The organism is Amorphus orientalis (genome assembly GCF_030814015.1).
In the GTDB taxonomy this organism is placed as follows: Bacteria; Pseudomonadota; Alphaproteobacteria; order Rhizobiales; family Amorphaceae; genus Amorphus; species Amorphus orientalis.
In genome coordinates, this window is sequence record NZ_JAUSUL010000005.1 from 113,414 (window position 1) to 170,020 (window position 56,607).

General features: G+C 66.8%; 51 protein-coding genes and 1 pseudogene (2 of these 52 only partly in view). 16 read left to right on the forward strand and 36 right to left on the reverse strand.

Features of this window, described 5'->3' with window-relative positions; all coding sequences use genetic code 11:
• Positions 1–919, reverse strand: the 5' portion of a protein-coding gene (locus J2S73_RS19295; RefSeq protein ID WP_306887313.1) for a metal-dependent hydrolase family protein. 587 nt of this gene lie to the left of the window's left edge; only the first 919 of its 1,506 coding nucleotides appear in the window; the start codon lies at positions 917–919; its stop codon lies off the left edge, out of view.
• A gap of 370 nt (positions 920–1,289) precedes the next feature.
• On the opposite strand from J2S73_RS19295, the gene J2S73_RS19300 reads away from it, so the two are divergent.
• Genes J2S73_RS19300 through J2S73_RS19320 form a run of 5 tightly spaced genes read left to right on the forward strand, consistent with a single transcriptional unit; the run spans position 1,290 to position 6,314 of the window.
• Entirely contained in the window at positions 1,290–2,891 is a 1,602-nt protein-coding gene (locus tag J2S73_RS19300; protein ID WP_306887314.1) for an ABC transporter substrate-binding protein, read from the forward strand.
• 45 nt (positions 2,892–2,936) lie between these two features.
• The gene (locus J2S73_RS19305; protein ID WP_306887315.1) at positions 2,937–3,926 is read left to right on the forward strand and encodes an ABC transporter permease; all 990 of its coding nucleotides are present in this window, start codon (positions 2,937–2,939) and stop codon (positions 3,924–3,926) included.
• Positions 3,923–4,756 carry an ABC transporter permease gene (locus J2S73_RS19310; RefSeq protein ID WP_306887316.1) on the forward strand — a complete coding sequence of 278 codons (834 nt, stop codon included), beginning with the start codon at positions 3,923–3,925 and terminating at the stop codon, positions 4,754–4,756. The genes J2S73_RS19305 and J2S73_RS19310 overlap by 4 nt, the downstream gene beginning before the upstream one ends.
• Entirely contained in the window at positions 4,753–5,547 is a 795-nt protein-coding gene (locus J2S73_RS19315) for an ATP-binding cassette domain-containing protein (RefSeq protein ID WP_306887317.1), read from the forward strand. Before J2S73_RS19310 ends, J2S73_RS19315 begins: the two co-directional genes overlap by 4 nt.
• A complete protein-coding gene (locus tag J2S73_RS19320; protein WP_306887318.1) occupies positions 5,544–6,314 on the forward strand; it encodes an ATP-binding cassette domain-containing protein in 771 nt (256 codons plus the stop codon). Before J2S73_RS19315 ends, J2S73_RS19320 begins: the two co-directional genes overlap by 4 nt.
• A gap of 11 nt (positions 6,315–6,325) precedes the next feature.
• Here J2S73_RS19320 and pldH read toward each other — a convergent pair whose 3' ends face one another.
• The 7 genes from pldH to J2S73_RS19355 all read right to left on the reverse strand — a co-directional run bounded on the left by pldH (position 6,326) and on the right by J2S73_RS19355 (position 13,959).
• Positions 6,326–7,072, reverse strand: a complete 747-nt coding sequence (gene pldH, locus J2S73_RS19325) for a pyridoxal 4-dehydrogenase, SDR-type (protein WP_306887319.1) — start codon at positions 7,070–7,072, stop codon at positions 6,326–6,328.
• Positions 7,073–7,098: 26 nt separating this feature from the next.
• Entirely contained in the window at positions 7,099–8,277 is a 1,179-nt protein-coding gene (ppaT, locus tag J2S73_RS19330) for a pyridoxamine--pyruvate transaminase (RefSeq protein WP_306887320.1), read from the reverse strand.
• A 111-nt stretch (positions 8,278–8,388) separates the two neighbouring features.
• On the reverse strand, positions 8,389–9,195 hold the full coding sequence (gene pldA / locus J2S73_RS19335) for a 4-pyridoxolactonase (RefSeq protein WP_306887321.1): 807 nt from the start codon (positions 9,193–9,195) through the stop codon (positions 8,389–8,391).
• Between the two features lie 57 nt (positions 9,196–9,252).
• Complete coding sequence (locus J2S73_RS19340; protein ID WP_306887322.1) at positions 9,253–10,188, reverse strand: putative B6 ABC transporter permease subunit 1; 936 nt, start codon at positions 10,186–10,188, stop codon at positions 9,253–9,255.
• Positions 10,189–10,192: 4 nt separating this feature from the next.
• The gene (locus J2S73_RS19345) at positions 10,193–11,290 is read right to left on the reverse strand and encodes a putative B6 ABC transporter permease subunit 2 (RefSeq protein ID WP_370874469.1); all 1,098 of its coding nucleotides are present in this window, start codon (positions 11,288–11,290) and stop codon (positions 10,193–10,195) included.
• Positions 11,287–12,867: a putative B6 ABC transporter ATP-binding protein gene (locus J2S73_RS19350; protein ID WP_306887323.1), complete on the reverse strand. Its 1,581-nt coding sequence runs from the start codon at positions 12,865–12,867 to the stop codon at positions 11,287–11,289. The genes J2S73_RS19345 and J2S73_RS19350 overlap by 4 nt, the downstream gene beginning before the upstream one ends.
• Before the next feature lie 66 nt (positions 12,868–12,933).
• Positions 12,934–13,959, reverse strand: a complete 1,026-nt coding sequence (locus J2S73_RS19355) for a putative B6 ABC transporter substrate-binding protein (protein WP_306887324.1) — start codon at positions 13,957–13,959, stop codon at positions 12,934–12,936.
• Positions 13,960–14,112: 153 nt separating this feature from the next.
• Here J2S73_RS19355 and J2S73_RS19360 point away from each other — a divergent pair, with 153 nt between their 5' ends.
• Positions 14,113–14,469: a hypothetical protein gene (locus tag J2S73_RS19360; RefSeq protein ID WP_370874470.1), complete on the forward strand. Its 357-nt coding sequence runs from the start codon at positions 14,113–14,115 to the stop codon at positions 14,467–14,469.
• A gap of 15 nt (positions 14,470–14,484) precedes the next feature.
• Here J2S73_RS19360 and J2S73_RS19365 read toward each other — a convergent pair whose 3' ends face one another.
• The 11 genes from J2S73_RS19365 to J2S73_RS19415 form a co-directional block, all read right to left on the reverse strand.
• Complete coding sequence (locus J2S73_RS19365; RefSeq protein WP_306887325.1) at positions 14,485–15,507, reverse strand: TRAP transporter substrate-binding protein; 1,023 nt, start codon at positions 15,505–15,507, stop codon at positions 14,485–14,487.
• A gap of 26 nt (positions 15,508–15,533) precedes the next feature.
• Entirely contained in the window at positions 15,534–16,799 is a 1,266-nt protein-coding gene (locus J2S73_RS19370) for a TRAP transporter large permease (RefSeq protein WP_306887326.1), read from the reverse strand.
• Entirely contained in the window at positions 16,796–17,356 is a 561-nt protein-coding gene (locus J2S73_RS19375) for a TRAP transporter small permease (protein WP_306887327.1), read from the reverse strand. The genes J2S73_RS19370 and J2S73_RS19375 overlap by 4 nt, the downstream gene beginning before the upstream one ends.
• 3 nt (positions 17,357–17,359) lie before the next feature.
• Positions 17,360–18,286 carry a 5-formyl-3-hydroxy-2-methylpyridine 4-carboxylate 5-dehydrogenase gene (gene fhmpcd1 / locus J2S73_RS19380; protein WP_306887328.1) on the reverse strand — a complete coding sequence of 309 codons (927 nt, stop codon included), beginning with the start codon at positions 18,284–18,286 and terminating at the stop codon, positions 17,360–17,362.
• 1 nt (position 18,287) lies between these two features.
• Positions 18,288–18,923, reverse strand: a complete 636-nt coding sequence (locus J2S73_RS19385; protein ID WP_306887329.1) for a glutathione S-transferase family protein — start codon at positions 18,921–18,923, stop codon at positions 18,288–18,290.
• Positions 18,924–18,925: 2 nt separating this feature from the next.
• Positions 18,926–20,854 (reverse strand): TRAP transporter permease, encoded by a 1,929-nt coding sequence (locus tag J2S73_RS19390; RefSeq protein WP_306887330.1) that lies wholly within the window; start codon positions 20,852–20,854, stop codon positions 18,926–18,928.
• Between the two features lie 38 nt (positions 20,855–20,892).
• Positions 20,893–21,852 carry a TAXI family TRAP transporter solute-binding subunit gene (locus J2S73_RS19395; protein ID WP_306887331.1) on the reverse strand — a complete coding sequence of 320 codons (960 nt, stop codon included), beginning with the start codon at positions 21,850–21,852 and terminating at the stop codon, positions 20,893–20,895.
• 70 nt (positions 21,853–21,922) lie between these two features.
• Positions 21,923–22,330 (reverse strand): RidA family protein, encoded by a 408-nt coding sequence (locus tag J2S73_RS19400; RefSeq protein ID WP_306887333.1) that lies wholly within the window; start codon positions 22,328–22,330, stop codon positions 21,923–21,925.
• Positions 22,331–22,341: 11 nt separating this feature from the next.
• Entirely contained in the window at positions 22,342–23,469 is a 1,128-nt protein-coding gene (locus J2S73_RS19405; protein WP_306887334.1) for an LVIVD repeat-containing protein, read from the reverse strand.
• Positions 23,470–23,566: 97 nt separating this feature from the next.
• Positions 23,567–24,718 (reverse strand): cupin domain-containing protein, encoded by a 1,152-nt coding sequence (locus J2S73_RS19410; protein ID WP_306887335.1) that lies wholly within the window; start codon positions 24,716–24,718, stop codon positions 23,567–23,569.
• A gap of 350 nt (positions 24,719–25,068) precedes the next feature.
• Positions 25,069–26,697, reverse strand: coding sequence for a GMC family oxidoreductase (locus tag J2S73_RS19415; RefSeq protein ID WP_306887336.1), 1,629 nt, complete (start codon positions 26,695–26,697; stop codon positions 25,069–25,071).
• Positions 26,698–26,913: 216 nt separating this feature from the next.
• On the opposite strand from J2S73_RS19415, the gene J2S73_RS19420 reads away from it, so the two are divergent.
• On the forward strand, positions 26,914–27,582 hold the full coding sequence (locus tag J2S73_RS19420) for a FadR/GntR family transcriptional regulator (RefSeq protein WP_306887337.1): 669 nt from the start codon (positions 26,914–26,916) through the stop codon (positions 27,580–27,582).
• 195 nt (positions 27,583–27,777) lie between these two features.
• On the opposite strand, the gene J2S73_RS19425 is transcribed toward J2S73_RS19420, so the two are convergent.
• The 10 genes and pseudogenes from J2S73_RS19425 to J2S73_RS19470 all read right to left on the reverse strand — a co-directional run bounded on the left by J2S73_RS19425 (position 27,778) and on the right by J2S73_RS19470 (position 40,150).
• The gene (locus J2S73_RS19425; protein ID WP_306887338.1) at positions 27,778–29,592 is read right to left on the reverse strand and encodes a tetratricopeptide repeat protein; all 1,815 of its coding nucleotides are present in this window, start codon (positions 29,590–29,592) and stop codon (positions 27,778–27,780) included.
• A gap of 134 nt (positions 29,593–29,726) precedes the next feature.
• Entirely contained in the window at positions 29,727–30,575 is an 849-nt protein-coding gene (locus J2S73_RS19430) for a hypothetical protein (RefSeq protein ID WP_306887339.1), read from the reverse strand.
• Positions 30,576–30,634: 59 nt separating this feature from the next.
• The gene (locus tag J2S73_RS19435) at positions 30,635–31,492 is read right to left on the reverse strand and encodes a hypothetical protein (RefSeq protein WP_306887340.1); all 858 of its coding nucleotides are present in this window, start codon (positions 31,490–31,492) and stop codon (positions 30,635–30,637) included.
• Positions 31,493–31,528: 36 nt separating this feature from the next.
• On the reverse strand, positions 31,529–32,350 hold the full coding sequence (locus J2S73_RS19440) for a hypothetical protein (RefSeq protein WP_306887341.1): 822 nt from the start codon (positions 32,348–32,350) through the stop codon (positions 31,529–31,531).
• Positions 32,351–32,386: 36 nt separating this feature from the next.
• The gene (locus J2S73_RS19445) at positions 32,387–32,773 is read right to left on the reverse strand and encodes a hypothetical protein (protein ID WP_306887343.1); all 387 of its coding nucleotides are present in this window, start codon (positions 32,771–32,773) and stop codon (positions 32,387–32,389) included.
• Positions 32,774–32,800: 27 nt separating this feature from the next.
• Entirely contained in the window at positions 32,801–33,907 is a 1,107-nt protein-coding gene (locus J2S73_RS19450; protein WP_306887345.1) for a pentapeptide repeat-containing protein, read from the reverse strand.
• A complete protein-coding gene (locus J2S73_RS19455) occupies positions 33,858–37,010 on the reverse strand; it encodes a DUF2169 family type VI secretion system accessory protein (RefSeq protein WP_306887346.1) in 3,153 nt (1,050 codons plus the stop codon). The genes J2S73_RS19450 and J2S73_RS19455 overlap by 50 nt, the downstream gene beginning before the upstream one ends.
• Positions 37,011–37,256: 246 nt before the next feature.
• Positions 37,257–38,009 (reverse strand): SUMF1/EgtB/PvdO family nonheme iron enzyme, encoded by a 753-nt coding sequence (locus J2S73_RS19460; protein ID WP_306887347.1) that lies wholly within the window; start codon positions 38,007–38,009, stop codon positions 37,257–37,259.
• Positions 38,008–38,304: pseudogene (locus J2S73_RS19465) on the reverse strand (formylglycine-generating enzyme family protein); the annotation flags it as partial. The pseudogene J2S73_RS19465 and the gene J2S73_RS19460, both read right to left, overlap by 2 nt.
• A 259-nt stretch (positions 38,305–38,563) precedes the next feature.
• Complete coding sequence (locus J2S73_RS19470; RefSeq protein WP_306887348.1) at positions 38,564–40,150, reverse strand: arylsulfatase; 1,587 nt, start codon at positions 40,148–40,150, stop codon at positions 38,564–38,566.
• Between the two features lie 119 nt (positions 40,151–40,269).
• On the opposite strand from J2S73_RS19470, the gene J2S73_RS19475 reads away from it, so the two are divergent.
• A complete protein-coding gene (locus J2S73_RS19475) occupies positions 40,270–41,256 on the forward strand; it encodes an AraC family transcriptional regulator (RefSeq protein ID WP_306887349.1) in 987 nt (328 codons plus the stop codon).
• 81 nt (positions 41,257–41,337) lie between these two features.
• Here J2S73_RS19475 and J2S73_RS19480 read toward each other — a convergent pair whose 3' ends face one another.
• Positions 41,338–43,050: an autotransporter outer membrane beta-barrel domain-containing protein gene (locus tag J2S73_RS19480; RefSeq protein ID WP_306887350.1), complete on the reverse strand. Its 1,713-nt coding sequence runs from the start codon at positions 43,048–43,050 to the stop codon at positions 41,338–41,340.
• Positions 43,051–43,516: 466 nt separating this feature from the next.
• The gene (locus J2S73_RS19485) at positions 43,517–44,326 is read right to left on the reverse strand and encodes a helix-turn-helix domain-containing protein (RefSeq protein ID WP_306887351.1); all 810 of its coding nucleotides are present in this window, start codon (positions 44,324–44,326) and stop codon (positions 43,517–43,519) included.
• Between the two features lie 160 nt (positions 44,327–44,486).
• Here J2S73_RS19485 and J2S73_RS19490 point away from each other — a divergent pair, with 160 nt between their 5' ends.
• The 7 genes from J2S73_RS19490 (at position 44,487) to J2S73_RS19520 (ending at position 51,426) form a co-directional block, all read left to right on the forward strand.
• Entirely contained in the window at positions 44,487–45,557 is a 1,071-nt protein-coding gene (locus J2S73_RS19490) for an ABC transporter substrate-binding protein (protein WP_306887352.1), read from the forward strand.
• The gene (locus tag J2S73_RS19495; RefSeq protein WP_306887353.1) at positions 45,554–46,636 is read left to right on the forward strand and encodes an ABC transporter ATP-binding protein; all 1,083 of its coding nucleotides are present in this window, start codon (positions 45,554–45,556) and stop codon (positions 46,634–46,636) included. Before J2S73_RS19490 ends, J2S73_RS19495 begins: the two co-directional genes overlap by 4 nt.
• The gene (locus J2S73_RS19500) at positions 46,629–47,516 is read left to right on the forward strand and encodes an ABC transporter permease (RefSeq protein WP_306887354.1); all 888 of its coding nucleotides are present in this window, start codon (positions 46,629–46,631) and stop codon (positions 47,514–47,516) included. The genes J2S73_RS19495 and J2S73_RS19500 overlap by 8 nt, the downstream gene beginning before the upstream one ends.
• Positions 47,516–48,307 carry an ABC transporter permease gene (locus J2S73_RS19505; RefSeq protein WP_306887355.1) on the forward strand — a complete coding sequence of 264 codons (792 nt, stop codon included), beginning with the start codon at positions 47,516–47,518 and terminating at the stop codon, positions 48,305–48,307. Before J2S73_RS19500 ends, J2S73_RS19505 begins: the two co-directional genes overlap by 1 nt.
• The gene (locus J2S73_RS19510; RefSeq protein WP_306887356.1) at positions 48,304–49,023 is read left to right on the forward strand and encodes a cysteine hydrolase family protein; all 720 of its coding nucleotides are present in this window, start codon (positions 48,304–48,306) and stop codon (positions 49,021–49,023) included. Before J2S73_RS19505 ends, J2S73_RS19510 begins: the two co-directional genes overlap by 4 nt.
• Positions 49,024–49,387: 364 nt before the next feature.
• Complete coding sequence (gene dusA, locus J2S73_RS19515; protein ID WP_370874474.1) at positions 49,388–50,362, forward strand: tRNA dihydrouridine(20/20a) synthase DusA; 975 nt, start codon at positions 49,388–49,390, stop codon at positions 50,360–50,362.
• A gap of 266 nt (positions 50,363–50,628) precedes the next feature.
• The gene (locus tag J2S73_RS19520; RefSeq protein ID WP_306887358.1) at positions 50,629–51,426 is read left to right on the forward strand and encodes a DUF2189 domain-containing protein; all 798 of its coding nucleotides are present in this window, start codon (positions 50,629–50,631) and stop codon (positions 51,424–51,426) included.
• A gap of 22 nt (positions 51,427–51,448) precedes the next feature.
• Here the strand turns inward: J2S73_RS19520 and J2S73_RS19525 are convergent, their stop codons facing one another.
• Positions 51,449–51,901, reverse strand: coding sequence for an Lrp/AsnC family transcriptional regulator (locus J2S73_RS19525; protein WP_370874472.1), 453 nt, complete (start codon positions 51,899–51,901; stop codon positions 51,449–51,451).
• 156 nt (positions 51,902–52,057) lie between these two features.
• Between J2S73_RS19525 and hppD the strand changes: the two genes are divergently transcribed.
• A complete protein-coding gene (gene hppD, locus J2S73_RS19530) occupies positions 52,058–53,170 on the forward strand; it encodes a 4-hydroxyphenylpyruvate dioxygenase (RefSeq protein ID WP_306887360.1) in 1,113 nt (370 codons plus the stop codon).
• A gap of 81 nt (positions 53,171–53,251) precedes the next feature.
• Here the strand turns inward: hppD and J2S73_RS19535 are convergent, their stop codons facing one another.
• From J2S73_RS19535 to phnC, 4 genes are all read right to left on the reverse strand, one after another.
• Positions 53,252–54,592, reverse strand: a complete 1,341-nt coding sequence (locus tag J2S73_RS19535; protein WP_306887361.1) for an MFS transporter — start codon at positions 54,590–54,592, stop codon at positions 53,252–53,254.
• Between the two features lie 151 nt (positions 54,593–54,743).
• Positions 54,744–55,559 carry a phosphonate ABC transporter, permease protein PhnE gene (gene phnE, locus J2S73_RS19540; protein WP_306887362.1) on the reverse strand — a complete coding sequence of 272 codons (816 nt, stop codon included), beginning with the start codon at positions 55,557–55,559 and terminating at the stop codon, positions 54,744–54,746.
• Positions 55,559–56,359: a phosphonate ABC transporter, permease protein PhnE gene (phnE, locus tag J2S73_RS19545; RefSeq protein ID WP_306887363.1), complete on the reverse strand. Its 801-nt coding sequence runs from the start codon at positions 56,357–56,359 to the stop codon at positions 55,559–55,561. Before phnE (J2S73_RS19545) ends, phnE (J2S73_RS19540) begins: the two co-directional genes overlap by 1 nt.
• Positions 56,356–56,607, reverse strand: the 3' end of a protein-coding gene (gene phnC / locus J2S73_RS19550) for a phosphonate ABC transporter ATP-binding protein (RefSeq protein ID WP_306887364.1). 567 nt of this gene lie beyond the right edge of the window; only the last 252 of its 819 coding nucleotides appear in the window; its start codon lies off the right edge, out of view — the gene reads right to left on this strand; it ends in the stop codon at positions 56,356–56,358. The genes phnE (J2S73_RS19545) and phnC overlap by 4 nt, the downstream gene beginning before the upstream one ends.

Below are 56,607 nucleotides of genomic sequence, written 5' to 3' on the forward strand. Positions count from 1 at the left end.
TCCAGTCCTCCGCGGCCTCCACGCCCGCGCGCAGTTCCTCCTCGGTGTACTGCAGGGTGTCGATCGGATCGTAGGACGAGGTCACGCCGCCGCCAGCCATCAGCTTGATCTGGGAGGCGCCAAGCATCAGCTGCTCGCGCACCCGCTTGAGCACCTGGGCCCGGCCGTCCGCGATGGCCGCCAGACCCACCCGCTCGCCGTAGCTGATATCGTCGAGGCCGGCCGGAACCTCGTGGCGCATGCGGAAGTCGCCATGGCCGGAGGTCTGGGAGATCATCGCGCCGGAGGGATAGATCCTCGGCCCCTGAACGATGCCCTGGTCGATCGCCTGTTTCAGCGCGAAGGACGGTCCGCCGGCGTCCCGCACCGACGTGAACCCGCGCATCAGGGTCCGCTCCGCCTCCTGACCCGCGACCAGGTAGAGATAGCCGACATCGGACGTCATCGCCGCGAGTTCGGTGATGCCGCACAACATGGTGTGCCAATGGGCGTCGATCAGGCCGGGCATGGCGAGACGGCCGCCGCAATCGATCACTTCGGCGCCCTCGACGCGTTCGTCCGCGCCGGGAAGACCCGCGATCCGGTTACCCTCGACCAGAATAGAGACGTTCTCGCGCAGGCCGCCGCGACCGTCGAACAGGCGGAGATTGGTCAGGAGCAGCGGCCGATCGGACCTCTTCGGCTCGGCGGCGAAAGCGGATGTCGCGTGAAGGTCCAGATAGGGGGAGACGATGGCGGCGGCGGCTCCGACAAGAAGGGCGCGGCGCGAGATGTCCGCCATCACCTTGTCGCCGACCGCGAGAGCCGCCGGGCCGCCGCACCCGCAGGCCCGACAAGCGGCGCTGCCGGGACCGACCGACCCATGATCGGCCGGGCAGTCGCTTGCGTGCAGATCAAGCCGCTCCGAGTACACTTTCATGCGTCCCCCAACCGTCAACTCGCAACCCCACCCGGCGCAGCCGCTTCGAACAGCAGGCAAGCCCGGACCATAAAGATGGACCATGGGGCGTCAATCCGCAGACCGCCTGCAGCCCCTTCCTCCGCCCGGCCATGGGGAGGGCGCCATTGCCGCTCATGGGACTGCTTCGCACAGTGCGCCTCAGCCCAAACGGCCGGCAAGGTCTGACTGGATTCGATGCGTGCGAACCGGACCGGAAAGGCGTAGCATCAAATCAGTATTTACCGGGTTGTTAACAGGACGAGTGCATCGACAACCTTTGTTTGTACCGGCTTCGTCGGAGATCAGACAAAGCAACGACGCAAGCCCGCGCCTTCAAGAGGAGCCATTGATGTCGCTTTCGACCATTTCGCGCCGTGGCATGCTGATGCTGACGACATCCCTTGCCGCTGCGAGCCTTCTGCCGCGGGTGGCCTTCGCCGACGAAGCGCCCACTGGCGGCCGCCTTGTCGTGGCGGCGGATTCGGAGCCCCGTAACCTGAACCCGGCGATCGTGGCGTCCAACAGCGTCTTCTACATCTCCAGCAAGGTTGTGGAGCCGCTGGCCGAAGCCTCGTTCGACGGCCTGTCTCCGCGTCTGGCCACCAGCTGGGAGGGCTCCGCGGACGGCTCCACCGTCACTTTCAAGCTGCGTGAAGGGGTGACCTGGCACGATGGAAAGCCGTTCACGTCGGCCGACGTCGCCTTCTCGGCGATGGAAGTCTGGAAGCCGCTTCAGAACATCGGCCGGTCGGTATTGGCCAATCTGGAGCGGGTGGAAACGCCGGATGAGAGCACGGCGGTCTTCCATTTCTCGAAGCCGATGCCGATCCAGCTGATGCGCAACGCGCTCCCGGTCGTCACCGCCGTCCTGCCGAAGCACGTCTACGAAGAGACCGAAATCGCCGAAAATCCGGCCAACACCCATCCGATCGGAACCGGTCCGTTCACCTTCGAGGAGCACCGGCCGGGCGAGTATTACCGGCTGGCGAAGAACGAGAGCTACTGGGGCGAAGGCGAGCCCAAGCTCGACGAGATCATCTTCCGTGTGCTGCCCGACCGGGCCGGTGCCGCCTCCGCGCTCGAGGCCGGCGAGATCCAGCTCGCGGCCTTCTCGCAGGTGCCGCTTGTCGAGCTGTCCAGGATGGAGAGCGTGCCGGGACTGGAGGTCGTGACCAAGGGCTACGAGGACCTGACCTACCAGCTCATCGTCGAGATCAACCACCGCAACGAGACGCTCGCCGACCTGAAGGTCCGCCAGGCGATCGCCCACGCCATCGACAAGGCGTTCGTGGTCGACACGGTGTTCCTCGGCTACGCGACCGCCGCGACCGGACCGGTCCCCGAGAGTGCGAAGGAATTCTACAATCCCGACACGCCGAGCTATGATTTCGACGTCGACAAAGCCAATGCGCTGCTGGACGAGGCGGGCTATCCGAAGAAGGACGATGGCACCCGGTTCTCGGTCCGGCTCCTGCCGGCGCCCTTCTTCTCCGAAACCCGCGCTTTCGGCCAGTATCTCCGTCAGGCGCTCGCCGCCATCGGCATCGATGCCGAGCTGGTCAACAACGACACCCCGGCCCACCTGAACGCCGTCTACAAGGAACACGACTTCGACCTTGCGATCGGCGCGGCGGTGTTCCGCGGCGATCCGGCGATCTCCACCACCAATCTGGTCAAGTCGGGCATCCCGGACGGCGTATTCTTCTCCAACCAGGGCGGCTACGCCAACGACAAGATCGACGCGCTCATCGACGAGGCGCTGGAGACCGTCGACACGGAGAAGCGGACCAAGCTCTACGATCAGTTCCAGGTGCTCGTCGTGGAAGATCTTCCGCTGATCAACGTGGCCAACTGGCGGTTCACTTCGGTTGCCAGCACCGACGTCGTGAACATGGCGAACAATCCGCGCTGGGTCGTCTCCAACTGGGCCGACACCGGGCTGAAGCAGTAGGCGCATAAACGCGCAGCAGCAGATGATCCGGACGCCCGGCCAAGCATGCAACGCACGCTCCGCCTGATCCGGCGACGCGCGGTGAGCAGCATTCCCGTGCTGCTCATCGTTGTCGTCGGAACATTTCTGATGATGGAACTCGCCTCCGGGGACGCGGTCGACGCCTATCTCGTCTCGCTCGGTGGCGGCGATGCCGGGCTCGCCGCCTCGCTTCGGGAAAGCTACGGCCTCGACCAGTCGACCCTCGCCCGGCTCGGCCTTTATCTCGCCTCGCTCGTCCAGCTCGATCTCGGTTATTCCGTCGCCTTCAACCGGCCGATCCTGGACATCATCCTGGAACGGCTGCCCAACACGCTGTGGCTGATGGGCAGCGCGACCGCGCTTGCCTTCACGCTTGGCTCCGCGCTCGGCATCGTCGCCGGCGCCCGCCCCGGCAGCGTGGTCGACCGGATGCTCTCCGCCGGTTCGCTGGCGCTTTACGCGGTGCCGAGCTTCTGGCTCGGACTGGTGCTGAGCCTGGTGTTCGCGGTCCAGCTGCGCTGGTTCCCGACCTCCGGCATCGAGACGATCGCATCGGGCAAGACCGGGATCGACCGGGCGCTCGACGTCGCCTGGCATCTCGTCCTCCCGGTGACAGCGCTGGGCGTGCTCTATCTGGCGCTCTTCCTGCGCATGATGCGGGCCGGGATGGCGGAGGTCTGGCGGCAGGATTTCGTGCTCGCCGCCCGCGCCAAGGGGCTTGCCCGCCACCGGATCGTGCTGCGCCACGTCGCGCGCAATGCGCTCCTGCCGCTGGTCACGGTGCTCGGCCTTCAGTCCGCGACCATGCTGGGCGGCAGCGTCGTCATCGAGAGCGTGTTCGCCATCCCCGGCTTCGGCCGGCTCGCCCAGGAAGCGGTGGCCGCGCGCGACACGCCCCTGCTCATGGGCATCATCGTCGTCTCCGCCGTGCTCGTCATCCTCGTCAACCTGATGGTGGACATGGCCTATGCCTGGCTCGATCCCCGGGTCGGCAGCGCGGAGGCCTCCTCATGAGCGCGTTCTTCGGGCGCTTTCTTCGCTCGCCGGAAGGCATGATCGGGCTCGTCCTGCTGATCGCGATCGCGGTGATGGCACTCGCCGCCCCGGTCGCGTTTCCCGGCGATCCGCTGGCCATCGTGGCGCGGCCGCTGACGGCCCCCTTCACCGACATGCGCGTTCCCCTCGGCACCGACCAGCTCGGCCGCGACGTCCTCGTCCAGCTGATGTACGGCGCCCAGACTTCCCTCGTCGTCGGGCTCGCGGCGGCCTTCGTCGCCATCGTCTTCGGTGCGCTGGTTGGCACCACGGCGGGCTTCTTCGGCGGTCTCGTCGACGAGGCGTTGATGCGGGTGGTGGACGCGTTCCAGATCGTGCCGGGCTTTCTGCTGGCGCTGGCCTTCGTCAGCGTCACCGGCCCGTCGCTTGCCGTCATCGTGTCGGCGATCGCGCTCGGCGCCTGGCCCGGTCCGGCCCGGCTTGCCCGCGCGGAGGTCCTCTCGATCCGTGAGCGCGACTACGTTGCCGCCGCCCGGGTGATCGGCATGCATCCGGCCGAGATCGCGTTCCGGGAGATCCTGCCGAACGCACTTCCGCCGGTCCTGGCGCTCGTGTCCGTCATCGTCGCCAGCGCCGTGCTGATCGAGGCAGCCCTCTCCTTTCTCGGCCTTGGCGACCCGAACCTGGTGACCTGGGGCTCGATGATCGCCGAAGGCCGCAACATGCTGCGCTCGGCCCCCTACCTGTCGATCGTGCCCGGGATCGGCCTCGTCTGCGTGGTCCTCGGCGTCTATCTGTTCGGCGAAGGCGTCGTGGAGAGCCTCGCCCACCGCAGGAGGCGCGGATGAGCCCTCCCCTCGTCGAGGTCAGCGGCCTCTCCGTCGCGTTCCGCGACCGCGGGCAGGTCAACCACGCCCTGCGCGACGTCGCCATCGCGCTCCGGACCGGGGAGAAGCTCGCCATCATCGGCGAGAGCGGATCGGGAAAAAGCACCTTCTCGCTGGCGCTCGCCGGCCTCCTGCCGCGCGAAGCCGAGATCGGCGGAACCATCGCATGGCCCGGGCTCGATCACGCCCCGCGTGCCGGCAAGGAGATCGGCGTCGTCTTTCAGGATCCGGGTTCCAGCCTCAATCCGGTGCTGCGCATCGGCGAACAGGTGGCGGAAGGCGCGCGCCGTCATCTCGGGCTGGGACGCCGCGCGGCGCGCGAGCGCGCATTGGACCTGCTCACCCGCGTCCGCATCCCCGATCCCGATGCGGCCCTCGATGCCTATCCGCACCAGTTCTCCGGCGGCCAGCGCCAGCGCATCGCCATTGCCGCCGCCATCGCCGCCCGCCCCGCCCTTCTGATCGCCGACGAGGCGACCAGCGCACTCGACACCGTGGTCCAGGCGGAGATCGCCGCCCTCCTCGATACGCTCGTCCGGGAGGAGGCGATGACGCTTCTCTTCGTCACCCACGATATCGCGCTGGCTTCCGGCCTCGCCGACCGCATCGCGGTGTTCCACCAGGCGCAGCTGGTGGAGATAGGACCGACCTCCGACGTCGTTCACTCGCCGCGTGAGGCCTATACGCGCGACCTGCTTGCGACCCACATCGATTTCGCCTCGCCGCGCCTCGTCGGGGACGTCGCGCCATGACGGCTCCGCTCCTCTCGGTCCGCGATCTCGGCAAGACCTATCGCGCGCGCGGGCGTCAGGTGGTCGGGCTCGAAGGCGTCAGCTTCGATCTGCGAAGCGGAGAGACCCTCGGGCTCGTCGGGCCGTCGGGCAGCGGCAAGTCCACCCTTGCGAAGGTTCTGATGCGGCTGACGGAGCCCGACACCGGCTCGATCGCCCTGGACGGGGACGACTGGCTGGCCCTGTCAGGCGGCGCGCTGCGCACCCGGCGCGGCGAGATGCAGATGGTGTTCCAGGATCCGCTCGCCGCGTTCAATCCGCGCGCCACGATCGGCAGCGCGCTTGCCGATCCGCTCCGCATCCACCGCATCGTGCCAAAGGCGGAGCGTGCAGAGCGGGTCGCGCACCTCCTGGAGCGTGTCGGACTTCCGGCCGACTTCGCCCGGCGCCGCATCCATCAGGTCTCCGGCGGCCAGCGCCAGCGCGTGGCGATCGCCCGGGCGCTCGCGACCAGCCCGCGCCTGATCGTCCTCGACGAGGCGGTGTCCGCTCTCGACGTCTCGGTGCGCAGCCGCATCCTGGAACTTCTGGCCGACCTTCAGGCCCGGGAGGGGCTGGCCTACATCTTCGTCGGCCACGACCTGGCCGTCGTGCGGGTGATCTCCCACCGGGTGGCCGTCATGGAGAAGGGCCGGATCGTGGAAACCGGCCCCGTCACCCAGGTGGTTGCCGATCCCCAGTCGGAGACCGGCAAGGCGCTCGTCGCCGCGACGCCGCGGCTCTACTGAGCCTGTTTGGCTCAGTGCCGGACCATGCCGGCGTCGACGTTGATGGTCTGGCCGGTGATCCAGCGGGCATCGTCGGAGGCCAGGAAGGCCACCGCATCGGCGATGTGCTCGGGCTGACCCTTGCCCTTCACCGCCTGCAGCATTTCAACGAACTCGAACGCCTCGTTGTGGGGGCTTTTCTTGACACCGTCGCTCTCGATGAGGCCCGGCGTCACCGCGTTGGCCGTGATGCCGTAGGCGCCGAGCTCGGTCGCAAGGGCCCGGGTGAGGCCGATCACGCCGCCCTTCGCCGCCACATAGGCTGCCATGTTCGGCGTGCCGGCAAAGAAGGTGTTCGACGAGATCGAAATGACCCGGCCGGGCTTGTTCTTGGCCCGCATCTGGTCCGTCGCCGCACGGCTCACCAGAAACGTGCCGGTCAGATTCGTTCCGATGATGGTCTGCCAGTGCGCCAGATCGACGTCGTCCCAGGCCACGAAGGGTACGATGCTGGCGTTGTTCACCAGGATATCGATCCCGCCGGTTTCCTTGTCGATCTGCTCGAAAAGCGCCGCGACCGAGGCCGGATCGGACACGTCGCAGGAAATCGCGATCGCCCCCTTGCCGATCTCCTCCGCGACCGCCTTGCCGCCCGCCTCGTTCAGGTCGGCCACGATCACCTTCGCCCCGTCGGCCGCCAGCCGGGCCGCAATCGCCTTCCCGATCCCCTGTGCCGCGCCGGTCACAAGCGCGGTCTTCCCCGCCAATCTGTCGCTCATTCTCGTTGTCCCCTCTGGTTTTGATATCAGGCTGCCGCGTCAATCACGGCCATCGCGGCGTCGATCCCCTCTCCGGTCTTCACCGCTCCGCCGAGCGCATTGACGGCGCCGGCATAGGCGGTGAGCGCGGCAATCGCGTAGATCGGCTGGGCGGTCGGGCCCATGTGGCCGATCCGGGTCAGCTTGCCGGCGGTCTCGCCGCGGCCGGCCGAGAACACCACGCCGTAGCGCTCGCGCGCGGCCTGGCGGAGTGCGCCCTCATCGATGCCTTCGGGCGTTCGCACCGCCGTCGTGGTCGGCGACGCGATCTCCTCGCTCGCCGCCCAGAGCGAGAGCCCCATCGCCTTGAGCCCGGCCCGGGCCGCCCGCGCCGTCAGGTCATGGCGCGCCCAGACCGCTTCCGGCCCTTCCGACAGATAGAGATCCAGCGCCGCGTCGAGGCCGTTGATCTCCGCGACCGACGGCGTGAACGGGAACGGCTTGTCGCGCGACCAGGCGTTTTCCCAGTCGACAATGGACAGCATCGACGCCCGCGGCGCCGCCTGGTTCGCCTTCATCTTCTCCCAAGCCCGCTCGCTGACGCCGAGCAGCGTCAGGCCCGGCGCCCCGCCAAGACACTTGTTCGGACCGGTCACGAAGATGTCGGCGTGGCAGGCCTCCGGATGCACGTCCATGCCGCCGAACGAGGACACCGCGTCGACGATCAGGTAAGCCCCGTGCGCGGCAACCAGCGCGCCGATCTCGGCGATCGGATTGATCGTCCCCGACGGCGTGTCGTGGTGGCAGGCGCAGACGACCGAGATCTCCGGATGCGCCTTCAGCATCTCCGCGACCGCTTCCGGCGTGATCGCCTCGTTGTACGGGACCTCGATCTCCAGCACGTTGGAGGTGTAGCGCAGCGCCCAGTAGCCGAAGCCCTTTCCGTAGACGCCGGAGGCGAGGTTCAGCACCGTGTCCGCCGGCGTGATCAGCGAGGCCGCTGCCGCTTCCAGACCGAGCACCGGCTCGCCCTGCTGGATCACCGGCTTGTTCGTCAGACGCATCGCCGTCTGCGCCTTGTCCACGACCCTCTCGTAGAAGCTCTGGAAGGCCGGGTCGTAGTCGTAGAGAACCGGGCGCGCCAGCCCCAGCAGGACCTCCGGGTACGCGTTGACGGGCCCGGAAGTGAGCGTGATGACGGCCGGTGCATCATTGGAATAGCGCATTGATATCCTCATCGCCTGTCTGCCAGGCTGTTCAAACCTCGGTGGCCGGGTCCCAAGTCGATGATCGCCGAAGCCACACCCCGGGCCGCCCCCCTATCGGTCCGTCCCGGCTCATTCGTAGAAGAGCGTCCCGGTCCGGTAGGTCTCGAAGCTCTCCATGTCGTGGGAGTAGAACAGCTCGGCATCATGATCCGCGGCGAGCTGTTTGACCCGCTGCATCGACTGCACGCCGGCCACCGGATCGATGTGGAACGACGCCTGGCACAGGGTTTCCAGGCTCTGCCTGGTGTAGGCGGCGTCGATGGTGAACAGGATCGGCCTGCGATTGGCGAAGTTCACCATCAGGCTGTAGTGGCCGATCGAATGGCCCGGCGTGAAATAGAGCTTCACCCCCTTGGCGAGCTCGACATCCCCCTCGATGCCCTCGAAGGTCGAGTTCTGCGCGGTGGTACCGGGAAGCAGCTGATCGGTCATGCCGCGCGCCTCGGCCGCCTCGGCCGAAAAGCTCACGTCGGAATAGCCGAGCTTCTCGAAGGGCTGCGGATTGCAGGCCTGGGGCACTTCCGACTTGTGGCAGATCTTCTTGGCGTCCGGCAGGTGCTTGTTGCCGCCGCAGTGGTCGAAGTGGAAATGGGAGTTGAAGACGACGTCGATGTCCTTCGGCTCCAGGCCGATCTTCTTCAGGGCGCCGGGGATGGTCTGGTCCTCCGACTGGATCGGCTTCTCGAAGGGCAGCACCTTCATGACGTGGTCGTAGTCGTAGCCGGTGTCGATCAGGAAGCGGCCCTCGGCATGCTCCACCAGGATCGAATAGACCGGAAAGCGGATCTCGCCGCCCGGACCCTTGTTCCAGAAGACGTGGAAGCCGTCGAGCACCAGCGAACCGCCGTCGAGTAGGTAAACCTTGGTGTCTGACATTGGGATCCTCCATTCAATGTCGCGTCGGCCGAAAGGGCGGGTGGGTCGAAGATCGGGTCAGCGCGCGCCCCGCTCGTAGGGGAGACCGAGGGCGGCGGGCAGGCTGGAGCGGCGCCCGAAGGCGACCAGCATCACCATCACGGCCAGGAACGGGATCATCTGGATCACGTCGGTCGGAATGTTCACGCCGGCGACCTGGAGCGCCGTCGTCAGCGCCAGACACAGGCCGAACACGAATGCGCCGATCAGCACCCACAGCGGCCGGCCGCGCGAGAGCATCGCCAGCACGATCCCGAGAAAGCCCGACCCGTTGGTGATGAAGGGAACGAACAGACCCGCACCCACATTGGCGAGATAGGCGCCGCCGAGGCCGGCCAGCGCGCCGGTCACCATCACCGCGAAAGCCCGGGTCGCGACCACGTTGACGCCGGTCACGTCGAGGGCTGCCGGCTTGTCCCCGGCCGCCTGCAGGTTGAGCCCGAGCTGGGTGCGCCGGTAGACGAAGGCCATCACCGCGACGAGCGCGACGGCGAGATAGACGATCAGGTGATGATTGAAGAAGGCCGCTCCGACGACCGGAAGATCGGACAGGACCGGGATCGACACCGGCTCGGCCGCCGGCAGCCGCGGATAGGTCCGCGAGAACTGGAAATGGTGCAGGAGCGCCGTCAGGCCCTCGAAACCCAGCGTCAGGCCGATGCCGATGACGATCTGGTTCAGCCCGTAGCGGACGCAGAGGATGACCATGATCAGCGAGACCGCCATGCCGCCGGCCATGCCGGCCAGGAAGCCGAGCCACATGGAGTTGCTCAGATAGGCGCCGAGAAAGCCGGTATAGGCGCCGAAGATCATCATGCCTTCGATACCGATGTTGAGGACGCCGGCCTTTTCCGACATCTGCTCGCCCAGTCCGGCGAGGAGCAGCGGCACCGCCGCCGTGACCGCGCCGAACAGGAGCGCTCCGAGAAACACGACGGAAAACAGATCGGCCATCGCGCTACCTCCCTGCCGCCTTCTTGTGGCGATGGTCGATGTACTCGGCGATCGCGAGAACGATGAGCACGATGGCGACCAGAACCAGGGTGAAGTCATTGGGCACGCCCATCCGGCGCGCGGCACTCTCGCCGCCGATCGACAGGACCGACAGGAGGCCGACGAAGGCGATCGCGGCAAAGCCGTTGAAGCGGGCCAGGAACACCATCGGGATGACGGTCAGCGCGTAGCCGGGATTCCAGTCGGCCCGGACGTTGCCCTGGACGCCCAGGACATCGAGGGCGCCTGCCATGCCGCACAGCCCGGCCGACAGGGCGAAGACGGCGACGGTGAGGATCGGCACGTCGAGCCCGGCGTGGATGGCCGCGCGCGGGTTCGCGCCGACGATCCGGAGCCTCAGCCCGAACGAGGTGCGCGTCATCATCAGGTGGACGGCGACGATGGCGATCAGGCCGAACACGAGGCCGCTGGAGATGGTGGTGTCGAACAGGCGCGGCAGCCGGTCGGCGACGGCTAAGGTGCGGGTCTGGGGCACCGTCGTCGCCGGATCGAGGAAGACCAGCTTGACCAGCACGTTGGCGAGCGACGCGCCGAGGAACGTCATCATCAAGGTGGTGATGATCTCGTTGACGCCCTGATAGGCCTTCAGGAGCGCTGGAACGAGCGACCAGACGACCGCCACCGCGGTGGCGATGACGAACGCGACCAGAAGCGCGGCCCAGGCCGGCACGTGATCGGCCAGGAACGGCGCGCTTGCCGCCGCCGCGACCGCGCCGAGCAGGAACTGCCCGTCGCCGCCGAGATTCCAGATCCCGGCTCGGAAAGCCACGATCAGCCCGGCCGCCAGGAACAGGAGCGGCGCCATGCGGGTCAGCGTCTGCTGGACGCCCGAGGGCGACAGAAGCCCCCGCTGGACCACATAGGAATAGTAGCGCAGCGGATCGACACCGAGCGCGAGCAGCAGAAGACCGGCGATCGCCAGCGCCACCACGACGGGACCGACGGTCATCAGGAGACGCTTGCCGGCGGCCCTGAGCCACTGCGACCCGCCCCCCGGGGCAAGCCGCTCGTCGCGGTCGGCTGAAACGCTTTCCGCGCTCATGTCTCGAGCCCGATCATCAGACGCCCCACTTCCGTGCGTGCCTGCTCGCCATAGTCGACGATCCCGGCGATGCGGCCGCTTTCCATCACCGCGATCCGGTCGCAGAGGCTCAGGAGCTCCTCCAGATCGGTGGAGATCACCAAGACGCCCTTGCCCTGATGGGCGACGTCGAGGATGCGTTCGCGGATCGTCAGCGTGTTCGCCAGATCGAGCCCGTAGGTCGGCTTGTTGTAGATGATGAGCCGCGCGCCCTCGGCGAGTTCGCGCGCGAGCACGACCTTCTGCACGTTGCCGCCTGAAAGCTGGCCCACCGCCGTGTGCCGGCTCGGGGTGCGCACGTCGTAATCGTCGATCAGCGTATCGGCATGGGTCTCGATCCGGCCGGTCTGCTCCACCGCCCCCTTCCAGAAGGGCGGCTCGCCGATCTGCTTCAGGAAGAAGTTGATCGCCACCGGGAACGACCCGACCGTCCCCTCCCCCAGCCGGTCGTCGGTCAGATAGCGCAGGCCGAGCTTTCGGCGGCGGGACACCGGCAGACCGGTGATCGTGCGGCCTTCGAACACGATTTCGCCGCTGCCTTCCCGGCGCTGGCCGGACAGCACCTCGGCGAGTTGCTTCTGGCCGTTGCCGTCGATCCCGGCGATGCCGAAGATCTCGCCCGGGCGGACGTCAAACGAGATGTCGGTCAGTGCCGGCGTGTTGGGGCCGGCAGTCAGCGACAGGTTGCGGACCGACAGAAGCGGCTCGACCTCGTCGGAAAAAAGGGTTCGTGCCCGCCGCTCGGCCGCCGGATCGTCGCTACGGATCCCGAACATCAGCTCCACGATTTCGGCAATCAGGCTGCTCTCGTCGCGGCCGCGCACGCGCTCGGGGCCGAGTTCACCGACCTTGCGCCCGAGTTTCAGGATCGAAATGCGGTCGCCGAACGCGGTCGCCTCGCGCAGCTTGTGGGTGATGAAGACCACCGACAGGCCGCGCTCGACCAGCCTGCGCATCAGAGCGCCCAGTTCCTCGATCCCGGACGGCGTCAGCATCGAGGTGGATTCGTCGAGGATCAGGACGCGGCTGCCGCGCAGAAGCGCCCGAAGGATCTCCACCATCTGCTGCTCGCCCAGGGACAAATCCTGGGCGAGGGCGTCCAGATTGACGCGCATGCCGAGCTGGCCGGCGAGATCCGCCACCCGGTCGGCCAGCTCGTGTTTGCGCGGGCGCTGCCACCAGGGCGCGCCGAGAAGCAGGTTTTCCGCCACAGTCAGGGTCGGGACCAGCATGGCATGCTGGAAGACGGTGCCGATGCCGAAGGCCAGCGCCTCGCGCGGCGAGCCGATCGCGCGCCGGTCTCCGTCGATCCGGATCTCGCCTTCGTCGGGTTGCTGCAGACCGGACAGCAGTCCGATCAGAGTCGACTTGCCCGCCCCGTTCTCTCCGAGCAGGACGTGAACCTCGCCCGGCCTGAGATCGAGGTCGATGGAATCGTTGGCGACGATCCCGGGGAACCGTTTCGTCACGCCGCTGAGCGAAACGATCGGACCGGTCTCGGCGCGCCTGTCGGCAGGAGCGTGCGCAAGGGAAGCCAAGGGCTCTATCCGCCTGTGTCGTCGAACGGGAAGAAGGAGGGGCGTCCGCCCCTCCTCCGTTGCGCCCTACTGGGCGACGTCGCTCATCAGGGAGCGGACGTCTGTCGCTTCCCAGACCGGCTCGACGGTCACCTCGCCGGAGACGATGCCGTCCTTAACCTTCTCCATCGCGGCCCAGGCCTCCTCGTCCACCTGCGGGGTCTTCAAGAGGAACACGGAGCCGTCCTCGACGCCGATCGAGTAGTTCTTGGTGCCGTACTCGTCGGCTTTGAGATCCTCGATCATCGCCGTGAAGACCGGGGTCATGTCCCAGACAACCGAGGACAGGAGATGGCCCTTGTCGATCGACGTCTTGTCGCCGATCACGTCGATGAAAAGCACGTCGCCGCCGTCGGCCGCCTTGGTGGTCTCCACCGCCTGCAGCATGCCGAACGAGGAGCCGTTGCCCTGGCCGAAGATGATGTCGGCGCCGGCCGCGATGACGCTCTCCGTTACGCGCTTGCCGCCGGCGGCATCGGAATAGGCGGCCGGACCGATGACGGCGTAGATCACCTTCACGTCCGGATCGGCGGCGTGCACGCCCTGGGCGAACGCCGCGGACTGGGCATTCCAGGCCGGCGGCTCGCCGGACACCACGATGCCGACGGTCTTGGACCGGCTCTGGTTGGCCGCCAGCACGCCGGCGAGGTACGCGCCCTCATGGCCGGACAGCGTGTAGTCGCCGATCAGCCCTTCCTTGCGGGCGTCCGGCGCGTCGACGATCGCGACCGGCACGCCGGTCTCCTCCGCAATCTCCGGCGCGGCGGTGTTGTAGCCGCTGGCGTGGGCGATCATCAGGTCCGCCCCTTCCTCCGAAAGTTCGCGCAGCGTCGGCCGCACGTCGCCATAGCCGAGGCCCTGGGCGACGATCAGCTCCACTCCGGCCTTGTCGGCAGCCGCCTGGGCGGCGTCGATGCCCTGCTGGTTCCAGCCGAAGTCGGTGCCCTCTTCGGGCGTCAGGATGGCGATCGCGTCGACGTCGGCCGCCGCGACCTGCGCCACCATGGCGCCCGAGAACACCAGCGCACCCGCTAGTCTCATTGCCTTTTTCATGTTCACATCTCTCCGCTCTGGACTTTATCTGCTTTCTGTGAAAGCTCTTTTCTTCACGCAGACACGCTTCACACAGGATTTCGCGTGAAAAATCCCGCCCTCTTTCTTTGTTCTTTCCTTCTTCTCATGCCGGCGCCCAGCATCGCGGTGGAATTGCACGAGATCGACGTGCGCCGCGGAACGGAAGGATTGGAAGAAACGCCGATTGAGATCGCGAATACCGGGCCCGCTCCCCTGTCGTGCACCGCACAGCTGGCCCACTGGTATTCGGAACCGGTGGCAACGGTCGCGCCGGGCGCGACCGGGACGGTGTCGCTGTGGTTCGACCCGCAGACCACGACCTTCGTCCGCCTGAACGCGCAGGAGGACAACATGCCCGTCGAGGCGCTGTGGTGCGGGATCGCGGGCCGCGCATACGAGACCCGGACCGCCTTCCGCCTCGACCCGGACAGCGCCCGGCCGCGCAGCCTGAGCTGCGCCGCCGACGAGGACCGGGTGGTCTGCGAATAGGCCGGCATATCGGCGCTACTTTCCGGACTTCTCGGCCACGAGCGCCTTCAGCCGGTCATACTCGGCTTCGACGGCCTCGTTCTCGGAGACCAGCTGTTCGGCAAGCTGGTTGAACTCGCTCAGAAGCTTGGTCTGCTCCTCCGACGGCAGGTGGTAGATCTCGCCACCGTTCTGCTCCCAGATGTCGTAGGTCCGCTGGACGTTCTCCACGCCCCACGGGAAGACTTCCTCCTCCGCTTCCCGTCCGGCTTCGATGATCGCCTGCTGCACCTCTTCCGGCTGGGACTGGAACCAGGCCTCGTTCATCACGGTGACGGAGACGATCTCGGCGAACCGCAGATCGGTGACGTTCTTGCCTACGTCGTAGAACTTGAACGCGGTCAGGATCGGCATGCCGACCAGCAGCCCGTCGAGGCCGCCGCTCTGGAGCTGCGGCACCACTTCCGACAGGGCCAGCGGCAGCGGGATCGCGCCGATCAGCTCCATCGGCTTCACCTGCATCGGCGAGGCGAAGGTGCGGATCTTCAGGCCCTCGAAATCGGAAAGCGTCTCGGCCGGCTCCATGGTGAAGACCACGGTCGGGCTGTTGTAGATCGCGCCGATCACCCTGAGGCCCTTGTCCAGAAACATGGTCTCCATGTGATCGCGGTAATCCGGATCATGGATAGCGGCGTCGACGTCCTCCGGCGTCTTGAACAGGCCCGGCACGTCGAACGCCTGGAAGCGCGGATCGACGTTGGTCATGAACGAGGTCGGTGTGGTGAAGGCCTCGATGGTGCCGAGCAGGACCCCTTCCGACATCCGCGGGATCGGGCCGAGTTGGCTGGCGGGGTAGATCTCGGTGGTGACCTGGTCGCCCACCTTTTCCTTGAGCTTCTCCGCGAAGACCTTCTGCCACTCGTGCTGAACGTCGTTGATGGTCGCCGAAGCGAGCTTCAGGGTCGACTGCGCCGCCGCCGGCGCGGTCCAGGTCGCAGGTACGGCGATAAGGGCGAGCGCTCCCAGAAGGGCCGGCCCGATCGAATTTCTGAACATCATCTGTTTCCCTCTTTTGTGTGTTGGCGTCATCGCACCAGCGCCAGCGAGAGCGCCGGCACGTAGGTGACGAGAAGCAGGGCCGCGATCTGGACGAGCACGAAGGGCCAGACGCCGCGATAGATCGCGTGCGCCGGCACACCGGTGACCGACTGGGCGACGAACAGGTTGAGCCCGAAGGGCGGCGTGAACATTCCGATCGCCAGGTTCACCGTCATGATCACGCCGAAGTGGATCGGATCGACACCGAGTGCGGCGGCAACGGGAACCAGAAGCGGGGCGAGCACCAGGATCGCCGAGGTCGGATCGAGGACGCAGCCGGTGATCAGAAGGAACACGTTCACGCACAGCAGGTACTCGACCGCCGACATGTCCATCGCCTGCAGCCAGCTGGTGATCGCCTGGGGAACGCCCTGGGTCGTGAGCAGCCAGGTGATCGCACCCGCCGTGGCGACGATGATCAGGATCTTCGCCGACAGCACCGCGGAGTCGGCCGCGGCGCGGACGATGTCGCCCCAGCTCATCGACCGGTAGACGTAGCGGGCGACGAGCATGGCGTAGAACGCCGCCACGCCGCCGGCCTCGGTCGGCGAGAAGAAGCCGCCATAGATCCCGCCCAGCACCACCACCGGCATCAGGATGCCCCAGACCGCCGACTTCGAGGTCGACAGGACGAGGCCGAGATCGAACCGTCCCGCCCGGGGGACCTTCGCGCGGATCGCGACCATAACGACGTAGGCCGACATGATCGCGGCGATCACCAGTCCGGGAATGATGCCGGCCAGGAACAGATGCGGGATCGACTGCTCGGCGGCGAGGCCGTAGAGGATCATCGCGATCGACGGGGGGATGACGATGTCGATCGCGCCCGACGCGGCGAGCAGGCCGGCGGAGCGTTCGCGCCCGTACCCGGCATCGACGAGCTGCGGATAGAGCGTCTTGCCGAGGGCCGCCACGGCCGCCGCACTGGAGCCGGAGATCGCGCCCATCATCGAGGAGGCGCCGATCGTTCCGACCCCGAGGCTGCCGGGAATGCGGCCGGTCAAGGCCAGGACCCACTTGATCAGCCGGTCGGCGATGCCGCTACGGCCCATCAGGTCGCCGGCGAAGACGAAGAACGGCACAGCCAGAAGGGCGTAGTTGTCGAGGCCGCCGAAGACGACCTGCTGCAGCAGCAGCGGCGGCATCGGCAGCACGAAGGCCAGCGTCGCGGCGACGGCGACCAGGAAGACGAGGAAGACCGGCAGGCCGGACGCCAGAAGCGCGATCGGCAGGGCGGCGAGCGTCGCGATCATGACGCGCCTCCCCCCGGATTCGGCCGGCGGACCGCGTCCGCGAACGCAATCCCGTCGCGGATGAAATAAACCAGCGACACCAGCGCCATGGCAGCGAACCCGGCGAGCAGCGCGCCGTGCGGGACGATCATGGGAACCCCAAGCGTCATGCTCTTGGTTCCCAGAGCCGCGATGCGGGACACGAAGCTGTAGGACGCGTAGGTCGCGTAGGCCGTGGCCGCGAACGTCACCACGTCGTGCACCAGGTAGACAGCGAGCCTGGTCCGCGCCGACGCGTAGGTGGGCACCAGATCGATCGCGATGTGGGTCCGCCGGGCGAGCGCCAGCACCGCGCCGGCGACCACGATGAAGATCATGCCGAAGACCATGATCTCGTCGGTGCCCGTCACGGAAAAGCGGAACAGGTAGCGGCCGGCGGCATTGCCCACGTTGATCAGCACGATCGCGATGAGCACGAGCCCCAGCACCGTTTCGACAGCGCGGCCGAGCTTGCCGGACGCGGAAGGCGCCAGCCGGCCCTTCCGGATCTGCGGCTCGCCCTCGGCGGCAATCGCCATCCCTCAGGCCCCCTCTTCCAGGATCCGGCGGATCGCGATCAGCTTGTCGGCGCGGTCCGCCTGCAGGTCAGCGATCGCGTCGGCGTCGTAGTCGTAGATGCCGCCTCCGGTCTTCAGGCCGAGCCTGCCCGCGCCCGTCTTCGCCTCGACGAGCGGCGCAATGTCGGAGCGGTTGCACAGATCGGCGTTCAGGAACGAGGAGACCGAGCGGTAGATGTCGAGACCGGCCATATCGAGCAGCGCCATCGGCCCGATGACCGCGATCTTGTAGCCGATGCCCCAGGAGACGCAGGTATCGGCGTCCTCCGGGTCGATCACGCCGCGCTCGACCAGGTCGACCACCTCGCGCAGCAGGGCGTAGAGAACCCGGTTTTCCACGAACCCCGGCACGTCCTTCTTCACCACCACCGGCAGCAGGCCGAGCGAGCGGATCAGGTTGCGGATGGCTCCGACCGTTTCCGGAGCGGTGGCCTCGCCGGCGATCACCTCGATCATCGGGATGATGTGCGGCGGATTGGACCAGTGCATGCCGACGAAGCGGGCGGGATTGGAGATGCCCGCCTGCAGCTTCGTGATCGGAATGCCGGAGGTGTCGGTGGCGACGATGGTCTCCGGACCGATCAGGCCGTCGATCTCGCGATAGACCGACGCCTTGATCTCCGCATGTTCGGGCACGTTCTCCAGAACGAGATCGGCGCCCTCGACCGCCTCCCGCAGCCCCGTCGCGAAGCGGATTTCAGCCTCGCCTTCCGGCGGTGGCTCGATGCCGAGCCGGTCCATCACGGTGCGGACGACGGGAAGCATGGCCCGGGCGCGTTCGATGGCCGCTCCGGACGTGTCCGTCGCAATCACCTCGAGGCCGCCGCGCGCCATGCGCGCGGCGATCCCCGGACCCATCGTGCCGAGACCGACCAGGGCGACCCGCTTCATCTTACGCAGCCGCCGCGTTGGTGCTCTGGCGCTCGCCGAGCGCGACCTGGAATCCCTCCCGGTTGAGAAGGCTTTCCATCCAGCGGTCGAGGTTGGGGGTCGGCTTGCGCTCGATGTCGAAGCCCATGCAGCGCTTCAGAACCGGCGCCAGCGCGATGTCGGCGATGGTCAGCTTGCCGAGCGCGGCGAACTCCTTGCCCTCCATGTGGGCCTCGGCGATGGCCAGGAGATTGTCCATCTCCTTCGACGCCGCGCCGTAGGCCGCCGTCCGTTCTTCGGGCGCGAGCTTGGATTCCTTGAACAGCGTCAGGTAGGGCGCGTTCACGGCTCCCAGAAGCCAGTCCATCCAGCGCTCGACCTCGGTCGCCTCGCCCGGCGTCGCGCCGGTGAGCTGGGCACCGCGGGTGGCGGCCAGATAGCGCAGGATCGTGTTGGATTCCCAGATCGTGAGGTCGCCGTCGATGACGGTGGGGACCTTCGCATTGGGGTTCAGGGCGAGATATTCGCTTGTCTGGGTGTTGCCGAACTGACGGCCATAGTCCTCGCGGACGTAAGGTGCCCCGAGCTCCTCCAGCATCCAGATGACTTTCTGAACGTTTCCGGACGTCTGGCGGCCGAGAAGTCTGATCTTGTCCATGGTCAAACCATTCTTTTGAGGGGGGAGTCGGCCGCCGTGACGGCCGGTGTGCGAACCAGGCAGAGGGCGAAGACCGCCGCTCCGACGGCGTTCGCCGCAAGTGCGCCGGCGCCGAGGGTGGGCGGCAGAAGAAGCGCCAACCCAGACGCGCCGACGAGCCACCGCGTTCTGATCGTCAGCCTGCCCCGGCCGTAGCCGGCGAACGCGACGGAGACCGCGGCGATTCCGAGAAAGGCGGTGAGTGCGGACAGCGCCGCGCCCCAGGCCGTCCCGCCGAGAAGAAGCTCCGGCGAGAAGGCGAACAGGAACGGGATGACGTAGGCGACCCAGGCGAGCTTGATCGCCTCCAAGCTGGTGCGCCACGGGTCGGCGCCGGCCAGCCGCGCCGCCGTGATCGACGCGAGCGCCACCGGCGGCGTCAGCATCGACATCATGCCGTAGTAGAGAATGAAGAGATGCGCCTGGATCGGCTGCAGGCCTGCCTGCTCCAGGGCCGGCGCCAGAACGGTGGCCAGAACCACGTAGACGGCGACCGTGGGCATGCCCATCCCGAACACGATCGCGACCAGTGCGACCAGAACGAGGAGCAGGATCGTCGACCCGCCGCTGGCGGCGATCGCATCGGCGGCGACTGAGAAGCCGAGACCGGTCAGGCTGACCAGACCGATGATCAGCCCGGCCGCAGCGGTCAGCACGATCAGCGGGGCGGCAGAGCGGCCGGTCGCCACGATGCTCTCCAGGATCACCGCGGGCGTGATGCGGCGGCCCTCGAACGGAATGATCGCGCCGACCACCACAAGGCTCGCGACGCCGGCGAGGGCGGCCAGCTCCGGCCGGGTCTGGTTCAGGAAAAGCGTGACGAACAGCGCCACGAACGGGATCAGGAAATGGGCGCCCTTCCGCCCGATCTCTCCGAGCGCCGGGCGCTGGTCGGCCGGGATGCCGTGCAACCCGTCACGGGCGGCCAGCCGGTCGATCTGGAGAAAGAGCGCGGCGAAATAAAGGGCCGCCGGCAGCGCGGCCGCCACCACCACGTGCCAGTACGGCACCTGCAGGAAATCGGCCATGACGAAGGCCGCCGCCCCCATCACCGGAGGCAGGAGCTGTCCGCCGGTGGAGGCCGCCGCCTCCACCGCACCGGCAATCGCTCCATTGATGCCGGTGCGCTTGATCAGCGGGATCGTGACGATGCCGGTGCCGACCACGTTGGAGACGGCGTTGCCGGAAATCGTCCCGAACGTCGCGGATGCGCCGATCGCAGCCTTGGCGCCGCCGCCCCGGTAGCCGCCGAACGCCGCAAGGCACAGCTTGGTCAGGAACTCGCCGCCGCCCGAAAGCCGCAGCAACTCCCCGAAGAGTACGTAGGGGATCACGATCTGGACGGCGACCTTGAGCGGCAGGCCGAGCAGCGCGTTCGGATCGAGCAGCAGATAGATCGAAACGTAGTCGAAGCCCATCGATGGCACGCCGAGGCGCTCGCCGAACAGCGCGACGGCGATGAAGACGGCGACGATCGCCGCGAGGGTGAGACCGACGGTCCGCCAGACCAGAATGAGCAGTCCGACGATCAGAGCGGACGAGACGACGATCAGCCACGTGGGCCGCATCATCGCGGCGATGGTCAGCGTCGGATATCGGATCGCGATCGCCACCATGATCGCGCACAGCGCGATCCCGCCGGCCAGGACCGGCCAGCGCCAGGCGCCGCCCAGGCGGAGCGCCAGCGCTGCCGCGGCGATCAGCATGGAGAGCCCCGCCGCGATGGCGAGCGGCTGTTCGTCGTAGACCGGGACGCCGAACCGGACGTGAAGGTCGAGCACCCAGGCAAGTGACAGCACCACCAGCACGGCAGCGGCCACGCCGGCAAGCGGACCGCCGTCCGCCGCCGCAGCCGGTTGCTCGATGCTGGTGGTGTCTGCCGGTTCCGCCATCGGTGACGGCTCCCCTCGCCCGGACCCTGCCGGAGCGCCTATTCGGCGCCCAGCGCCTTGGCGGCCGCCGGATGCTGCGGCAGGCTCGGATAGGGCCGCGCGAGGTTCTCGGCCGAGATCTGGCCGAGCACCTTGTTGGACTTGCCGAGCTCCGGGCCCTTGTCGCGCAGGAGCGTGACGATCTGAGTGATCACCTCGTCCGGCACGTCGGCATTGGCGGTCAGCACGTAGTCATAGGCCATGGTCTGCATGGGCGCTTCGACGCCCACGACCTTTCCGTCCGCCGCCACATCGACCAGATAGGCTTCCGGCGCCGTGGCCTGCATCCGCTCGACCGCTTCCGGCGACGGGTCGTAGGGCAGCCAGCGCACGCCGCCCAGCGCCGCATCCGCCTCGACCACCTTGCCGGCCCGCAGCGCGAACAGCGTGGCATCGACGTTGCCGGACACGAGCGCCTGGACGCCGTTGCCGACGCTGGCGACCGGCACCTGGGTCACGTCGTCCGGCGTCAGGCCGCCATTGGCGAGGGACCCTTCGATATAGGGCTGCAGACTGGCCTGGGCGGGCATGCCCCAGGCAACCCGCTTGCCCTCCAGGTCGGAAATGGACTCGATGCCGGAATCGGCCGCCACCATGAGACCGACCGGGCTCGGAAACAGGGCGGCGACGAACCGCAGATTCTCCTGGGCGTTCCCGTCGAAGGGACCGGAGCCGCGCACCGCGTCGCCGAAGTCCGGCGTGACGACGGCGGCGATGTCGAGCCGCCCCTCGTTGACCAGCGGCAGATAGGCGGTCGGTCCGCCGAACGCCTGCACGGTGACGTCGAGATCGGTGTTCTCCCCGATCGCCTGACCGAGCGCCGCATTGACCCCGTAATTCTGGGAGCCCTGCTGGCCGGCGCCGAAGCGCAGCTGGGACGATTGGGCCGATGCGACGACGGTGAGCCCGGCGAGCGCGGCGGCCACGACGAAAGTCCTGGCGAGTGCAATGCGAGACATGTCTGGTTCCCCTCTTTTGACGGATCCGGGCGCGCACTCTTGCGGTGCATCGTCCCGGCCGCGGTTTGCGTCAGCCCTTGTCGGCCAACGGCTTGTAGGCAATCGCATCCATTTCGATTTTGGTGGTGATGACGGCCCGCGCCTCGATCGTCGTGCGCGACAGGACAGCGCCGTCGAACAGCTGGCCGAACACCTTGTTGTAGCGGCCGAAATCGCGCGGATCGTCGAGATAGGTCACCACGCGACAGACGTCGGCGAGCGTCGCGCCCTCTTCGGCGAGAATGCGCTCGATCGCGCGGATGGTGCCTTCCGTCTCCACCTCGATGGAGCCGCACATCATGTTCCCGTCGGCATCCTTGGAGACCTGGCCGGACACGAAGATGTAGTCGCCGGCGCGCACCGCCGGATGGAAGGGCAGGTTCGGGTTCTTCTTGCCGATGGCGTAGTGGCTGTCGGACTTGCGGGTGCTGTCGCTCATGGGTCGCGTCCTCAGAAGACGGTCGTTTCGATGATGTCGACGCCCCGCACCCGGTCGATCAGATAGATCAGGCCGCGGTCGTCTATGGTGACGTCGTTCGACGACGCCCGCTCCGCGCCTTCCGGCGGGTCCGGCATGAAGTGGCCCACTTCCTTCGGGGCGAACGGGTCGGCGATATCGACCAGGCGCAGGCCCTGGGCGAACCAGGCGAACGGAATGATCGAGCCTGCGAACCGCTCCGACGGTTGATGGCAGCCGGTCATCGGCGGCTGCGGCGCGCCGTCCGGATCCAGCCCCGGAACCTGGAAGGTCGAGAGCGACAGCGGATTCGTCTCGTCGGTGATGTCGTAGATCCACGCGAACGACGGCGCATGGGGCCTGAGCTTGGCCACGTCCTCGTCGGCCACCACCAGGATGTCGCGGCCCTTCAGAGGCTGCGGGATCGGCAGGCAGGTGTGGGTCGGGTGCGGGAAGGACGGGCTGGTGTTGACGTGGGCGATCGCCCTCGGCTTCGACATGTCGGAAATGTCGAGGATGAACATCCCGTGGTGCCAGTAGCTCACATAGAGCCTGTCACCCATCCTCAGCGGATGGTGGCAGCGCGGCGCGACGTAGTTCTCCCAGGGATAGACCTCGCCGGCGCCGACATTCTGGCCCGGAATCCACCAACGGCTCACCTCGACCGGGTTCTTCGGGTCGATCAGATCGAGGATCATCACGAAGTTGCCGATGAAGCCTTCGTCCGTCGGCGAGATATAGGCGTAGCGGCCGTCGAAATCGTAGCGATGGACGCCTTTGCCCCCGGTGATCCACTTGGAGATCGGCTCCGGCTTCTCCGGGTCGGAGACGTCGTAGATCGCCAGTCCGCCCCCGTAGTCGGCCGGGCCTTCCTGGCCGAAGCGCTCGTGGTTGATGATCATCAGCCCGTTCTGGGCGCGCACCTTGTGCGAATGCCATCCGGGCGGGACCGGGATCGTGCAGATCTTGCGCGGATTGCGCGGGTCGGAGATGTCGACCAGCGTCGTCCCGCTCGGCGGGCGCATGTGGCCGATATAGAGAATGTTGTTGTCGACCCAGACCTGACCGCCGCCCGGGCAGTCAACATGGGCGATTTTGGTCGTGTTCGATGCGGAAACCAAGGACACAGCCTTCCTGTTCGGGCGCATCGGCGCCCGAGGCAAATCCGGCCCCGCACCGGTCGCGGCGCGGGGAACCCTGTCGAATTCGGAGCGCGCCTCAGCCGAGGCGCAGCAGGTCGCCCGCCTGATTCCGGCCCCAGCGCTTGTAGAGAAGCAGCGCTTTCTGGGTCGGCGCGTCGGTGGCGCCGAAGAAGATCACCGGCTCGGTCGGCGACTCGTTGACGTGCTCGACCCAGCAGCCGCCCGGGATTGCGATCGTGTCGAACTGATCCCAGTTGTGCCGGTCGCCGTCGATGATCGAGTAGCCCTTGCCGCGGAACGGCGCGAGCAGCAGGCTCGCCGTCTCGCGCTGGGGCAGGGTCTTCTCGCCGGGCCGCAGCATCTGGACGTAGAAGTTGATCGTCTTGAACACCGGCCCGCCGGTCACCGGATCGGTGTAGTCGATGACGATGCCTTCGTGCGGGTCGCCGTCGGCATCCTTGTGGATGTCGAGGAGCTCCTCCATCGCCTCCCAGCGGTAGACGTACATCGGCGAGGAGAACCCGCCGTTGCGCCGATGGTCGACGAAGCGGGGCATCATGCCGCCCTGGCCGTAGACCTCCTGGGAGTAGTTCTCCGAGAAGCGCGGCGTCTGGACCTTCTTCTCGACTTCCTTGCCGTTCTCGATCTCGGTGTAGTGGTGATCGAAATGGACCGCATGGAGCGTCTCGACCAGCGGCAGGTCGAGAACCGAGAGGTTGACCGCCTGTTCGCCGCCGACCGTGCCGTGGTTGTGCCAAGTGTCGTTCGGCGTGAGGACCATGTCGCCCGGGCCGAACGTGATGTTCTCGCCGTCGACGCCGGTGAAGTTGCCCTGTCCGGTGAGGCCGAAGCGGATGGCGCTCGGCGAATGCTTGTGCGGCGGCATGATCTCGTCGGGATCGTTCAGCCGGTAGGCGGTGTACATGGTCGAGACCGAAGCCCGCTTCGGAGAGAGGCCCGGATTGACCAGGATCAGCGAGCGGCGCTCGCTGTCATCCATGGAGATGAGCTTGGCCGCCCGCTGCAGGATCGGCTCGATGTCGGTGTACTTCCAGACATACGGCACCGCCTTCGACGTCGCCATCAGCTGCTGCACCTCGTCGTGCGCGACGTCGGTGCTGGTCGCCCAGAACGGGAACATGTTCCCCTGGTGGATGTCGTCGTAGAGCCCCTTCAAGGCCGCTTCGCGATTGCTGGGAGCGTCGGACGTTACGGACGCATCTGACATGACTGATCCCTCCTCAACAGGCGGCTGTGAGCACCTGGCCTGAAGCCACGGTAGCACGCTGGTTGAACCGGTCAATACGATGGTTGAGATGAAATGGTCACCTATTCCGCCCACAATTTGATCAGCGTCGCCTGAGACCGGGATGACGGATCGCGGCAGACCCAACCGGAACGAGACGAATGCGGCCGGGGACGCGGGCCAAGAATCCGAACCAAATTATTGTTATTATTCATTTATTTTGTAGAGCACCGGCAGCGTTCCGCCGATCAACAGACCGAGCATGTCCGCCGGCGGCAACGCTCGACCAGCCGCCGACCAATCATCCAACCATGACGACAACCAGGCCGCCCCTATGCGACCATCTCCGTGTGCCGGACGGCCCGGATCAGATCGGCCCCCTTTTCGGCGATCGCCAGTACGCCGGCATTGATGTTGCCTCCCGGCAGGTCCGGCATCACCGAGGCGTCGACCACGCGCAGCCCGTCCACGCCGCGCACCCGCAGGTCGGGATCGACCACGCTCTCCGCGTCCGCCCCCATCCGGCAGGTGCCGGCAGGGTGGTGCACGGTGATGGAGGTGTTGCGGATGTGCTCGTCGATCTCCGCATCGCTCTCGCAGCCGGGCCCGGGGAAGAATTCCGCCTCGACGAAGGGCGCCATGGCCTTCTGCCCCGCGATCTTGCGGGCAATCCGGAATCCCGCCCGAAGCGATTCCCAGTCGCGCTCGGCGGAGAGAAAGTTCTGGTGGATGAGCGGCGCGGCCGTCGGGTCGGCCGAGGCCAACGTCACCCTGCCCCGGCTCTCGGGGCGGACGGCAACCACACGGATGGCGAACCCGTCGGGGAAGGGATCCTTGAATGGCTTGAAATAGGGCCAGGCGGCCAGCGGCGCCGCCGTGAACAGGAACTGCACGTCCGGCTCCGGACGGCTTTCGTCGCTCCGCAGGAAGCCGACGACCCCGCCCGGCACGTCGCCGGCAAAGCCCTTGCCGGTCAGATAGGTCTTCAGGAAGTCGACCCCGATCCGGTCGGCCCGCATCATGTGCAGGAACGGCCCGTCCCCTTTGCGCCGGAACATCAGGATGACGGAGACGTGGTCCTGCAGGTTCTCCCCGACATTCTGCCGGTCGGCCAGAACCTGGATCCCGTGCTGGGCCAATTGTGTGGCCGGCCCCACGCCGGACAGCATGAGGAGCTGCGGCGTGTTGATCACGCCGCCGGACAGAACGACCTCGCGCCTCGCCCGGACGGTTTCGGTCTGATCGCCGGTCTGTATCTCGACGCCGGTCGCGCGGCGCCCTTCGAAGAGGATCCTCCGGGCCAGCGCGCCGGTGCGCACCGTGAGATTCGAGCGCTTCAGGGCCGGCCGCAGATAGGCAGACGCGGCCGAATTCCGCCTTCCGTCCTTGATGGTCATCTGCAGACGGCCGAAGCCTTCCTGATGCTCGCCGTTATAGTCTTCGGTCTGGGGATATCCGGCCGTCCGCGTCGCCTCGTGGAAGGCGCCGATCAGCGGATCGGAATAGCGGCAGTACTGGGTGTTGAGCGGACCGGATCCGCCGCGAAAGGCGGTCTCGCCCCCCTCCCAGGTCTCCTGCTTCTTGAAATAAGGCAGCAGCCGGTCGAAGGACCATTCGGGCAGCCCGGCGCTTGCCCAACGATCGTAGTCGCGCCGGTTGCCACGCACATAGGCCATCGCATTGGTCGAGGAAGACCCGCCGATCACCTTGCCGCGGGCGCACTCGACGCGCCGGCCGCCGACATTTTCCTCCGGTTCGCAGAAATACATCCAGTCGTGCCGCCGCTCGGTGAGGATCTTGCCCCACCCCAGCGGTACGTGAATCATCGGATCGCGATCCCATTGCCCGGCCTCGAGAAGAAGCACGTGGCAGTTCGGGTCCTCGGTCAACCGGTTGGCAAGCACGCAGCCCGCCGATCCAGCCCCCACGACGACATAATCAAAAGCCCGGTTTTCCGGCATATTCCCCTCTTGTCGGTCAGGCTACGGGAAGAATGCCCAGCTTCTGACCGCTGCCTCAAAGTCAACCACTCACGGGATCTCATTGTCAACCAGAGATCAACCAGCTAATTTGGTTGAACAGGGATGGGGATGACTCCGCGATTCCCCGCCACGGGCATCGCAATCTCCGCGTGTCCCATGATACAGACGAAGATCGAACGGAGGACTGGCGAACCGATGCCGAGGGCTGAGACCCAACCGAATGATGGCCTGTCAGGCATCGTGGAGCGTCTGCGCGAGATGCACGCTCGAGGCGAACGGCTTCCGTCCGAGCGGGAGCTCGCGCGGCTGTTCGACGTCAAGCGTCATCAGATCCGCAAGGCGCTGGAGGCGATGCGCCAGGCCGGCGACCTCGCCCCGTCTCCGCCGAAGCGCTCCGCCCGAACCGGGCCGCATATCAGCGAGGAACTGGTCAGCCTGACCAACCCGCTGGAAGTCATCGAACTGAGAATCCTGATCGAGCCGGGTCTCGCCCGGTTCGCGTCCATGCGCGCCTCGCCGGCCGAAATCGCCCGGATCCTGGAGGCCTCGCAGACCGCTCCGGACGCCGCATACGGACAGGCGGACCTCGATTTTCACCTCGCCATCGCGGTCGCCTCGCGCAACCATCTCGCCCGAGAGCTCTACCGGGTGCTGCGCCAGGTGGGCGTCGATTCGCGGGTGAAGATTCCGACCGCGGATACACCGCCCTGCCCCAAGCGGACGGCCGAGCGCGATGCCGAACATCGCCGGATCGCCGAAGCCATCGCCGACCGTGACCCCAACGCCGCGGAACAGGCCATGCGCGATCATCTGCGCGCCGTCCTGCGCCAGATCAACGCCAAGTTCGATGCGGTCGCCGCCTGAGGCGGCCCGGGGCATGTCCCGCTGACTCCGGGCCGAGCGGAACGAGCAGCGTCTGCTCAGGCCATTGAGTCCGATGGATGAGTCCGATGGATGTTCGGCGCCCCAGCCTGGCGATGGCTTCGAATGGCCCGATAGGCACGACCCGGCCCGACTGCCCTCGGTGACAGGCAGGGCGTCGACGCGGGGTAAGCTGCTCTATTCGCCGGCCGCGGCAACGGCACCCGCCATCATGTGGGCCAGCGCCGCGCCCGCTGCGGCCGAGCAGACCTCCCAGCCTTCTCCCGGCGCGCGGCCGACCGTCACCACCGAGGGGTACCACAGCGCGCGGCCCTGTTCGTCGGACCGCCAGTACCAGTCCTGCCGTTCGGCCACCACGGCCAGGCCGGGGATTCCCATCGCGCCGGCGACATGGAGCGGCAGGCCATCGACCCCAATCACAGCGTCCAGCACGGAGACCACCGCCACCAGATCGTCCAGTGCGCGGATGTGGACCCCGCCGTCGATCGCCGCCGGGAAGAAGGACAACTGCGCGCGGTTCTGGTCCCAGACCAGCGACACCGCCGTCCCGCCGGTTCCGGCGAGGAGATCGCGCACCTCCTCCACCCGCGGGCCCGGCCGGTGGGGTGCCCATGTGAAGCCGATCCAGGGGCGCGGCATGCCCTCCAGCGCCTGCCGCCACCGGGCAGCCTTGGCTGCGGATGGCGCCAGGTAGCGGTCCGCCCCCAGCAGGTCGGCTTCCGTCAGCCCCAGGCGCGAGGGCAGCTGCACAAGCGGCACCGTATCCGCCGTGTCCAGCCAGGCTTTTCCATCTTCAGGATCCCCGGTCTTCTGCGACGGGGAAACGACCGAGGCTGCGAGCGACCCCAGGAACGACGGCGCCAGAACGCGGATTTCGGCCCCCTTAGACCGGCCGAGCGCCACCGCCCGCAGAAGCGCGACGGTCTCCAGAACCGGCAGCGCATCGTCGAGCCGCACCAGGATTCGCGCTCCCTCGCAGGGTGCCGGCGCCCGCGTCGGCCAGACCTCGTCATATCGTCCGAGCATCAGGAGTGCGTTTCGCTCAATCCGGGCCGCCTGAGAGGAATCCGGCACGTGACGCGCCAGTTCCCGCGCGGCCGACAGGGCCTGCTCGGGACGGCCCGCACGATGCAGGATCTGGGTCATCGTCTCCAGGACAGTGCTGTCCTGGCGGCGCTCCTTCAGGGTTCTGGCGATACCGGAGAGCGCCTGATCGGGCCTGCCGGCCGCCAGTTCCAGCGTGGCCAGACGGCACCTCAGGGCGACCGCCTGGGGGTGCATCACCAGCGCGCGGTTGACCAGCGCCAGCCCGCGCTCGATGTCGCCGGTCCCCTCCAGGGCGCCGGCCAGCACCGCGACGTAGGTCGGGTTGAGCGGCTCGTTCAGCACCGCCCGTTCAGCATGCTCAAGGGCCTCCTTCGGCCGGCCGGTCATGCCGTAGAGCATCGCGAGATTGGCGTGGCCCTCCGGCCCGTCCGGCGCCAGCGACACGGCCCGGCCGTAGCAGGAGATCGCCTTGGGATAGTCGCCGCGGACCGTGTGGAGACCGCCGAGCGCGATCAGGACCGGCACGGAGTCGGGATCGAGGCCGTGCGCCTTCTCGATCAACTTGCGGCTTTCGTCCGGCGCACCGAGCCCGAGGAGGACCTCACCGAGGGACAGGAGAATATCGACGCGTTCGGGCACCAAAGCGAGCGCCGCCTCCAGACAGGTCCGGGCATGGTCCAGTTCGTTCCGTGCGCGATAGACGATCGCGAGATTCCGGTAGGCTTCGGCGTTCTTCGGATCGAGCGACGTCGCCCGGCCGAGCACCTCGTAAGCCTCTTCCACCAGGCCCCGGCGCAGAAGCACCCCGCCCAGGCCGGCCGTGGCCTCCGCATCGCGCGGCTCCGCCTGCAGGATGTCGCGGTAGATCGCCTCCGCCGCATCCGGACGGTTCTGGGAGAGATGGCGGCTGGCGGTTTCAAGCCGCTCCGCGACGGTTGGCATCATGGCTGGGTCCCGTCCAAATATTTCACTCAGATGCCTGTCTGCCTGCCGCTCTGGGGCTGCATCCGAGCGGCACGCCTCAAAGCGCTCATGACCGCCCGGCCGCATCAGGCTGCATGCAGCCGGCCTGTGGGTCCCTATTCGGTAATGATCTGAGGCGCTGCGTTCATCTCGTTGGACACGATGCTGTTGTCGGAGACGATCTCCTCGTTCTCCACTTCGACACCGTTGTTGTTGGCCTGAAAGCCGTAGATACTGTTAACCAGACCGCCGACGCGGCTCGTCAGCACGCAGGCTTTCGAGACGATCGCCTGCATCCCGCTCTTGATCTCGGCTTTTCCGAACTCCGCCCCGATCGCCGACGAGCTGAACACCGCCGCCTCGGATTCGTTGAAGAGAACCATCGTGTGGACGCCGCGGATCAGGCAGTAATAGCTGTCATAGTTGAAGTTCCAGACGGCCGGAACCTCGATCGTCTCGATCAGTTTGATGGCCGTTTCCGTGCCCGAGGATTCGTCGGTCCGGCCCATGACGATGAGCCAGCCCCCGTTCATCACCGTCGAATACTCGCCCTCTTCGCACAGGATTCTGACGTCCGACGTATGAGAGCGGAGCTCGAAGTCGGATGTGGTCTGGATGTTCACCTGTCCGTCCGCGACGACCGGCGGGGACGATGATGCATCGACCCCCTCTGCCGATTGCAGATAGAGGCTCTTGGCGGTCAGCGTGAAGGAGTCGGCGGCATCCAGATCGAAGCCGCCGGACGCCACCTCGATATCGACGGTCTTGCCGTGCTGGGCGAACGCGGGCTTGGCGGAGACCAGCGCGAACTCACCCCTGGTCGTCATCAGGATGCCATCGGTCTGGGTGGGATCGCCCGGGTAGTTCCCCGGAATGCCCTCATCGCCGGGCTGGTAGCCGCCGAGACGCAATTCGCTCGCCTGGGCGCCGTCCCCCGGCACGTCCAACCGAAAACCGCTTGTCATGATGTCACCTCCGGCGTCGATCCATCGACGCCCTGCGATCCGCACCGGCGGATCGTTGCCTACATCGTATTCTGAATTCCGCCTTGCGCCTCGACGCTGCCGGATTTGGTGCCCACCAGCCGGTTCACGACCTTGCCGGCGGTGACGCCGTTCTCGAATTCTTCCTGCTCGACCTCGGTGAGTTCCTCTTCCTGCATGAGAACGCCGATCAGGCCGCTGATATTCTTGAGATAGGCGCCCAGTCCCTTGTTCTCGGCGCTCGCCAGAGCAATCTCGTTGCTCATCCGGGAATAGCCGAACTTCACCCCGAGCGTCTCAGACGTATAGAGCGCGACCGAGGTCCGGATTCCCGGAATCGCGACGATGGCAAATCCGGCGGTGATGTCGGTCTCGGCGAACATCACCACAGACGTCGCGCTTCCGAGCATCAGCGACTTGCTCTGGGTGCTGCAGTTCGATTCCGTGTCGTTCTGGATGTAAACGTCGCCGTCCGAGTGAAACCGCGTGTCGTCTGTCGAATTGGTGGTTATGCCGTCGGATGCGAAGAGGATCAGCTTTCCGTCTTCCGCGGCCTTGGCATCGTCGGCGCTGGAGACGGCATTGATCGCAACGCCTCCGCCCTTGAACGCGGCGTAGCCATCGCCCGCGGTGACGTCGAGCTTGAGTGCCACGTCGCTCTGGCTGGCGAAGTTCCCCAGCACGACCTCTGCGTCGTCCTCGAACTCGACGTCGATCGCCTGGCCGGCGTTCAGGAAGAAGTCGCCGGTCGTCGTCATGAAGATGCCGTCGGAGTCGGAGAACGTGCCGGGATACTGGGACGGCGCGTCGTTCTCCTCCGACGATTGGTAGGTGCCGAGCCGAAGATAGGCTTCAAGTTCGCCCGAAGCGTCATAGACGGCCGCGTTCCAACTGGACATGACAGATATCCCTTCCCTGACCGCCGCCGAAGCGCGTCAGAACTTGCAGCTCAATGCCCGGGCGCGGACGGCCACGGCGTTGGTGTCGTTGGCGGCCGCGTTCTCCCGCAGGCTCACCGCGCGATCGCGGACCGCGACCGAGGAATTGTGGTTGGAGGCAGCGACCTCCTCCGCCTCCGCCGCCGAGAACGGCACAAACAGTCCGACCAGGAACGCCCTAAACCCGTGGTTTTCCATCTCGAACTTCGAATCGCTCATCTCCAGGCCCGACGAGGAGATCGAGAACACGGCACAGGAATGCTCGAACGCGATCGGTTCGAACCCGACAGTCGCAATATCGATGTCGGCCATGGCACAGATATAGATGGTGTCGCCGACGTTCACCGAGATCTCGCCCTGGGAAATCTCCGTCCCGTCGGACGCCGTCGACCCGTGATAGTGCTCCTCGACGACATAGACGAGGTTTTCGCAGGTGATCGAAATGTCGGTCGCCGACTGCATCGTGACATCGTCCGTCGCGTCCAGGCTCACATAGTCGTCGGACGTGTCCGGATTGCAGCCCGAAGCAAAGGCGACCGAGTGGGCGCGCACGCTGGTTTCGCCTGCGTCCTTGATGGTGATCGACTTGTCGCCGTCGATCAGCATTCCCTGGCCGGCATAGACATACGAATTGCCGTCGACGTTGGTCGTAGTTTGCGCATTCGTCATCAGATAGAAGCCGTCGGCCAGCGACAGCGACGTGTCGATCCAGTCGTCTTCGAAGGACCGGTAGGCCCCGAGCCGCATGGCGGCAAGCGGCGTGGGATCGTCCGGGCTTTCCGGAACCACGATGCGGAGGGCGTGGATTGTATCGCTCATGACGGTTATCGCCGTTCCGGGGCGCAGAGCCCCACGTTACATCGGCATCAGCAGCATCTGCTTGAGCTGGCTCGGAGAGAGTTCGGCTCCGATGCCGCTCGGCGGAATGCCGTTGGGCAGGCTCACATTGAGCATCGAGTTGGCCGGGATGAAGTCGAGCAGATAGGTGAGCTTGAAGGTGGCGTGCCGGTTGGCCATCAGCATCTCGCCGTTGTCCACCCCGGGACCGATATCGCCGACGCTGACGGTGGTGGTGCCCAGCTCGTTCTTGCCCGGCATGCAGCAGACGAAATTCGTCACCTGTGTCGGCACGTCGGTGGCCGCCGAGCCCACGTTCACCGTCGGCGTCACCACGATGCCCAGGAGATCGACCGACGTGTTGATGTTCATCCCCGTCGGGCTGGATGCGCAGGTGAAGATCATGGTTGCCTCCCGGCCCCTGTCCGCTCGCTACTCGGCGAGCCGGACCTTGAAAGAGTTGTAGTGCTCGGCCACCGCACGGTGCGGATCGGTGCCTTTCACGGTCCCCGTCGAGCCCTCCGAGAATGTGCTGTCGAGATCGACCATGTGCAACGAAGTTTGCTTAAGTTTAACGTTGCGCAGCGAGGCCCCTTCCGCGTGGGCATTGGCGAAGTTGGCATGGCTCAGATCCGCCCTGTCGAAGGCTGCGGCGCGCAGGTCGGCCCGCTCGAACTGGGCGATCGGCATCCGGCAGTCGGCGAACGACGCATGATGGAGCGTGGCGCCGGAGAAGTTCGCCATGTCGAGCTTGCTGCCGGTGAAATCGGCCTGGGTCAGGTCGGCGCCGTTGAAGATCGCCTTGGAGCCTTCGATGCCCGACAGGTTCGCCTGGCGCAGGCTGGAGTCCATGAAGATGGAATTGGCCAGGTTCGCGCCGCGCAGGTCGACCCCGTCCAGATTGGCCTTCATCATGGTGCAGTTTTCCAGGCTCTGGCCCGCGAAGGTGTGGCCTCTCAGGTCGCCGTCGATAAGCAGCACCTGCTGCAGGCGCGTCTGGGACAGGTCCGCCGTTCGAAGGTCGGCCTCGGTCAGGAACACCATCAGCAGCGACGCCGTCCTGAAGACCACGTCGGTGAGATCCGACTGCAGCACCGCGACCGTCTCCAGCTCCGCCGCCTCGAAGCTGGCGCCGGTGAGCGGCGACTTGGCGAACGCGCAGCGCAGCAGCTTCGCCTCGCCGAAATCCGCGCCCGCCAGGGACGTGCCGGCCGTCTGACAGTCGCTCAGCGTGGCCCCGGCGAACGACGCCTCAGCCGCCTCGCAGCTCACCAGCGAGAACCGCGACAGGCTCATCTCGTCGAAGCGGGCTCCGGGCAGATCGCACATCGTGAACGCGGCCTTGTCGAGCCGCGCGCCCCGGAAATCCGCCCCGGACAGGTCGCAGTCGAGAAACTTCGCCTTGGTCAGGTCTTCCCCGTCGAAGCTCAGGCCCGACAGGTCCCGGGTCGGGATCTGCAGACCGTGGAAGAGGTACTCCCTGAGCTCCTCAATCGACAGTTTCCGGCGCGCGAAAGGTGGTCTTGACGAGGTGGGCATGGTGCAGATCCGCTCCGGTGAGCTTGGCCAGCGAAAAGTCGGCGGAATAGGCGTTGGCGCGGCGCAGCGAGGCGAAGGCTAGGTTGGCCTTGCGCATCTGGGCGCCCATGAGGTTCGCTCCGAAGAAGTCGCACTCTCCGAAATTCGCGCGCAGCATCAGCGTGTTGTGCAGCGCCGCCAGCCGGAAGTCCGACCAGCGCGCGTCCGACAGCATCAGGCTGCAGTCCCTGAGATTGGCGCGCAGGAAGCAGCTCTCCTTCAGGTCGGCGGCAAGCCAGCTCGTCTTCACCGCGTGGACGTCGGTGAAGCTCGCATAGGTCATCACGGGCTCGCCGACGAAGCCGCTGGACACCAGGCGGGCCTCGTCGAACACGACCCGCTCCAGATCCGTCTTGATAAAGCCGGCCTTCTCCAGCTCCGCCCCGTTGAAATGGGCCCCGTTGAGCGATCCCTCGATGACGATGGAGCGCACGATCTTCGCTCCGCGGAAGCTCGCATGGGCCAGGTCGCAGCGGATGAAGTTCCCATTGGCGATGTGGGCGCGGTCGAAGTGCACCGACCGGAGATCGAGATTGACCGCCGACCAGCGGATCAGGTGCGCCTCGTTCAGCACGATCCCGGCGAGGGATGTCTCCATCAGGATGGGGTTCTCGATCCGCGCGCCGGTGAAATCGGCCCCGTCCAGAACCGCCGCACCGAAATTGACGTCCTTGAGATCGGCGCGCGCAAGGCGGGCGTTCCTGAGATTCGCGCCCGTCAGGGCCGCCCCGTGAGCGGTGATTCCGGTGAGATTGGCGCCCTCCAGGTTGGCCCCTTCCAGGAGCGTGCCGCTCAGATCCGCGCCGGAAAGATCGGCGCCGGCCAGGTCGGCACCGGCCAGATCACGGCCGGCCAGATCGCCGACCCCGATGTCATCAAGCGCGAGCTTGCCGAGGCGTTTGGCGGTTTCCGGCCCGAACGCCGGCATCGGCGCGGTCGGCTTCGGCACCAGAAGCCGCGTCTTGCGCTGGCCATCGATGGTCATCGGCTCGATGATCGCGAAGACGGCTTCCAGCTCGCGCAGCAGTTCGTCCGGGTCCAGCGGCTCGCGCGACTGGCTGAACTCCGTGATCGACGACAGCAGCGCCTCGAAGCCTTCTCCAGGTTCCCCGGCATCGACCGCAGGCAGGAACTTTCCGATCTGTTTCTCGGTCTGGGCCAGCCGTTGCCGCCCGGCTTCGATGGCATCCGGATCGAGGCCGCTGGCCTCCATGTCGGCCATCATCTCGCGGAATTTCTTCGGCTCGATGACCTCCTTCGCCTCCGCCAGCATGTCGGCGAGCCCCGTCGTCTCCATGCGCTCGGCGGCGCGGGCGAGTTCCTGCCGCGCCTGGTGGAACGGCTGCGCCTCCGGCAGGTCGAGCGCCCGCGCCCGCGCCTTCTCGAACCGCTCCTCTTCGCTTCCCCCGAATCCGTCGGGATTCTCGAACGCGGCCCCCGTCACCATGTCCTTTGCGGCTGCGACCGCGGAGCGGACCTGCTCCTGCTGCTCCGTCGGCCGGGAGTCGAATGTCGGTATGGAGTCGACGAAAGCATCGAGCTCGGCGGTCGTCCTGGCGATGTCCGGCTGCTCGACGTGGAAGTTGGCGAGCGTGCCGGCATATTTCGGATCGGCCTCGATACCCGGCTTGAGATCGGCTGCGCGCGGCATGTCGTCAAAGGCCGTGATGCCCTTCTCGGCCAATTGCCGCTCGCGCAGACCCTCCAGCTCGAGGATGACCGTATCGGCAAATTTCTTCTGTTCGGCCATATCGTCGAGCATGGACGCGAAATCGGCCTCGCCGCGCTCGATCTCCTCCTCCGTCGGAATGGCGACGGGCGGGATCTGCGGAAGCGGCATGTCGGCGATCAGCGCCGGCGGCAGGTCGCGGTCCTCGAACTGCTTGCGAAGCTGGAAGCCCTGCGCTTCCCGGAACGCGTCCATCTGCTGCTGGAAGGCCTCCAGCTTGCTCGCCCGCCGCCGCTCCCAGACCTCCGGGTCGATGCCCGGCGAGAGCTGGTAGTCGGCCAGCAGATACTTGATCTTTTCCTTCGGATCGCGCCGCTGCCGATAGACCTCTTCGTAGTAGCTCACGTCGCGCGGCGGATCGGACAGGCGCTCGTAGGCGATCATCACGTAGGCGACGTCGTCGCCCTCGATGTCCTCGATCTCGGTGGAGCCGCGAAAGGCGACCACCCCCTTGTTGACCGAGCCGAACAGCCAGACCGTATCCAGATGCATGTGCAGTTCGTGCAGTCCCGCCGGCTCCGACGTCCGGTCCACGAAGGCGCGCGCCCGCACCCCCGGCAGCCGCGAATGCACTGTCGGATGGCTCGACGACATGCCGGCCACCCGAACGGGCTCGTCGCCGCGGAAATAGCCGTCGATCTGCTGGTCGGCGGGAGCGGTCAGGAAATAACGGGTGTCGAAGTCCTCCGGATAGCCGGGGAAGTGCGTCTTCATGTAGGCGCGGTCGTAGGTCCCCATGTACTTCCGCCGGATCGGCGCATCGAGGGGATACGGCCCGAACCAGGCCGGATGCGGCGCATCCTCGATGTCGAGGATCGGGTGGGCCGGGTTCTCCAGGTTCGGCAGCGGCGCTTTGTAGCCGGCGTCATAGAGGAGCCGCGCACCGGCCCCACGCCCGACCGGGTTCTCCACGACCCCCTCGCCGCCGAAAGCCCGCTCGGGCACCAGAGGCATGTGGGTGAACGGCACCGGGTCGGTGAACACCGGGCCGTTGTCGCCGTGCACCCAGACCCGGTCGCCGACGACCATCACGCGCTTGGAGACCGGACCGACCTCCGCTTCCACAGTGACTTCCTTGGCCGGATGCCCCCCCGGCGGGATCGCGCTGCCGGCGACGATCACCTCGCCGTTCGGCTTCGGCGTGCCGAAATCGAGCACGGAACCGCCCGGAAGCTGGTCCGCCGCCATCGGCCACAGCCCGGTTTCCATCAGCAGATAGTCCGGCTCGAGAAGGTCGAAGAGCCCGAGCGCCGTGACCGTGAACATCGCCCCCTTGCGATAGGGCGTGCACTTGGTCAGGACGCCGAGCCGCATCGGCTTGATTATTCCCGGCATGGCTTCGTTTCCGTGGAAGACCGGTTCGGCTTGGGGCCGGCCGGCTGGACTGTCCGAACGGACGGAAGGGGCGTTCCGCCGCCAGAGCCTGGCGGCACCGCGCGGCGATCGTCGCACCGGCTGCGGCGCGATCATACCGAAGCCGGTGCGGCTTTTCTCCACCCCTCTCGTCAGGTCGATCAGAAATAGACAGTCCGGCGGAACCGGCAAGGCGCCGGACGGTCATTCCGGGAGGATGTCCGAAATTTAACGCGCGCCACCGGCCGGGCGGACGGTGCGGAAGCCGATGTGGTTGGAGCCGAGCGCCAGTTCCTGGGGCTGGCGCGCCGACGGGCGGAACCGGGCGCAATAGACGGGCGCGCAGAGCCACGACCCGCCCTTGACCGTGACCTGGGGGCCGAGTGCGGTTCCGAAGCGCCGCGCCTCGCCCAGCGTCGGACCGAGCGGATCTGTGGCCGACCCGGCGGGATGTCCGGGGACCCACCAGTTCTGGACGAATTCCCAGACATTGCCGGCCATGTCGTAGAGCCCGTAGCCGTTTGCCTCATAGCAGCCGACCTTCGCCGTACCGTGGGCACCGTCGATCGCCTCGTCCTCGGTCGGGAACGCCCCCTGCCAGGTGTTGGCCTTGGTCCCGTCGGTCTCGTCGTAGGTGTCGCCCCAGGTGTATCTGGCGTCCTCCAGGCCGCCGCGCGCGGCGTATTCCCACTGCGCTTCGGTCGGCAGCGCCCGCCCCGCCCACTGGGCGTAGGCATAGGCGTCCTCGACGGAGACCTGCACCACGGGATGGTGCTCGCGGCCCGCGATCGAGCTTCCCGGCCCCTCCGGATGGCGCCAGTCCGCCCCCTCCACCCAGCGCCACCACCGGCTCACGTCGGTGAAATCGTCGACCGGCTCGGTCGGCGGCGCGAACACCATGCCGCCAGGCTTGAGCAGCGTGTCCGGCAGCTTGCCGCGACCGGCTTCGCCGATCCCGCGTTCGGCAATGGTGACATTCATCCACGAACCGCGCGAACTGGGCGTTCGTCACCTCGGTCCGGTCGATATAGAAATCGGAGACCTCGACGGGGTGGGCCTTGCGCTCCTCTGGCCGTTCGCTGTCGGAGCCCATGAGGAAGCGCCCGCCCTCGATGAAGACCTCGCCGCTGGCCTCCGCCCGCTGCGGGCAGGCCTCGACGGCGACGGCGGCCGGGGCCGCCCGTGCCGGCTGGTCCCAGAGCGTATAGGCGCCTCCCGCCGCCGCAGCCGAAAGGGCCAGCGCGGAAAGAAGAACGGCGTCATGGCGGTTCAGCATCGGGTCGTCTCCGGTCTGGCGGAGAAAAGCGGGAGCGGTGGCCCCCCGCTGCTACGGGTGAGAGCGATCATGGCGCCGGACCGATCCGTCGCGACCGTCAGGGCATTCACTCCGGTCGTGCGGCTTTGTGAGCCCCCGGACGCGGTGTCCTTTTCGGCACTGATCGCGATGTCTCCGGAGTCGTCGACGGGCGGGGTATCCGCCCGCCCGTCGATCGGTTCGATGGACGTCCGTCGGGACGCCTCGGCTTCCGGCCGGTCTACTGCACCATTCCGCTCAAGCTCTGCTCCAGCTCTTCCTGGATCTGATCGACGGAGAAGCTCGCGGCCCGCTGTGAGGGCGGGTACTCCTCGAAGGTGGACAGGAACCGGGCCACTTCGGCCTGCGCCGGCACCAGCAGGAAGGAGTGCTCCAGCACCCAGTCCCAGTAGGTGTTCGACGTGATGTCCGCCCGCTCGTAGGGGTCGGACCGCAGATCGAAGATCTTCGGCACCCGCAGGGCGGTAAACGGCTCGGCCCAGACCTGCATCGTGCCGGGCATGCGCTGCTCCTGGAACACCGTTTTCCAGTTCTCGTACCTCAGGGCGACCAGAACACCGTCGTCATTGAAGTAGAAGAACTCGTTGCGGGCGCTCTCGTCGCTGTCTCCGGTCAGATAGGCAAGCTGATTGTAGCCATCGAGATGGACCTTGTAGTCCTTCCCGTCGATGGACGTGCCGTCCAGCAACCGCTGCTTGATATCGGGGTCCCCGGCCGCCGCCATCAGCGTCGGAAACCAGTCGAGCCCCGAGAAGATGCCGTTCCTGACGGAACCGGGCTCGATATGGCCGGGCCAGCGGATCAGCGCCGGGACGCGGAAGGCGCCTTCCCAGTTGGTGTTCTTCTCGCTGCGGAACGGGGTCGTGCCGGCATCGGGCCAGGAGTTCTGATGCGGGCCGTTGTCGGTCGTGTAGACCACGATCGTGTTGTCGGCGACGCCCAGCTCATCCAGCTTTGCCAGCACCTGGCCGATGAGCGCGTCATGCTCGATCATGCCGTCGGCATACTCGGTCAGCGCGGTGAGGCCCGGCTCGCTGCGGTTTTCCTCGCGCACATGGGTGCGGAAATGCATCCGCGTGGTGTTGAACCAGGTGAAGAACGGTTTCCCCTGCTCCACCTGCCGCTCCATGAAGTCCATCGCCGCCGCGGCCGTCTCGTCGTCGACGGTCTCCATCCGCTTCTTGGTGAGCGGACCGGTGTCCTCGATCTCGCCGTCGGCCGAGGAGCGGATCACGCCGCGCGGTCCGTATTGTTCCCGGAAGGCCGGATCGCGCGGATAGTTGCGGTTCTCCGGCTCCTCCTCGGCATTCAGGTGGTAGAGGTTGCCGAAGAACTCGTCGAAGCCGTGGTTGGTCGGCAGGAACTCGTCGCGGTCGCCCAGGTGGTTCTTGCCGAACTGGCCGGTCGCATAGCCGAGATCCCTGAGGGCGGAGGCGAGTGTCACGTCGTCGTCGCGCAGGCCCAAGTCGGCGCCGGGAAGCCCGACCTTGGAGAGGCCCGTGCGCAGGGTCGACTGGCCGGTGATGAAGGTCGAACGGCCCGCAGTGCAGCTCTGCTCGGCATAATAGTCGGTGAATTTGATGCCATCGGCAGCAATGCTGTCGATGTTCGGCGTCCGATACCCCATCAACCCGAAGCTGTAGGTCGACAGGTTGGTCTGACCGATGTCGTCGCCGAAGATCACCAGGATATTCGGACGGCTCTGTTCCTGAGCTGTGTCCTGTGCCGAACTTTCCTGCGCATGCGCCCCGGATGCCGAGAGTACAGCCACCCCGAGGACGGCGGTGATGGATACGAGCCGTCTCATTGATACACCTCCCAATGCCACAATTTCATGCGACCCACGTACAAAACCTGAGTTTGCCTCGGGGGCATGACAAACAAAAGTAGAGTTATCGGTCATTTTGCGCCAAATGGGAGAGGCGCATGGCTCAGCCACTGCCGCCGATGACGTCTGCCACCGGCATGGGACCGTTGCCGGAATTCCTCGCCGACCTGGGGGGCCGCGAGGCCATCCACCGCGTCTTCGAACGTGCCGACCTTCCCGTCGCCCTGATCGAGATGAGGCAGACGCGGCTGCCCATGTCCGCGCTGGTCCGGCTGTTCGCCGAGGCAACGGACGTGGCCGGCGATCCGCTTTTCGGACTGCGCGTCGGCTTCGCCATGGAACCGGAGGACTACGGACTGTGGATGCGCTACGGCCTTGGAGCGCTCACCCTGCGGACCGCCATCGCCCGCCTGTCGTGCACCATGGCCCTGCATCAGTCCGGTCCGGCGATCACCCTGGGCGGTACCGGTGACATCTTCGTCTGGCGCTACGTGCCGCCGCCATTTCCAGGCCTCGACGCGGCGCACCATGCGGACCACGTCGTCCCGACGATGCTCAAGTTCGCGCGCCGCTATCTGGGGGCCGACTGGACCCCTGCGTGGATCGAGGTTCCTTACGTCCGGGATCCTTACGCCGGATCCAGGGAGGAGAAGACCAGCACCGATTGGCGCTTTGGTGGCGCCGGGATCGGCCTGCCGCTGACACGGGAGGAACTAACCCGTCCCCGTCCCATCGCACCGGATCCGGCCAGTATGTCGATCACCCTCCGGGACGTGCGCGCCGCCATGCGAAACCGCCCCCCCACATTCGCAACCGCCGTCGGCGATCTGATCAGCCTCGCCCTGCTGGAGGGGCGCACCGATATGGACACCGTGGCTGCCCGACTGGATCTGCCGGTGCGGACGTTGCAGCGACGGCTCTCGGAAGACGGCACGACGTACAGATGGGTGCTGGACGGGGTGCGTCGGACCAGGGCCGCGGAGCTTTCGGCCGGCGGCGGTCTGCGGATCGCCAGGATCGCAACGGTACTCGGCTACGCCGATCCCTCCAACTACCGGCGCGCAGCCAGGCGGTGGACGGACTGACCCCGACGGCGACGACTGCAACCGGCCTGCTGTCGGCGAACCAGCCACGCGGACGCGGAGGCGCGCACCGGGCCGGGCTTATCAGAACGCGATCGAGACGTTCAGGTGGCCTTCCCAGATGTCGAGATTGGCCTGGCCGAAGCTTCGGTATGCGCCGCTCGTCTCCACCTGCACCACGTTCGAAAACAGCATCCGGGCGCCGACTTCCAGCGAACCGGCCCAGGGCGACGGCGTCGCCAGCGCCAGATCCCCGGTCAGGATCGCGCCGTCGTTGGGTCGCTCATACTCGTAGTCGATGCCGATTTCCGCGAACGGCATGATCGCGTTGCCGTCGGGAAGAACGAACAGGCGGCTCACTTCCGCGGAGACCGTCGCCACCCCGTAGCCGAAGCTGTCGCCCGGGATCTCGACCGCCACCGGGCGCCCGCGCACCGTTCCGGCGAGATCGTAGGTCTCCGTGTCGATGTACGAATATGTCGCCGTCAGCTTCGGGCGCACGAAGAAGCCGTGCACCATGTATTGACCGTAGAGGTCGACGGTGGCGGTCGCCTGTCGGGTCCGATAGCTGCCATCGAGTACGCTGAGGCTCAGGTCGCTGTCCGACAGTCCGACGCTCAGCGAAGCATCTGCCGCCCAGTGCTGGGATAGCCGGAAGGCCACGTAGGGACCGACCGAGACGCCCTGGGTATCGACTTCCATCGATCCGTCGTAGCCGGTGGTCCGGCCCTGATCGAAAGAGAGGGTCATGCCCAGAATCAGGTTCTCGGTGACGCGCCGGTCGAGACCGATGGCCGCGCTGCCGAGCAGAGATTCCATGTCGAGACCGAAGCGGCGATCGGAGACACCGATCAGCTTTGCATCGGACCAGGCATTCCACAGGCTGACCGGAGTGAGGTCACGGCCGGGCGTGAGCGGCGGCCCCTGCAACAGGGCCGGCACGCAGCGGCGGCGGCGCTCCTCCAGGGCTTCGTCGGACAGCCGCTCGTCGACAGCGTCGAAACACGGATCTTCCGGCACCCCCGCCTGCTCTGCCGCCATTCCTTCGTTCTGGGTCGGAGAAACGGGCCGTGGATAGCCCCCGGGACCATGCGGCTGCGACGGGTCCGGCGGCTGGACCGGCGTGACGGGACGTGAGCCGACGGGAGGAACGACACCACCGGGATCGGTGGGGCCTCCGCCTCCGGGCGGAAGCGTGCCGATCGGCGGAGTGACACCTCCCCCGGGTCGCGACGGCAGCGTCCCGACGGGAGGCACCACCCCGCTCGGTGGACGGCTCGGAACGCCCGGGGTCACGCCACTGGGCGGACGCGTCGCAATCGGCGGGGTCACTCCAGCGCCCGGCCGGGACGGCAGACGCGCGATCGGTGGGGTCGCCCCTCCGCCCGGAAGCGAGGGAAGCTGAAAATCGGGAAACAGGGACCCGATCGGCGGCAAGACGATGCCCGGCAACGTCACGTTCGGCGGCAGAGCGATCCCGCCCCTCTGGTTCTGGGTGTCGATCAGACAGGGTTTGTTGCCGCCGGTGGAAAACAGCCGGTGAGTTCCGCCGTTTCCCGACGAGACGACCGGCGACCGCGACACATGGAGCCCTTTGCGCGCCTGGGACCAGTCGTCGACCACCTGACTGCCCTGTGCAGCCTCGAGCTCGAAATCGCCGGCGACGGTTCCCGATAGCCAGATCGACTGCGAGCTGTCTGTCGAGTTGCCGAGGTAGCGAAGGCCGCCCTGGTCGCGGCAGTTCTGGGCATCAGCGGAGTTCAGCGTCGCATCCACGAGACCCGCCAACGCGAACACGACAACGGCCGAAGACGCCGTTGACGCCGCCCAGCGGAACGTCCCCGCAGTTCGTCCCGAGGACCAATCGGCGGTGGATATGGCGCCGCACGTGGGTTCACCGCTCTTTCCGCTGAAGCAGACGTCCATCCCATCCCTCCAGCTGAAAAAGGCGATTGAATCACCCTCTGCGTGTATCACCATCGGCGATAGACCGTGTGAATGCAAACTGACTGGCCCGTCTTTTCAGGCTGCACCGTGGGCCATGGTGCCGGCGGATGCGCCTGCGGCAGCCCGCGGTGCCGCAGAGGCGGACAACCGGTTTGACCGAACGCGCGTCCACGCGACGTCATAGGTCTAGAGGCGCGACGCATCCTGCCAGGCGATCTTTCGGAACGATCCGCCGGCGATGCCGTCCTGTTCGTCCGCCCCCTCAAGTCAGGTTGCCGGTCGGCCGTCGGGGGTCCCAACCCGTCGGCACCTCGGATTACACGCGTGCCAGAAAGGCCAGCTCATGGGGCTGGATATCGCACGTGATGCGACGACGGATCTCCGGGTCGATCCGATCGTCCTCTTCGGCGTAGAGGTCGCAACCGCGCATGGCCTGGCGCAGATCGATGTCGTTGCCGAGATATTCCAGCACGACCCGATAGCAGGCGATCTCGCGCCCCGACGACCGCGTCACGCCCACGGTCAGCCCGGGCAGAAGTTGCGGCTGATCCTCTTCGTATGGGTAAAGAATGCTGAGCCAGAGCGCGCGACCGATCGTGGATTCCCGCTCGAACATGACGATCTTGTCGCCGGTGTGAACGAAGATGCCGTTGTACTTCTTGACCCGAACCCGCGGATCGCGCGGATAACGTTCCAGGTTGCGGCTGACGATAAAGCCATTCTGTTCGTACACGTGGCATAAGCCGCGCAGAATATAACCTGGATACTCAAGCGGCATGAAGTAGTTGTGGTAGTAGCCCACCTTCTTGAGAAGCGGCTCCACGCTGTCGCTGGTCAGGAAAAGCGTCCTGCGGATTTCTTCGGTGAGTTCGGAGATGTTGGGAGCGATCGGTCTGCGGATGCTGAGGAGCTTCCGGAACGCCTCGTGTCCCATCAGCAGTTCGTAGTCCTCCAGCCCGAAATGATCCGCGATGCGGCGCACGTTGGCGAGACCCGGCCGCGATGTCCCCGCAAGGTATCTGGTGAACTGCTGCCGGTTGATTCCGATCTGGCGGCACACCGCCGAGATCGACCGTCCATAGCTGCACAGCAATCTCAGATTGGCTGGAAGATCCTCGGCGCTCATTTGCTTTCCCCCACATCTGACGCGAATTGACGCTCTTTAGAACACACTTCGCGTCTGCGGCGCCATTGTTATTGTGCACCGCACCCCTTTAGGCTTTCCCCAACGACGAGAGCGGCCCACCGGCCGGAACCACTCCGCTTCCAGAACAGGGGATCGATCAATGACCCAGTTTCGCACCGTACCGCGTCGCATTCCGAAAGGCCGCCGGCTGTTGGCGGCCGGCGCCATGGCGCTCACGGTCTCCGCAACCAGCGTCAGCGCTCAGGAGCTCAACATCCTGACCTGGGAAGGCTACGCCGAGGACGCCTGGATCGATCAGTTCGAGGAAGAGTTCGGCATCACCGTGAACCCGACCTATGTCGGCTCCAACGACGAATACATGGCGGCGCTTGCCGCCGGCGACAGTCAGTACGATTCCGTCGTGATCGTCAGTTCGCTTGCCCAGCCGGCCATCAAGGCAGGCTTCGTCGAGCCGCTCGATCTGTCCAAGATCCCGAACTTCGAGAACGTATCGCCCGAGTTCCGCAGGATCGCGTTCCTGAAGGACGGCGACACCCAGTACGGCGCGCCGTACTTCTGGGACATCCAGCCGGTGACCTATCTCGCCGACGAGGTCGAGGAGTGCAGCTTCGAGGTCCTCTTCGACGAGAAGTACAAGGGCAAGATCGCCATGTGGGACGACGTGTCCACCATCGGCGACGTCGCCAGCTACATGGGCTTTGAGGACATCTGGAACCTGAGCGACGATCAGCTCGAACAGGTCAAGCAGAAGATGATCGAGCAGAAGCCCCTGATCAGGCGCTACTGGTCCACGGGCGGCGAGATCATCGAGCTGATGACCAGCGGAGAGGTCGTCGCCACGAACAGCTGGAGCTACGTCACCGAAGCCCTGAAGGACGAAGGCGTCAACGCAGCGCAGTGCGCCCCCGCGCGGCCCACGGCCTGGCTGGATTCGCTGTTCATCGTGAAGGGGACCGAGCACCCCGAGCTGGTGCACGAGTTCATCAACTTCATGCTGCGGCCGGACATCGCCGCCAAGGTCTATGACGTAAGCGGGTTCAGCTTCACCGTGCGCGAGGCCGAAGAGCATCTTCCGGACGGCGCGCTCGAGGGCACCAACCTCGCCAAGGGCCCGGAGTTCGTGGAGAACCTGTCGTTCTGGGGCGAGATCCCGCGCCGCAGCCGCTATCTGGAGGTCTGGAACGAGGTCAAGGCCGCGACCGTCGAATGAGCGAGGCCTCCTTCCTCCGCCTGGACGGGGTCACCAGACGGTTCGGTGACCTCGCCGCCGTCGACGGGATCGATCTGGACATCCGGCAGGGCGAGTTCATGACCCTGCTCGGCCGGAGCGGGTGCGGCAAGACGACGACGCTGCGCCTGATCGCCGGGTTCGAGCGTCCGACCGCCGGCGAGATCATCCTCGACGGTCGGCGCATCGACCGGGACCCGGCCTTCCGCCGGCCGGTCAACACGGTGTTCCAGAGCTACGCCCTGTTTCCGAACATGACCGTGGGCGACAACGTCGCCTACGGCCTCCGGTTCGACGGCGTGCCGCGGAAGGCCCGGCGGGAACGGGCGGAGGCGATGCTCGACAGGGTCGGTCTGGGTGACCGGTTCGGCCAGCACCCCTCGACGCTTTCCGGCGGCCAGATGCAGCGGGTCGCCCTCGCCCGGGCGCTGATCAAGGAGCCCCAGGTGCTCCTGCTCGACGAACCGCTCTCCGCCCTCGACGCCCAGCTGCGGAAGGAACTTCAACTGGAACTCAAGCGCGTTCAGCGCGAGACCGGCGTCACCTTCATCTACGTCACCCATGACCAGGAAGAGGCCATGGTGATGAGCGACCGGATCACCGTGATGAATGCCGGGCGGATCTGCCAGACCGCTTCGCCGGAGGACATCTTCTCCGCTCCGGCGACCCGTTTCGTGGCGGAATTCGTCGGCCGCTCCAACAAGCTGACCGGCACGGTGACCGCCCACGACGGCGAGCGGCTGGACATTCGCCTCGCGTCCGGCGAGGTCGTCCGCGCCCTGCCGTCACAATCGGTCCCGGCGACCGGCGCCACCGTCCGCCTTATCCTGCGCCCGAAGGACCTCCAGGTCAGCCCGGACGCGGCCGGATCGATATCGGCCACCCTGCGCGACGTGATCTTCCTTGGGGACACCCGCAAGCTGGTCCTGTCGCTCGACGACGGCACGGAAATCGAGATCGACGAGCCTGCCGAGGCCCCATTGCGTTCCCGGCCGGGCGACCGCCTGAGCCTCGCCCTCACCGAGCGACCGGTCCACGTCTTCGAGGCCGACGATGGCTGAAGCCCGGGCGGCACGCATCGACTTGCGCGGACTGACCATGTCCCGCACGACGCTGGTCTGTGCCGGCGCGGCCCTGCTCTACACGGCCGCCTTCATCCTCTATCCCTACGGGCATGTCGGGGTCTTCAGCTTCTGGGCGAAGGACCTCTACTCCATCCGTCCCGACTTCATCCTCGACAACTATCAGCGGATCGTGGAGCGCCCGCTCTATCTGACCGTGATCGGCAACTCGCTGCGGATCGCCACGATGGTCACGCTCGTTTCCGCCGTGATGGGCTATGTCCTGGCCATGTTCCTGGCGCGCTATGCGGGCCGCTGGAAGAACACGCTGTTCATTCTGCTCCTTGTGCCGCTGTGGACCAGCTTCCTGCTGCGCGCCTATGTCTGGAAGATCATTCTCGGCCGCAACGGCCTGATCGGCGGATTTCTCGGCCAGTTCGGCGTCGAGCCGGACCAGCTCGGCTTCCTGCTCTACAGCGACGTCTCGATCGTCATCGCGCTCGTCTATATCTTCGTGCCCTTCGTCGCGATCCCCGTGTTCGCCGCGCTGGAGAAGATCCCGCCGGCCTACGGCGAAGCCAGCGCCGATCTCGGCGCCCGGCCCATCCGCACGTTCGTCCACGTCACCTTCCCGCTGACCGTGCCCTCGCTGCTGGCCGGCTGCACGATCGTGTTCTGCCTGTCGTTCGGCGACTTCATCACCCCGGCGCTTCTCGGCGGCAGCGACAACATCATGATCGCCAACGTCATCATCGGCCAGTTCGGAGCGGCGTTCGACTGGCCCTTCGGCAGCGCGCTGGCGATCGTCGTGCTGGCGACCGTTCTCGTGGTGGTGAGTGCCGCCGCCTGGGTCGGCAACCGCGTCGCGGGAGGACGATGATGTCGGACGGAAAAGGAACCCGCGCCGGCTTCCGCGCCGCCGCGATCCTCATCTACGCCTTCATGTATGTGCCGATCGCGGTGCTGGTGGTGTTCTCCTTTCAGGAGAGCCGCGTGCTGTCCTGGCCGATCGATGCGTGGTCGCTGCGCTGGTATGCGGCGCTTCTCGACGACCACCAGCTGCTCCAGAGCATCGCCAACAGCTTCAAGGTCGCCACCGCCTGCGTCGTGGTCACCACGGTCGTCGGCGTGCCGCTCGCCCTTGCGCTCAGGCAGCTCGGACGCGGCGTGGCCCTGATCCTGGAACGCACCATCCTGATGCCGCTGATCGTTCCGCCGCTGATCACCGGCCTCGCGTTCCTGCTGATCTTCAACCGGTCCGGCCTGAAGCTGTCGCTGCTGACCATCATCATCGGCCAGAGCATCGTCTGGATGCCGCTGGTCGTCACCCAGGTCTACGCGCGGCTCCAGAGCCTCGACGAGGAGATCGAGCAGGCGAGCATGGATCTCGGGGCGAACCGCCTGCAGACCTTCTTCCTGGTCACGCTGCCGGCGATCCGCACCTCGGTGATCGGCAGCGCCCTGCTCGTCTTCACCCTCTCCTTCGACGAGCTGCCGGTCACCTTCTTCCTGACCGGCTCGGAGAACACCCTGCCGATGCACATCTGGTCGATGCTGCGCATCGGCATCACGCCCGAGATCAACGCGATCGCGTCTCTCACCGTGCTTGCCTCGATCCTGCTGATCCTGGCCGGCACCCGCCTCCTGCTGAAGAACGACAAGGCGAAATGAGCACCATGCACCAGGGACTGGACGAAATGACCGCCATGATTCCGGCGGTCGATCTGTCGAAGCGCGAGCAGCTCGCTCTCGTGATCATCGACATGCAGTATCACGACGCCTCGCCCGACCACGGCATGACCCGCGCCTGGGAACAGGCCTATCCGGGCTCGATGAGCTACTACAACGACCGGCTCACCGCGACGACCGTCCCGGCGATCCGGAATCTCCTGAACTATTTCCGCAACGAGAAGCTGACGGTCATCCATCTCGTCATCGGCTCGCCCTATCGCGATCTCCGCGACTGTCCGCCCCGGTTTCGCGCCTGGACCCGCAACATGGAACGGGCCGCCGGCATCGAGGATGTGTGGTGGGCGGAAAACCCGGACTTCGCCGTGATCGAGCCGCTCGCGCCGCTGCCGGACGAGACGGTGGTCCGCAAGACCACGAACGGCGCCTTCAACGGCAGCGAGTTCGACGCCACGCTCCAGCGCATGGGCATCACCAGCCTCGTCATCACCGGGTGCGTGACCAGCGCCTGTGTCGAGACCACCGCGCGCGACGCGGCCGACCGCGGCTACGATTGTGTCCTGGTTTCCGATGCCTGCGCCGACTACGACCCGGACATGCACGACGCCACGATGAAGGCGTTCGCCCTGTACTTCGGCCGCGTGGCCGCCACCGGCAACGAGGTCATCGACGCGGTCACGGCGGGCTCCTCGATCTGATCGGGGGCCGGGGCCCCGATCTGAAACGGGTCCCTCGCCTCCTTCTGCCGCTTCCTGATCCTGGCCGCCGGGACCACCGGCGATCAGACGGCCGGCTTTCGGGAAGGATGGCGCCCCCGTTCTGTTTCACGGCGATTTGCGCTAGGTACGCTTGCAACCCATCTTCCGTGCGCACACCCGATGAACGCGCCTTTTGCAGATGCGGTGGAGCGGGCATCCGGCGCGCAGACGTGGGCGTTTCGGTCGCAGGCGGACGCGAACGGGAACAGGATCGATCATGGTGACGGTTGGCGACAGGGCAGAAATCCACGGAGAATCGGGACTTTTCCCGATCTCCGAGGCGCGCCGCTTCGCCGTCGCCCCCATGATGGATTGGACCGACCGGCACTGCCGCGTCTTTCACCGGCGGCTGTCGCGCCATGCGCTGCTCTACACCGAGATGGTCACCGCCCAGGCCGTGGTCCGCGGCGACCGCGACCGCCTGCTGGGTTTTTCGCCCGAAGAGCATCCCCTTGCGCTTCAGCTCGGCGGCAACGACCCCGGCCTTCTGGCCGAGGCGGCCGCCATCGCGGCCGAGTGGGGCTATGACGAGATCAACCTCAATGTCGGCTGCCCGTCGGACCGGGTCCAGGGCGGGGCGTTCGGCGCCTGCCTGATGGCCGAGCCCGGGCTCGTCGCGCGCTGCGTCGCCGCGATGAAGGCGGCCGTCGCGATCCCGGTCACCGTCAAGTGCCGGATCGGCATCGACGACCAGGATCCGGAGATCGCCCTCGACGCGCTCGCCGACGCCGTGGTCGCGGCCGGCACCGACGCGCTCTGGGTGCATGCGCGCAAGGCCTGGCTGAAGGGGCTCTCGCCCAAGGACAACCGCACCATTCCGCCGCTCGACTACGACCGCGTCTACCGGCTGAAGGCGCGCCTGCCCTCCGTCTTCGTCGGCATCAATGGCGGGATCGCCACCCTCGACGAGGCGCAAACCCATCTCGCCCATGTCGACGGCGTGATGCTCGGCCGCGCCGCCTATCAGACCCCCGCCGTGCTCGCCGGGGTCGACCGGACCGTCTTCGGCACTGAGGCCCCCGAGGCCGATCCCCTGGATGTCGCCGAGGCGATGCGGCCCTATCTCGGCGACCTGGTCGCCGCCGGCATCCGCCCCTCCGCCCTCACCCGTCATATGCTCGGCCTCGTCCACGGCGGCCCGGGCGCCCGTCACTGGCGCCGGCATCTGACGGAAGCCGCACGTCTGCCGGGGGCCGGCGCGGAGGTTCTGGACCAGGCGATCGACATCGTCCGCACCGCGCGGGCGGAGAGGTCCGACGCCACCCGCTCGGCGGCCTGACGCGACTGGATCCCGAAAAATCCGGTGGTCCAGACACCGGCCCCCGAAACCAGGCGTTGATCTAGGCCAATGACAAGGGTTCAATCGACCCCTAGACACGGGTCGGACGGTGGCGCTCGCCGTGCTGTCTCCTGAGAACGCGGAACCACGCACCAGTGCGGCCTTCACGCGTTTCGGAGAGCTGCGCGCAGGCCACCGGGCGGACCAGAACAGATCGGACGCGCCCGGTTCGCCCGGACCGCGATCCGACGTCGAAGGGACGAAGCATGGTCGACGGAAACATCCAGGACATCGCCTACCGGAGCAGCGGCACCGCCCGTCCGACGGTCAGACCGGTTACGCCGGAAGACGTGCGCGACGCCTTCTCCGACGGCATGGCAGACTGGCGCGAGGAGCCCGTGCTGGGCATGGCCTTCGGCCTCGTCTATGCGGTGCTGGGCGCGCTGATCGTCCTCTATCTGGATACCAACTCGAAGGTGAACCTGATCGTCCCGGCCCTGTCCGCGTTCCTGCTGATCGGCCCCGGCATCGCGCTCGGCCTCTACGAGATCAGCCGGCGGCTGGAAACCGGCGAACCGCTGGAATTTTCCGCCGTGCTTTCCGCCGGCATGCGCCACGGGGGCGGCCAGATGGCGCTGCTCGGCGTCACGCTTCTGGTGGTCGCGGTGCTCTGGATGGCAGCCGCCGAGTTCATTCACGCCGCCATTTTCGGCGCCACCGAGTGGACGATCGGCGGGCTCGTCACCGCGATCTTCTCGACGTGGGACGGGTTCCGCTACGCGGTGATCGGAACGGCGGTCGGGGCGGTCTTCGCGGCGGTCACCTTCGCCCTCACCGTCGTCGCCGCGCCGATGCTGCTCGACCGCAACGTCGATGCCGCGACCACGGTGTCGGCCAGCGTGGCGGCGGTGCGCCGCAGCCCGCTCGCCTTCCTGGTCTATGGCGTCCTGGTCACCATCATCATCGCCGCCGGCATGGCCGCGTTCATGATCGGGCTCCTGGTCGCCCTGCCGGTCGTCGGCTTCACCACCTGGCATCTCTACCGGCGCGCCATCACCTGGTGACGCGCCCCTCGCCGCCCGCCCCTCACAGCGGCAGCGGCGCCTCCTCCTTCAGCGTTTCCAGCACGATCGATGTCTTAACGTTGAGCACGGAATCGTGGGGCAGCAGCGTCTCGTTGACGAAGCCCGACAGCGCCGCCAGGTCCCGGACCACCACCTTCAGAAGATAGTCCATCTCGCCGGTCAGGGCGTGGGCTTCGAGAACTTCCGGACACCCGCCCACCAGCTGCGCGAAGCGCTGGGCGTTGTCGCGGTTGTGGGTGGCCAGCGTGACGGAGATGAAGGTCGCTAGCCCGTAGCCGGCCTTCTCCCGGTCGAGATGCGCGCCATAGCGTACGATCACGCCGTCCTGTTCCAGCCTTGAACGGCGCCTGGAACACTGGGACGGCGACAGGTTCACCCGCTCCGACAGCTCCGCGTTGGTCAGCCGGCCGTCCGCCTGCAAGGCGGCAAGAATCTTGCGGTCGTAGGCGTCCATACATGATCCGTGCATTTGAGGGTCGAATTGCGCACGCTTTGAGCGAAGAGAGCCGAAAAGACCGCCCATTCGCAAGCACCTTGCGCGCGATTTGCGCGAGACTCGTCCCAAACTTCCAACAGGTGCGCCCGACGCGCCCGGATAAGGAGACCGACCATGGGACCGTTCCCGCATGATGCCCCGCCCGCAGAAATCTCGGCGGAGAACCCGGCCGGCACCGACGGCTTCGAGTTCGTCGAGTTTTCCAGCGACGAGCCGGAGAAGCTGGAAGAGCTGTTCGCGAAGATGGGGTTCGCTCCGGTCGCCCGCCATCGCGAGAAGGCGATCACCGTCTGGCGCCAGGGCGATGTGAACTATCTGCTCAACGCCGAGCCCGGCAGCTTCGGCCGCCGCTTCGTCGACGAGCACGGCCCCTGCGCGCCGTCGATGGCGTGGCGGGTGGTCGACGCCAAACACGCCTTCGACCATGCGGTCGCCCAGGGCGCCACGCCCTATGAAGGCGGCGACAAGAGCCTCGACGTGCCGGCGATCGTCGGCATCGGCGGATCGCTGCTCTATTTCGTCGACCGCTACGGCGACAAGGGCTCGCCTTACGAGGCGGAGTTCGAGTGGCTGGGCGAGGCCGATCCGAAGCCGGAAGGCGTCGGCTTCTATTTCCTCGACCACCTGACCCACAACGTCTATCGCGGCAACATGGACAAGTGGTGGGACTTCTACCGGGAGCTGTTCGGCTTCACCCAGATCCACTTTTTCGACATCGAGGGCAAGCTGACCGGCCTCGTCAGCCGCGCAATCACCTCGCCCTGCGGCAAGATCCGGATTCCGCTGAACGAATCGACAGACGACAAGAGCCAGATCGAGAGCTACCTCAGGAAGTATCGCGGCGAGGGCATCCAGCACATCGCGATCGGCACGGAGTCGATCTACGACGCCACCGACAGGCTTGCCGACAACGGCCTCAAGTTCATGCCCGGCCCGCCGGACACCTACTATGAGAAGTCGTTCGAGCGGGTGAAGGGCCACGACGAACCGGTCGACCGGATGAAGACCCACGGCATCCTGATCGATGGCGAAGGCGTGGTCGGCGGCGGCGAGACCAAGATCCTGCTGCAGATCTTCTCCAAGACCGTGATCGGCCCGATCTTCTTCGAGTTCATCCAGCGCAAGGGCGACAACGGCTTCGGCGAGGGCAATTTCCGGGCCCTGTTCGAATCCATCGAGGAAGAGCAGATCCGCTCCGGCGAGATCTCCGCTTCCGCCGCGGAATAACCCGCCTCTGAAACGATCACCGGCGCGCGCGTGCGCCGGTGGTCTCTACGCTTGCCCCGGGCATCCCGACGTCCCCGGCGGTCACCCGCGCGCGTCCCGCTCCCCCTCCTTTTCCCTTGTGTCTTCCGCTTCCGTTTCTGCGCCTTCCGCCCGCGCCTCTTCCTGCTCTTCCTCCTCCCGCTTTGCCTCGGCCTGTTCGGCGGCCCAGGCGCCGGCCGCTTCCACCGCCACGACGGAGGCGGTCGGCAGCACGCTGATGTAGCTCTCGGTCTCCTCCGCCGACGGGACCGCGCGCTGGGTCATGCGGTAGAGGGCGTAGACCGCGATCGTGGCGAACAGCCCGCCCAGCACCAGCCAGAAGGCGAACGGCCCGCCCCACTGCATCGCCCAGCCGGCGACCAGCGGCCCGAGAATGGCGCCCACCCCGAAGGTGAGCACGAGACCGCCGGACGCCGCCGGCATGTCCTCCGTCGAGAGGAAATCGTTCGTGTAGGCGAGGAACAGCGCATAGAGCGGCGTCGTCACGCCGCCGGCGAAGAAAGCCGAAGCCATCAGCGCCCACAGGCCGCCGCCGAACGTCCAGGCCATCGCGCAGGAGGCCACGCCGATCGCGGCGGCCAGAAAGATGACCTTGCGGCGGTCGATCCGGTCCGAAAGCCAGCCGATCGGAAACTGCAGCAGGAGCGCCCCGCCGAAGAGGGTGGCGACCAGCAGCGCGATCCGGTCCGCCTCCATGCCGATCTGGGTGCCGAAGACCGCCGCCATGCCCGACTGGGTCGCGTAGACGGCGCCCAGCAGAAAGATCCCGACGGTGCCGAGCGGCGAACTCGTGAACAGGGCCCGGAGCCCCATCGGGCGCGTCACGTCGGCGGCCGGGGTCCGGCCGGCGGACAGGAGGATCGGGCCGAACGAGATCGACACCAGGATCGAGGCGCCGATGAACAGCACCGCCGTGGTCGCATCGCCCAGGGTCAGAAGATACTGCGCGCCGATGATGCCCAGCGTCTGCGCGATCATGTAGGCCGAAAGAACCTTGCCCCGGGTCTCGTTGGTGGAGGCGTCGTTCAGCCAGCTCTCTGCCGTGACGTAGATGCCCGACATGCAGAAGCCGATCAGAAGCCGCAGGATGGTCCACGCCCACGGCTCGGCGACCAGCGGAAAGGCGATCAGTCCCGCCGACATGAAGCTGCCAAGCGCGGCGAAGACGCGGACATGCCCCACGCGCCGGATCAGGCGCGGCGTGAGGTTCGCGCCGGACAGGAATCCCGCGAAATAGCCGGACGTGACGATGGCGAGTTCGGCGGCGGAAAATCCCTCGATGCCCCCACGCAGGCCGATCAGCGTGAAGTGCATGCCGTTGCCCAGCATGATGAACACGATGCCGAGCAGAAGCGCCCACACGCCGGACAGGACCGAGAACATTTGGGGTCTCCTGGGATGGGGCCGCACGTCGTCCGGAGCCTGCCATGCAAGCTCCACACCGTCCAGTTGCCGGCAGGGAGCCCGGACCGCTGCCCCACGCCGCCGGGAACCGGCTACGAGGCGCTGCGACCCGCCGTAGGGCCAGCCAGGCTCAGATGATCGCGGCGCGCACCTTTGCGGAGATCCACTCGCTGACCAGGACCGTCGCCAGGATGAGCAGCAGGATGACGGTGACCTGGGGCCAGGCCAGGGTGTTGAGGGAGTTCTGCAACTGCAGCCCGATCCCGCCGGCACCGACGAGGCCCAGCACCGTGCTCTCGCGGATGTTGATGTCCCAGCGGAAGACGGCGATCGCCCAGAAGGCGGGCGCCACCTGGGGCCAGATCCCGAACGCCAGCAACTGGGGCGCGCTCGCGCCGGTCGCGTCGATCGCCTCGATCTGGGCGGCGTCGGTCTCCTCGATCGCTTCGTAGAGCAGCTTGCCGACGAAGCCGATCGACCGCAGGGCGATCGCGATGACGCCGGCCAGCAGTCCCGGCCCGACGATCGAGACCAGAAGCAGCGCCCAGATCAGCGAATTGATCGACCGGGAGGCGACGATGATGAACAGCGCGATGGGCCGGAGCAGGAGCGGGCTCGGCGTCGTGTTGCGCGCGGCCAGAAAGGCGATCGGCGTGGCGATCACGACGCCTGCGGCGGTGCCGAGCGTGGCGATGTTGATCGTGTCCCAGAGCGGACGCCAGAGTTCCGGCAGATAGGCCAGACGCGGCGGCACCATGCGCGACCCGATGTCGGCGGCCTGGCGGGGCGCGTCGTAGACGAAGGCCCAGATCGTGGTCTCCGTCATCACGTACCAGCACCAGACGGTCAGCGCCGTCGCAGCCAGCCAGCCGAGCCACATCACAAGAGCGGCCCGCGGCGTGCGCCGGCGCCACTCCTGACCGGACGGGGTCTGTCGTACGGCCATCACTGCACCCACCTGCGCACGTGGCCCGACAGATACTCCGCCATCATCACGATCCCGATGATGATGAGCAGGATCGCCCCGGCGCTGTCGTATTCGTAACGGTCGATGGCCGTGTTGAGCGTCGCGCCGATGCCGCCCGCCCCGACGATGCCGATCACCGCGCTTTCGCGGAAATTGATGTCGAGCCGGTAGAGCGACAGCCCGATCAGCCGCGGCGTCACCTGGGGCTGGACCGCATAGTTCACCACCTGCAGCCAGGAGGCGCCGGCGACCCGCACGGCCTCCACCTGGGACATGTCGATTTCCTCGATGTCTTCGGCCAGGAGCTTCGCCAGGAACCCGATGGTCGCGAAGCTGAGGGTGACGAAGCCGGCGAACGGTCCGAACCCGAACATCGCGACGAAGAAGATCGCGATGATCACCTCCTGCAGCGACCGGCTGACCGCGATGACCGCTCGGCAGACATAGTAGACGGGCAGCGGCGCGATGTTGCGCGCGGCGCCGACCCCGAACGGGATGGACAGGGCGATCCCGACCACGGTGGACGTCACCGTCATGGTCAGGCTTTCCACCAGCCCCTGGCTGATGTCGCGCCAGCGCGTGGTGAAGTCCGGTCGGAGAAAGCCCTCCACGAACCGCCAGCCCCGGTCGAGGCCCTCCCACACCCTCAGCCAGTTGACCTCGAGCGAGCCGATGGCGAGGAGCAGATAGACGAGGATGCCGATCTGGATGACCGGTCGCCAGACGGGATGTTTCAGGATCTGCGGCGGACGGCGCCAGGTCGTCGGATAGTCGCTCATGCCAGGCCGGCCATCCGGTCCGTCTGGTCCCGCTCGGCGTCGGCGTCCTCGGCGGCCGCCTGGCGCATGGCGGACCAGTCCTCCTCGCCGTAGATCGCCGTCAGTGCGGCGCTGTCGAGGTCGGAGGGCGGACCGTCGAAGACGATCTCGCCGGCGCGCAGTCCGATGATGCGCTGGGTGAACTGCTGGGCCAGAACCACGTCGTGAATGTTGATGATCGCCGGAAGCTCGTGCTCGGCGCAGACCTC

Bases quoted from the DNA above. Each gene is read 5' to 3' on its own strand.
- J2S73_RS19300 (WP_306887314.1), top strand. From the start codon at position 1,290: ATGTCGCTTTCGACCATTTCGCGCCGTGGCATGCTGATGCTGACGACA.
- J2S73_RS19305 (WP_306887315.1), top strand. From the start codon at position 2,937: ATGCAACGCACGCTCCGCCTGATCCGGCGACGCGCGGTGAGCAGCATT.
- J2S73_RS19310 (WP_306887316.1), top strand. From the start codon at position 3,923: ATGAGCGCGTTCTTCGGGCGCTTTCTTCGCTCGCCGGAAGGCATGATC.
- J2S73_RS19315 (WP_306887317.1), top strand. From the start codon at position 4,753: ATGAGCCCTCCCCTCGTCGAGGTCAGCGGCCTCTCCGTCGCGTTCCGC.
- J2S73_RS19320 (WP_306887318.1), top strand. From the start codon at position 5,544: ATGACGGCTCCGCTCCTCTCGGTCCGCGATCTCGGCAAGACCTATCGC.
- pldH (WP_306887319.1), bottom strand. From the start codon at position 7,072: ATGAGCGACAGATTGGCGGGGAAGACCGCGCTTGTGACCGGCGCGGCA.
- ppaT (WP_306887320.1), bottom strand. From the start codon at position 8,277: ATGCGCTATTCCAATGATGCACCGGCCGTCATCACGCTCACTTCCGGG.
- pldA (WP_306887321.1), bottom strand. From the start codon at position 9,195: ATGTCAGACACCAAGGTTTACCTACTCGACGGCGGTTCGCTGGTGCTC.
- J2S73_RS19340 (WP_306887322.1), bottom strand. From the start codon at position 10,188: ATGGCCGATCTGTTTTCCGTCGTGTTTCTCGGAGCGCTCCTGTTCGGC.
- J2S73_RS19345 (WP_370874469.1), bottom strand. From the start codon at position 11,290: ATGAGCGCGGAAAGCGTTTCAGCCGACCGCGACGAGCGGCTTGCCCCG.
- J2S73_RS19355 (WP_306887324.1), bottom strand. From the start codon at position 13,959: ATGAAAAAGGCAATGAGACTAGCGGGTGCGCTGGTGTTCTCGGGCGCC.
- J2S73_RS19365 (WP_306887325.1), bottom strand. From the start codon at position 15,507: ATGATGTTCAGAAATTCGATCGGGCCGGCCCTTCTGGGAGCGCTCGCC.
- J2S73_RS19370 (WP_306887326.1), bottom strand. From the start codon at position 16,799: ATGATCGCGACGCTCGCCGCCCTGCCGATCGCGCTTCTGGCGTCCGGC.
- J2S73_RS19375 (WP_306887327.1), bottom strand. From the start codon at position 17,356: ATGGCGATTGCCGCCGAGGGCGAGCCGCAGATCCGGAAGGGCCGGCTG.
- fhmpcd1 (WP_306887328.1), bottom strand. From the start codon at position 18,286: ATGAAGCGGGTCGCCCTGGTCGGTCTCGGCACGATGGGTCCGGGGATC.
- J2S73_RS19385 (WP_306887329.1), bottom strand. From the start codon at position 18,923: ATGGACAAGATCAGACTTCTCGGCCGCCAGACGTCCGGAAACGTTCAG.
- J2S73_RS19390 (WP_306887330.1), bottom strand. From the start codon at position 20,854: ATGGCGGAACCGGCAGACACCACCAGCATCGAGCAACCGGCTGCGGCG.
- J2S73_RS19395 (WP_306887331.1), bottom strand. From the start codon at position 21,852: ATGTCTCGCATTGCACTCGCCAGGACTTTCGTCGTGGCCGCCGCGCTC.
- J2S73_RS19400 (WP_306887333.1), bottom strand. From the start codon at position 22,330: ATGAGCGACAGCACCCGCAAGTCCGACAGCCACTACGCCATCGGCAAG.
- J2S73_RS19410 (WP_306887335.1), bottom strand. From the start codon at position 24,718: ATGTCAGATGCGTCCGTAACGTCCGACGCTCCCAGCAATCGCGAAGCG.
- J2S73_RS19415 (WP_306887336.1), bottom strand. From the start codon at position 26,697: ATGCCGGAAAACCGGGCTTTTGATTATGTCGTCGTGGGGGCTGGATCG.
- J2S73_RS19420 (WP_306887337.1), top strand. From the start codon at position 26,914: ATGCCGAGGGCTGAGACCCAACCGAATGATGGCCTGTCAGGCATCGTG.
- J2S73_RS19425 (WP_306887338.1), bottom strand. From the start codon at position 29,592: ATGATGCCAACCGTCGCGGAGCGGCTTGAAACCGCCAGCCGCCATCTC.
- J2S73_RS19430 (WP_306887339.1), bottom strand. From the start codon at position 30,575: ATGACAAGCGGTTTTCGGTTGGACGTGCCGGGGGACGGCGCCCAGGCG.
- J2S73_RS19435 (WP_306887340.1), bottom strand. From the start codon at position 31,492: ATGTCCAGTTGGAACGCGGCCGTCTATGACGCTTCGGGCGAACTTGAA.
- J2S73_RS19440 (WP_306887341.1), bottom strand. From the start codon at position 32,350: ATGAGCGATACAATCCACGCCCTCCGCATCGTGGTTCCGGAAAGCCCG.
- J2S73_RS19445 (WP_306887343.1), bottom strand. From the start codon at position 32,773: ATGATCTTCACCTGCGCATCCAGCCCGACGGGGATGAACATCAACACG.
- J2S73_RS19450 (WP_306887345.1), bottom strand. From the start codon at position 33,907: ATGCCCACCTCGTCAAGACCACCTTTCGCGCGCCGGAAACTGTCGATT.
- J2S73_RS19455 (WP_306887346.1), bottom strand. From the start codon at position 37,010: ATGCCGGGAATAATCAAGCCGATGCGGCTCGGCGTCCTGACCAAGTGC.
- J2S73_RS19460 (WP_306887347.1), bottom strand. From the start codon at position 38,009: ATGAATGTCACCATTGCCGAACGCGGGATCGGCGAAGCCGGTCGCGGC.
- J2S73_RS19470 (WP_306887348.1), bottom strand. From the start codon at position 40,150: ATGAGACGGCTCGTATCCATCACCGCCGTCCTCGGGGTGGCTGTACTC.
- J2S73_RS19475 (WP_306887349.1), top strand. From the start codon at position 40,270: ATGGCTCAGCCACTGCCGCCGATGACGTCTGCCACCGGCATGGGACCG.
- J2S73_RS19485 (WP_306887351.1), bottom strand. From the start codon at position 44,326: ATGAGCGCCGAGGATCTTCCAGCCAATCTGAGATTGCTGTGCAGCTAT.
- J2S73_RS19490 (WP_306887352.1), top strand. From the start codon at position 44,487: ATGACCCAGTTTCGCACCGTACCGCGTCGCATTCCGAAAGGCCGCCGG.
- J2S73_RS19495 (WP_306887353.1), top strand. From the start codon at position 45,554: ATGAGCGAGGCCTCCTTCCTCCGCCTGGACGGGGTCACCAGACGGTTC.
- J2S73_RS19500 (WP_306887354.1), top strand. From the start codon at position 46,629: ATGGCTGAAGCCCGGGCGGCACGCATCGACTTGCGCGGACTGACCATG.
- J2S73_RS19505 (WP_306887355.1), top strand. From the start codon at position 47,516: ATGTCGGACGGAAAAGGAACCCGCGCCGGCTTCCGCGCCGCCGCGATC.
- J2S73_RS19510 (WP_306887356.1), top strand. From the start codon at position 48,304: ATGAGCACCATGCACCAGGGACTGGACGAAATGACCGCCATGATTCCG.
- dusA (WP_370874474.1), top strand. From the start codon at position 49,388: ATGATGGATTGGACCGACCGGCACTGCCGCGTCTTTCACCGGCGGCTG.
- J2S73_RS19520 (WP_306887358.1), top strand. From the start codon at position 50,629: ATGGTCGACGGAAACATCCAGGACATCGCCTACCGGAGCAGCGGCACC.
- J2S73_RS19525 (WP_370874472.1), bottom strand. From the start codon at position 51,901: ATGGACGCCTACGACCGCAAGATTCTTGCCGCCTTGCAGGCGGACGGC.
- hppD (WP_306887360.1), top strand. From the start codon at position 52,058: ATGGGACCGTTCCCGCATGATGCCCCGCCCGCAGAAATCTCGGCGGAG.
- J2S73_RS19535 (WP_306887361.1), bottom strand. From the start codon at position 54,592: ATGTTCTCGGTCCTGTCCGGCGTGTGGGCGCTTCTGCTCGGCATCGTG.
- phnE (WP_306887362.1), bottom strand. From the start codon at position 55,559: ATGGCCGTACGACAGACCCCGTCCGGTCAGGAGTGGCGCCGGCGCACG.
- phnE (WP_306887363.1), bottom strand. From the start codon at position 56,359: ATGAGCGACTATCCGACGACCTGGCGCCGTCCGCCGCAGATCCTGAAA.